Here is a 57,671-nt window from a genome sequence, read left to right as displayed (position 1 = left end):
GTCGATTTCTCACTAATAGCGTCGCATGACCAAGAGTTTAACAAGCTTCCGAGCCTGTGGGTCGATCGTTTTTGTGTGAATTTGGGCGACAGTGGGACAGGGGCATTGGCACTGGTAACGAGAAACTCGGTTTTTTCGTTAATTGTTCGCTGCTAAACCGCATATTTTCAGTACATTCCAGGACGCACTTTCGACGCTCACAAATCCGTTTTATTTACCAAAAATGCTGTAAGAAAGAGAGCGCTGATTTGACCGATGTTAATTTGAAGGGGGCAATTATCCCGGATAGAAGTGTTTGGGCGATCGACTAAGATAACCGTTAGGAAATATTGTATTCAGCAAGCAAGCGCCAAAAATCCTACTATCTTGTAAAAGTAGGGTCGGATTTAGTGAGAAGCTATAGTGAGAGCGAGTATACCCTTTCACGCACGCGCCCTCTCCCCACGTTTTGTTTATTTGTACCCACTTACTTAAGTTAAATCAATCGGTATTTAATGCTGTGCCGCCAAATTTGATATAAGATCGAGCTAAATTTCTAGTGTGAGAGTAGAGGCGTTTGTGAGCCAACAAGATATTTTAAATTTAGCAAAAGAAGGCGATGCCAGGGCGATCGCATTTCTGATCGGCCAAGCACTCCAAAGCTTCGGCGTCACGGCTAAAGCCAGCCGGGAAAATGACACCCTGCACCTGCTGCTGGAAGCAGAACATTTACCCGCAGAAGAAGCCTGTCTCCGAGTCGCAGTCAAAGGGTTGCAGCGGCTGCAACCAAATAACCTTTACTCAGTGACAGTTTACGGGCGGCGCGGCGGCGAGCAACTGCCCGCTTGGACTCAGACAGTAGAATTAAAAAAACGCTTGACTTCCGCACCCGTGAGTCCGTTAGTTGCCGTGAATGCAGCAGTAGCTGCGAGTGCAGCAGTAGCCGCTAGTGTAGCCGCTTCTCCCATTCCTGTGACTTTGCCCAAGCTAGAAACAACTCCAAATGTCACAACGGCGCCCCCTCAAACACCAGAAAAATCTCCGCCCCAACCCCCTAAAATCCCAACTCCAAAACCCCCAAACCAAAGGCAGCAAAAGCCATCGCCGCAGCCAGAATTAGCAGGCACTAAAACTAAAAAATCAGGGCTGTCAGTCGGTGCTTTGAGTCTAATTCTCGTACCGATATCCGGCTTTGTGCTGGCTTCTCAACTTTACAAATCCTCACCCACCGCTACTAATAACCCTCTAACGTCAAAGCCTGCGGTACAAGAAGTGAGATCAACACCCGCAGCCAAACCCCTTCCCGATCCAAAACCGCCCTCCCCTGCTGCCACAAAACCTGCCATTGTGCCCGCCACTGTCAGCATCAAAGCAGTTGGTGACATGATCCCCGGCACAAATTATCCCTACAACAAACTGCCGGCCAAAAAAGAGATGTTATTAGAGTCGGTAAAACCGTACCTCAAAGGAGCTGATATTCTGTTTGGCAATTTTGAAAGCACGATGACCGATTATCCTTACAGTTCCAAAGCAGGTGGCGGACGAATGCTGTTTGCCTTTCGGACGCCTCCGAGTTATGCCAAAATTTTCAAAGATGTTGGTTTTGATATTTTGAGTATTGCCAACAATCACTCTTACGATTTTAACGAGCAAGGATTTAAGGACACGATTAAAAACATCGACAGCAACGGCATGAAGGCTGTTGGCAAAAGAGATCAAATTGTTTATCAAAATGTCAAGGGCGTGAATTTTGCCTTTATCGGTTTCAGCAACTACGGCGACGTTCACAATTCCTTGCTGGAACTGAAAGCGGGAGCCGAAGTTGTCAAAAAAGCTAAGGAAAATGCTGATATTGTAGTGATATCAGTTCATGCTGGAGCTGAAGGAACGGGAGCTATCAATGTGAGAAATAAAACTGAAATTTTTTACGGAGAAAACCGGGGAAATATGGTTTTGTTTTCGCGGACGATGATTGATGCGGGAGCAGATTTGATTTTGGGACACGGCCCGCACGTTCCCCGAGCGATGGAACTTTATAAAGGGAAATTGGTTGCTTATTCCCTGGGAAATTTTTTGGGTTATCGCACTTTGTCCACAGCAGGAGCACTCGGTCAATCTCTAATTTTGGATGTGAAAATGACTCCGAAAGGGGATTTTGTTTCTGGTAAGATTATCCCCGTCCAACTTGACGGGCGAGGTGTGCCGGCTGTTGATAACAAATTTAGGACTGTGGGGTTGATTAACCGTTTGACAAAGAGCGATTTTCCCAATAGCGGTTTGACAATTGATGACAAGGGGCAAATTTTGAAAAAGAGTAAGTAGTCGTTAGTCATTAGTCATTAGTCATTAACTGGTTCCCCGGCTCTGCCTGGGAACCGATATCCAGAGGCTCTGCCTCGAAAAGCGATGGGAAAATTGGAGGCTGAGCCTCCGGATCTGCGTTACCAGGCAGAGCCTGGGAACAAGTAATAATCAATAAACCATTACAACTGATTGGGAGCATCTCACTTTTGCAGTTAAGCTAGAAATTGGAGTTTTAAGGCAGGAGGCAGGAGGCAGGAGGCAGGAGGAAAGAGGAAGAAGGAAGGAGCCAAAAGAAGTGTTTTTACAAATATGAGATGCTCCCAACTGATTAGTGATCGATCATCGTTTTCAAAGCTTCTTTCATCTCCTCTACAGTTGTTGTCGCCGTACCGAATTGACGCACGACAATACTAGCCGCCAAATTTCCCAAAACTGCCGCTTCCCAACCGGATGCACCGACGCACAAAGCTAAAGTCATTGCTGCTACGACTGTATCTCCAGCACCGGTTACGTCGAATACATCAGTCTTGTTAAAAGGGGGAATGTCCCAACTTTGAATGGCAAATTCCCCCTTTTCACAAATAGATGTTGGAGGGGGTGAATTGTTGATTTCTTCGCCGTTCGCCCTTTCAAACAAAGTCATCCCTTCTTCGCCGCGAGTAATCAGGATTTTTTGAGCTTGAGTTAAGTTCAACAAATCGCGTCCTGCTTGCATTAAAGTTTGAGGGTTTTTGATAGCATATCCCACTGCTTGCTCGGCTTCTGGCAAGTTCGGGGTAAATAACATTGCTCCAGAATATCGCTGCAAATTTGTTTGACAGTCTACAATTGTTTTGCCGGGAACCACTGCCGATTCGATCGCCAAATTTGTCAAAACTCCGTCGCCGTAGTCGGAACAAACCACTGCATCTACTGTCGGTATTTGCTGCCGGATGTAGTCTGACAATTGCAATTGCAAATCTAAATCCGGCAACTCGTCCGATTTGCGATCGACTCTGACAATTTGCTGAGTCACCGACTGCCGCGCGTGCCCGGAAATTCGAGTTTTGGTGACTGTTGGACGCTGCGAATCGATTAAAATCCCACCCGTATCAATTCCCGCCGCCTCAAAAATACCGCACAAAGCCTTTCCCTGGTCGTCTTTTCCCACCAAACCAGCAACTTTTACTTTGCCTCCCAGTTTGGCTAAATTATAGACAGCATTTGCGCCACCTCCGGGTACTTGCTGAGTATTTTCGTAGCGCAAAATCAACACAGGTGCTTCGCGGGAAATTCGCTCTACTTGTCCGGTAAGAAACTCGTCCAAGGTCAAATCTCCGATCGCTAATACCTGCGCTCGATCGAAGCAGTCTAATCTTTTCAATAATTGCTCTGTTGAGGCACGCAGTTGAGGCAAAAAATCGGAATAGTCGTTAGTCATTAACCAAAAAAATGAGACTGAGGAGTTAATAATTGAGTGTGGAACGAGCGGGAATTAAAAATCCTAATATTAATTAATAATTAATTTCCTCCATTGTTTTATTTTTAACTTTTAATTGATTTTCTCACTGGGATTTTGATAAACCAGTTGCAGGCTATTGGCGATCGCACTCGCTCAAACAATTTGGCAAAAAAATGCGGATAAAATCGCTGCCCTTGAGACTCAACTGAAAGTTTCACGGTGTGGAAGTTTCCTTCTACATAAGTGCCTTCAAAAAACAGCAGAATTATTTCAATTTCTGCTTGATGATCGTAATCACCTGAGTCATTTGTTTTTTGAGTGCATCAATTTCCGCTTGCATTTTCGCCATTTGCACAGTCATCGCCTGAATTTCGGCGGCGCCCGCTCCCGAAGTGGGTGCAGCAGCGGCGGCTGGGGCTTCCGGCACTGGTTTCTTTTTGGCCAGTACCATCGCCGATTTGATTGCCTCGGTTAGCTGCTTCTTCTCAAACGGTTTGGCGATAAATGCAAAAAAATGCTTCTCAAAGGGTTTCGGAATTTTTTCCATCACCTCTTCTTCGCGGCCCGACATGATCACCAAAGGTATCTTAGAAAGCTCAGGATGGGCTTGCACTTTTTGATACACTTCCCAACCGCTGACTTTGGGCAGTAGGAAATCTAACATAATTAGATTGGGACGGGCTTGACGGATCAGTTTGAGTCCCTCTTCGCCGTCTTTTGCTTCTAGAACTTCAAAGTTACCCTGCGGCAACATCTCTCGGACTCGGACGCGGATGACTTTACTGTCATCGATTACCAAGATTTTTTGACCAGCCACGACTGACTCCTTCAGTAATGAATGAGTGATGATTTGCAACCTTCAGTATATCCCTAACAGAATTCTACCCATAATTCTGGGCGAGTTTAGTTTTGTTGCACGTCGGCGCGATTCTGATTTCGGGTGATACTTCTACAAGTTCAGGGGCTTTGATTTCGGATACGATCGAAGGAATTAACTCAATCGCAACTTAATTATATGTCGCCCCAAACTCCTAAAACTCCTACTGTCAAAGCAGTTGCCGCCCAAATGCGGGGTGAAATCGAGGCGATGCCGGAGTGGTTGCGTAGGCCCGTTGGCAAAGCTAGCGAACTTTCCCAAGTGCAAAAAATTATCAAACAGCGGCAAATTCACACGATTTGTGAGGAGGGGAGATGCCCCAACCGGGGCGAGTGCTACGCGCAAAAAACGGCGACTTTTTTGTTGATGGGGCCGACTTGCACCCGCGCTTGTGCTTTTTGTCAAGTAGATAAAGGTCATTCTCCGATGCCCCTAGACCCGGAGGAACCGCAAAAGGTGGCGGAGGCTGTGCAGTTGTTGGGTTTGCGCTATGCGGTGCTGACTTCGGTGGCGAGGGATGATTTGCCGGATGGGGGTGCGGGCTGGTTTGCCAGGACGATCGCCCAAATCCGCATTCTCAACCCGCATACTGAAGTTGAGGTACTGACGCCAGATTTTTGGGGGGGAACAGGTAGGGGCGGTGCCCCCGTGCCCGCCCTCCCCGTGCCCGCCCTCCCCGTGCCCGCCCCCGACGGGGAGAATTCCGGCCTCGATGAGTTGCAGCGACAGCGGATTCGCACGGTGGTGGAGGCTAAACCTGCTTGTTACAACCACAATATTGAGACGGTGCGTCGGTTGCAAGGGCCGGTGCGGAGGGGGGCCAAGTACGATCGCTCGATCGACGTTCTGCGTATTGTTAAGCAATATGACCCAACTATTCCCACAAAATCCGGTTTGATGTTGGGGCACGGGGAAACCGAAGCTGAGATAGTCGAAGCGATGATTGATTTGCGGGACGCCAAGTGCGATCGGCTCACCCTCGGTCAATACATGAGACCATCTCTAGAGCACCTCCCAGTGCGTAAATACTGGACGCCGGCCGAATTTGACCGTTTCGGGTCGATCGCGCGGGAGATGGGGTTTGAGCGCGTGCGATCGGGGCCTCTAGTCCGAAGTTCCTACCACGCCGGAGAGAGCGATTGAAACTAATTTGAATTCAACTCGGTATCAACTCCTTGTTACAAAAAATAACTCTAGAGGATTGTGCATAAGTGCGACGCTCTCTGCTATTTGTAAATAGAGTGACATTATCAATTAGGAGCTTTACCTATGGCAGAGATAGCGAAGAACCAATTAAAATCCGAGTCCGTGATGAAAACGGGCAAATTCCCTTACACATTTCGCGCAGGCTGGTTTCTGTTGCTGTTAGCCATCAATTTTGTGGTTGCAGCCTTTTATTTCCATATCATTGAATAGTTCTGCAAGTTAACTTTTAGCAGACCCTGCTGTTCTCGACCTCAACGTCGGAGAATGGCAGAGAGGGAGAGGGGAAGAGTTTGGAGTTGTGAGTAGGGGAGAATATGACTTCATTCTTCTAACGAATGACTACTGACTTTTTCCCTCTTCCTTCTGACTCCTGACTCCTGAATCCCGACTTTTGCTCAATAATTCATCCGTGTATCCGTGTCAAAATCCGTGTCGTGCCTTCCTTCTTCCTTCTTCCTTCTCTAGCGATTTCTCGACGCTTCTAGCTTTGACAAGCGCTCTTGAATTTTAATAACATCTTGCTTAGTTTCAATTGCCAAAGTTGCTAAATTGTCAAACATCGGGTCTCCCGACAGCGTTCGAGGATTTGTCCGACCAGAACCGGAAGGAGACGGAGGCCGGTTAACTCTAGAACCTTGGTTCTGCAAGCTGTAGATTTGTCCCCTGAGTTCAGAAATTTGCCTTTCTAATTGAGTAATGCGAAACTCTAATTGAGTTGTGGATTGAGCGGGCGTGACAATTGGCGCAACAGCAATTGCTAAGGCGCAAGCCAGACATAAAAGACAGATTGTTACGGCGCGATGGCGAATATTTTTCGGCATAGCTTTAATAATTTAAATTATACCAGTTCTACGATAACAAATCGCCGAGATTTTTTGCCTCTATCAGAAGTAGGTCTTATGGCAACTAGGAACGTAGCTATTTTAATGTTCGAGGATGTCGAGGTACTGGACTTTGCAGGCCCTTTTGAAGTGTTTTCGGTGACATCAGAATTAAGTAAGGGCGAGCGACCTTTTGCAGTCTCTACCGTAGCCGAACATCCCGGTGCTGTCAACACCCGCAATGGTTTGAGCGTAAATCCCGACTGCACCATTTCCGATTGTCCGCCACCGGATATTTTAATTGTACCGGGAGGACAAGGTACGAGAAAGTTAATCGATAATTCAGCACTTATTAATTGGATAAAAGATTGTGCGCGAACAGCAGAATTAGTGCTTTCTGTCTGTACGGGTTCGCTGCTTTTGGCAAAAGCTGGTTTGTTGGAAGGTTTGGAAGCAACTACACACCATCAAGCATTGGATTTATTGAGAGAATTAGCTCCCAACACAACTATTATCGAAAATCAGCGATTTGTAGATAACGGCAAAATCATCACTTCTGGGGGAATTGCTGCGGGAATTGATATGTCTTTGCACGTTGTCGGCAAACTTTTGGGTACAGCACAAGCTGAACAAACAGCAGATCACATGGAGTATAAAATTGGAATGGGTAATTGGAAATCCAGTTAATTACACATTTTATTTGTACGAACACGGCATGAGTTCTTAGTGTCAATTTAAGTTTCAAATCCTTTGTATCTCTCGTTTATAGCCGAAATTCGATCCCCCTAAATCCCCCTTAAGAAGGGGGACTTAGACGCTCTTGTTCCCCCCTTCTTAAGGGGGGTTAGGGGGGAGCGAGAGGCTTATTAGATGGACAAAAGACTGGTAAATTTGGACGTTAACTTAACACCTATGGGCATTGCCGTGTCCATACCCCTAGCTAATCAAGCATCTTCGCCCCAAACTTTTAGTTGTAAATAGACTAATATCAAAGCTATAGCCATCAGGAAAGTTGCCGCTGCGGCTGCATAGCCAAAATCAAATTGCGAAAAAGCTTGCTCGTAAATATAATAAACTAGCAAATTAGTAGAGTTCAAAGGCCCGCCGCCGGTGATGACGTAAACTTGCTCGAAACTCCGCAGAGTAAAAATAGCAGTAGTGACGGTAGCAAATACTAAAGTCGGTCGCAAACCGGGTAAAGTGATGTACAAAAATTGCTGCCAAGCATTAGCTCCATCCAATTCTGCGGCTTCGTAACGATTTACCGGAATTGCTTGTAATCCTGCTAAAAATACTACCATATTAAAGCCTAATTGTTTCCAAACACTGAGCAGAATGATCACTGGCATTGCCCAAACTGTGCTACTCAGCCAAGGAATTGGATTTAAGCCGATCGCCATTAACACACTATTCACCGGGCCTTCGGTTTGAAACAACCACCGCCAACCCAAGCCAACTGCAACTAGAGAGGTAATCGAAGGAATAAAATAAGCGGTGCGGAGAGCTCCTCGCCAAGCAAACGAGCGATTTAGCAAAACTGCTAAGCCCAATGGAATCACTAAACTGGGAATGACTGTTGCAGTAGTAAAATAGAGCGTATTTTGGAGAATTTGCCAGAAATCCGGGTTTGTGACTAGACGCCAGTAGTTGTTGAAGCCAATCCAACGCAATCCCGACTGAGTAAAGCTGCCGCTGGTAAAGCTGAGGTAAAATAAATAGGCGATCGGCCAAATCAAAAAAGTACCCAGAAACAGCAAAGCTGGGGCCAGAAAAGTCCAAGCTGCGATCGCATCATTATCCAACCAGTTAAAACGCCCAAATTTAATCCGAACCATTGGCTTGTAAATTTTAGCTTTTAGTTTTAAATGGTATCACAATATAGGTCAATGTCACAATGAACCTTCTCGATATATTAGCTAATTTACCGACTATAGAAACAGAAAGGCTCCTGCTCCGAAAAATTACCTTAAACGATGCCAGCGATATGTTTGAGTATGCCTCCAATCCTGAAGTATCACAATACACATTGTGGTCAACTCACACATCGCTAGAAGACACTAAATACTTTCTTAGGTCACTTACTAAAATGTACAAAAGACGAGAGCTGGTAGATTGGGGAATCGTCCACAAAGCCGAGAAAAAATTTATCGGAACTTGCGGATTTGTGGAATGGAGCATGACGCACAGCCGCGCGGAAATTGGCTACGCACTTTCTAGGAGGTATTGGGGAGAAGGATACATGAGCGAGGCTGTTAATGCAGTGATTGAATTCGGCTTTCGGGAGATGTTGCTGAATCGAATTATGGCTCGATGTGAAGTTAACAATATTGCTTCCGCTCGCGTGATGGAAAAAGTGGGGATGCAATTGGAAGGGGTATTGCGACAGCACCTATTTGTGAAAGACAGATATTGGGATCTAAAACTTTATTCGATTCTCAGGGAAGAGTTTTTTGAGAATATTGTAGAATAGGGTTGAATCAGTAAGTGACAAAATAAAATATACTTAGGACTGAGCCAATATCTCGATGTAGAGTGCGACCAAGCACACCTTACCCTTTACCTCTATAGTAGAATACGAGTGAATAGTTTTTATCTTTATGACCAAGAATTTCTTGATGGTACAAGCCCCTGGATTTATCCGTGGAATCAATCCAAAATCTAAAATCTAAAATCCTCACGCCCCCGAATTTATCCGTGGGGCCAATCCAAAATCTAAAATCTAAAATCTAAAATCGAATGACCGCTAATCCAGTATCTGTTAATTCCAATGCCTGCCTGATTTCTCCTGAGATTGGCAAAAGTTCTATCGCTCCGGCTCATCCTCCATTAAAATTAGGAGTTTTAGCATCAGGAAGCGGCAGCAACTTCGAGGTAATTGCCCAAGCCATCCAAAACCAAGAACTCAACGCTAAAATCCCAGTATTAATTTACAATAACCCCGAAGCAAAAGCCGCAGCCAGAGCCGAAAAATACGGCATTCCCTCGATTCTGCTCAATCACCGCGACTGCAAAAGCCGCGAAGAATTAGATACAAAAATTGTCAAAACTTTTCAAGAATATGATGTAGAATGGGTAGTGATGGCGGGTTGGATGCGAATTGTTACCAAAGTTTTGTTTGATGCTTTTCCCGATCGCGTTATTAACATTCACCCCAGCTTACTGCCAAGTTTCCCAGGAATTCGCGCCGTCGAGCAAGCACTGGCCGCTAAGGTTAAAATCACCGGATGTACGGTGCATATTGCCCGTTTAGAAGTAGACAGCGGGCCGATTTTAATGCAGGCTGCGGTGCCCGTATTGCCTGAAGATACCGCAGAAACGCTGCACGCGAGAATTCAGGTGCAAGAGCACAAGATTATGCTCGGTGCGATCGCACTTATTGCTGAATCTAATCAAAAAGATTGTGACTAAAAACCTTACCAGTGCCGCATCTATCCCCGAATTGCCCGTCAGCGAATCACCCGAAACAGGCCCGCCGCTGACAGACTCCAATCGCCTGAAATTAATTCTCAAAGAAAGGCTCAAAAAAAGCATCGGCCTCAAGGGAGAATTCTATCTGCCTTGCTTGCCATCGATGCTAGACGACTATCTTAAATTACTGTCAGACTTCTTAAACATTCTCGGACAAAACATCGACGCTGCCCAAACCGAAAACTTGCGAACATTAATCGCCAATGCCTTAGCAGAAGGATTCAAAAATTCCCCCCACGCTAATCTAATAGTCTCCTATTTTCCCGCCAATTCCCAAACCGGTTTAGCCGGCGGCATTACTCTGAATACCAAGATTCAAGTCGAATCAATGGCCCAGAAATATCATAGCTGGCCGGATATTCGCCCCGAACCTTTATTCGGCAGCCATCCCGATGCCAAAGTCATCGCCATTGCCGCCGAATTAGGCGAACCGGGAAAAGCACCTATTTTAGATGTTGGTGCGGGCCCAGGGCGCAATAGTCTGCCTTTAGCAAGGTTAGGTCATTCTGTGGATGCGATCGAACTAACACCGATATTTGCCGAGAAACTATCATCCGCAGCAACCGCCGAAAACTTGCCGATAAATGTCACCCAAGGCGACGTTTTAGACCCATTACTGAGGATGAAAACTTATCGCTACAAATTAGCGATTGCTACCGAAGTTCTCTCTCACTTCCGCTACCCCGAACAAATTCGTCTTTTCCTCGGCAAAATGTCAGATGCCGTGTTAAGTGGCGGGTTTATCTTATTCAGTGCTTTCTTAGCAGTAGATGGGTACGAACCCGACGAGATGGCAAAACAAATGTCTGAATTGTGTTGGTCTTATCTGATTACCAGACAAGAATTGCAAGCAGCAATAGAGGGTTTGCCGTTAGAAATTATTTCTGATGAATCTGTGATTGAATACGAACAAAAACATTTGCCTGAGTCGGCGTGGCCGCCGACACCTTGGTTTGTCAGTTGGGCGACGGGGCGCGATTTATTCTCGGTGCAACAAACACCGCCGTTAGAGTTGCGGTGGATACTTGTTAAACGCTTGTAAAGAGCTGTTTCTTTTATCTGGGCTTATATCATCTCCGGTAGCATCGGAATTAGGTAATGCGAGCGGGGATCACGCGATTTCATCCAAATATATGATTCCGATGCCACCGGAAACGATATTACCGATCGGTCAAATTATTCAACCTGCAAATTACAAAATCCTTCGGTATCTTTTCCTGTTCTAAACGAATTGTTTGCTTGCATAAATCAGCAAATAAATCATGCTCCTCCGGTGTCAGGTAAAGTAAGTTAGCAACCTTGCACAATGTTCCCGGCACAGCAGATTCCTGAAATGTATCGAAAGTTTCTCGATCCATCATAACAGAAATTGTTTGATCAAAATAAGACCTTAACTGCGAAAGAATCTGGAACCCTTGGGCATCCAAATCGCCCCAGTAAATTATTTGGCAATGCCTTAGCCACTCAACATCTTTTAAAATAGCTACATTAAACCCCTTTCCCCACAGCGCAAAGCTGTTGTTTAAATCAGGTAAGGTGCGAAAATTCATCAGATTCTCAGTAATAATAAAGCGGTATCCTTGAAGATTGCGACTTTCAAAATCAGAAATGAGTATGCTCATCTGGGAGGTGCTAATGCCATGCTTCACCTGTAGGTTTCGATCCAAAGCTCTGATAGTTACCGATGGCTCAGCATATCGCAAACCAAATCGCTTTTCAAAATCATTTTCTTCTTGATTTATAGCATCATCTGGCAGGATAGCTGACAGCAATTCATTTAGAATACCTTTATTTTGTTCGATGAACTTAGTGTGAACATTTATCGGTAGTTCGCGAAGATAAAGCTGAGGTTTGGGATGGTTCTGAAAATACAAGCATGCAGGCAATAAATTCTCCCATTTCCCTAAGTGATTGATTACTTTTTGAGGATTTTGATTGAGCCAGATATTCAAATCAGGAATTTCCTTTCTAATCCTTGCTACAACTTGTTTAAAATCAGCAAATTCAGGTTCCTTATTCAGGAATTTGAGATAATCTGTCTCTGTTTCAAATGTAATTCGGGATGGTAAAGACTGGAGATCAAATTTGCGAGTTTTCCGCTGGATCAGCTCAACTTGATACCCGTAGCCAACGAACTTTTTTGAGCCTTTCAGAAGTTGCTGTACAGCATCTCTTAGCTTCAGGTAGTCGTCGGGAATTTTGCCAGCGGGAAAATCTCGCGGGAAAAAAGGTTCTCCCTGGAGCAAGGATTGCAGGAAGGGAATATATAGTCGATCGGCTTTTTTTCTGATTTCTTCGGGGGTAATCATCAACAGACGCAGTTAATTTGAAGCAATTTGTCCGAGAGGCTGTTTGTCTACGGACATATTATAAACCTTGGAGTCGTTCTCTTCAATACTGTTTTCAACATAGTAACCAGCTCCTGCATAATGCTCAAGAACTTGAATTTTGTCTTTGGGCGTCACTACCAGAAGCTGAAGATTTAATTGTTTAAATAAATCCATCGCATACCTTGCATTTGTTTCATCTGACTTGCTAAAAGCTTCATCAATCACCACAAAACGAAATGATTGAGATTTAGTTTCATCCTGTACTAATCCAAATTGATAGGCAATAGCTGACGCTAGAATAGTGTAAGCTAATTTAGCCTTTTGCCCGCCCGATTTTCCAGAAGAGTCCGAGTGATATTCCCTCTCCGTATCGTCGGCTTTATTCTTGACGCTGACTGAGAAATTGAGCCAATTACGCACATCGGTGACTCTTGCTGTCCACTTCTCATCTGACTGGAGGCGATCGATCAGCTCTTTAATTTTTTTAAAGCTAGCTTCGTCAGCTTCCGAAGTTCGCTCCACCCCTACATCAGCATAGCACAAACCTTTTTTTAAGAGATTTTTAAATTCCTTAATTTGGTTTTCTCCGTTGGCATCCCATTGGACTTGTATATAAGTCAAGGGTGTATATTCAATCATTTTTAAGGATTGATTGAGATCGTAAATATTGTCTTTAATGTCACTTTCCCATTCTTCTAAAGTATCTTTAAAATTATAAATAGCGCTATTAATTTTCTCATCAAGCAGTTTTTTAAACCTTTGTTCCTGTGTGGGTAAATCATCTCGTTCGATTTTTTCTAGCATTCCCTTGAACTCAGGGATAAATTCTACTGATGCGTCAACATTTGCAGTTTCTGCGGGATAGTCCCCCTTGTAACTACTCATCTTTTTTTCAATGCTGTTTCGCAGAGAATTTAACTTGTTGTTGGCGTCGCTTATTTGAGTTTGGTAAGACTCCTTTACTTGATATTTCAAACTATCAATGTTATCGAGGGTCAGAATTTGATTGCTGAAACTCTCTTCAATATCAGGAGTATAAGTCTGAATCTCTTGGGATGTCGATAAACTTGAGCATTTTTCGCATTCAGCGCTCTGTTTTTGGTAATGCTCGATATCGCGATCGAGAAGAGCCATTTCTCCGTTGGCTTTAGTTTTAGCTGCTTCGTTGTTCTGAATGTCGGCGCTGACATCAGCTAGTTTTCTCTTCAACTCCTCTAAACGATCGCAATTACCCTCTAACTCTTCTTTTTCCTCTACTAGCGTTTGCTTCTCGATCGCGCGCGGTTTCCAGTCGATCGCAGAAAAATCATCGAATCCCAATAACTGTTCTAGCAGATTCTTGTGCCTGTTGCGCTCTTTTTGTTGTGTTTCAATATCCTGTATAGCTTTTTCTACTCGACTAAGCTCTGCTTTACGCTCATTCAATTCAGCTTCACAATCCTTTATTCTCTTAGAATTATCCCACCCCAAAATAGATCTTCTTTTGTTGTCATTGATGGAATGGTGATCGTCTTTTTCATGTCTATTACCCTTCTTAATCAAGCCATTTTTTGTAATCGCATAATTTTCCCGATCGAAGCGATCTAAATCTTGACAACAGATGCAGCTACCATAATTTTTTGATACTTCACTAGCCAGCCAAGCAGTATATTTAGTATCAGATTTAATCTCCAATTTGTTAAACAAGGAATTATCATCTAAGTTTTTGGAGACCAAATCTAAATTTTTATTGTCAACTTTCTGATAAACGACGCGGCCATGCAGGTTAGTGCGATCGACATGTTTATTGAATTGATGGTAGTATTTTTCAGGAACTAAGAGTTGCAGTCCAAAGTTGTGCAGCAGTTTTTCGATCGCCCCTTCCCATTCTTGGCGCTCTCCATCCTTTACCTTCAGCAGTTCGCCCACAAAAGGAATTTCCGCCTCAGCAATTCCCAAATATTTTAATATCTTTTCTCTGATTCGCAAATTGTCAGCAGGAATCTGATTTTTTCGCTGTCTTAAAGATTGCAGTTCTTGATTTAACTCAGTGCAACTATCTTTAACTTGCTTCTCATTATTTTTTTTGTCGTCGCGTTGGGTTTTTAATTCTTCCAGTTCAACATCAACACCTGATTGAGTTTCCCTTGCTTGGATTATAGAACTATTAAATGTATCCAGGTCACTGTAAGTTGGAAATCCTATACCTTTAGCAATTCCATCGTATTTTTCGGCTGCTTGTCGATGATTAGCTATTTGACTGTCTAAAAACTTAATTTCCCGTTCTAAGTCTTTGATTTTCCGTCCGGTTTCATCATTTTCTATAGCGACTGTCAAGTCTTTCTCTTGCTGTCGGAAGCCTTCTAAAAGTCGGCTTATTTCTGATAAATTATGGCTGATTTGAGTATGTTCCTGTTGTTTTTCTGCAATAGCTTTCTGCAACAAACCTATTTTACGCTGAGCAAAATAGGCAGGAACAATTGGCCATACTTTATTTAAATCATCCAGAGTATATTTGACATTTTCGTAACTTTCAGACTCAGCGATTAGCGGTTTCAAAACCTCTAGCTGTTTCTTGGCTTTCTGCATTGCTTCATGGGAAGAGGTTAAATTTTCATAATACTCAATCAGCTCTTTTATTGTATTTTCAACATTAGTTTTTTCCAGCATATGACCGCGCACAAAGTCATTTAATTTGCCAATTTCTTTGATACTGACAGTCTGATTGAATAAATCGAAAGCTTTTTCCGATTCCACACCAAAAATTTTACGAAATCTTTTGCTGTAGTCAGCAAATGTGTGAAATTGTTCAATTTTTACTTTCGGGAAAGATGCCAACTGCTTTTTTAACTCTGGTAAAGTTTTAAAGTCATTGAAATGTTCGGCGATACTCAGTTCGCCGTGGGCAACCAGAAACAACTTTTCAACTCCCTCTTTTACATACAAAACCTGAGCCAGAGTGACGTTCTGTTTGTATCCTTCGTTATAAAAATAAGCGAGTAAAACTGAATAATCATCTTTGGTACGCAGGTACTGCAGTTTAGACTTGTAGTCATCTTCAGCTTTAATTGTGCTGTAGGCTCCGAGTACATATGTCCTTTCGTCTCGCTCTCGCTTTCCTGAACCTGAAGCTAAGTTATAATTCCGCTTTCCATTCGGGACTAATAGTGTCAGTAGTGCGTCAACCAAAGTCGATTTACCGGAACCATTGGCCCCGGTGAGGAAGGAAGTTTTACCGTAGGGTGCGATCGTACCCTGCTTAAAAGTTCCCCAGTTTAATACTTCCAGCCGATGCAAGCGATATCCAGCTTTGGAATTGTCACTCTCAAATTCAAGCATTAGATTTGTCATAAGCTTCTAACCCTTTTTTGATATCCGTCAATGTTTCAGCGGGAATTTTAGCTTTGAGGATGCGGCGAATCTCATATTCGCCTTCTTTATTCTTTAACTCTTTCAAAAAGTGCAACTTGACAACTCGATTGATCGATTCGTCAAATTTTTTCAAAAGCTTTGGGTCATCAGTTTGCTCTGGAAAAAACGGACGCATCAAATCGTGAATTTGATGTTTAGACACAATGCAGCGATCCGAATCAGAGGTGCTGTTATTAAACTCTAGCAATTTCTCGCGTAATAAAACACATAGTACCGTAACTTCGTAGCTCAGGGGAACTCTCTTAACCAGCCTGGGCACTTTCTTTGCTTCCTCGTCGCCATCGTCACCATCTGGCTGCTGTAAAAAAGCATATCCTTCCGCTTCATCTAAATAAAGTCTCAGCCCAATTTTTCCAAAGTATTCTCTGACGTTTTTTTCATTCTTCAATAGCTCACCCCAATCATCCTTATCTTCATCTTCATACAGGATACCCTGTAGTAATTTGATGAGTGCTGGTGCGTAGGATGCGATAATCTCGTTTGTCATCATGAATTTGCTGTGTTTATCTTTTAAAAATAACTTGTGGGAGTGTCAGGTGCAGGATGTTCTGCTTGTCAAAGGAACTTGCCGTAATGCGATCGCTCGCTGAGTCATCGATCGCGTGTTTTGTGTCTTGAGAGGCGATCGCCAAATAAGCAACTACTTCAGACAAACCCTTTTCCACCGGATACTTCTCAATTACTTCAGCTAGCGTTACCCAATCTTTGCCCTCCAATGTTGCTGCAATCTGCCGCTTCAATACTTCCTCATCCACATAACAATAATTTCGCAAAGCATCAATTTGTTCCCTCGGTAGATCAACAGTTGCTTTGCTCAAATTGTAGTTTTTAAAATTCCGATTTTCTGTTGGTTTACCCAACGGTCTTTCCATCAGCAGTTGCACTTCCGGGTCGCCTTCTATCCAAATAAATTCCTCATTTTTGGGAGGATTATCGATCGCCACAAGTGCTAAATTTTTAATCTCTTTAATCAGTTCAATTACTCGTTTGTTCTCGGCGATATGCTGTTCGACCAGCATTTTTCGCAACTGTTCGGCAAGACGATAATTAGATTTAATAATTTTGTCGCTAGCTTGAATCAGACTGCGTTTAATTCTTCGGAGTATGGGATTTTTTTGACCCAAATCTTGAAGTTCTGGCAAGCCATATACCCCATTAATCAGTTGTTCCAATTCTTCCTGTTTAGAAGGATTTCTCAGAAAATCTTGGAAGGCATAGAAGCTGCGCCCCTGATCGGATTTCCTAATGTCTTCATCCCCCTCAATTACCTGTGCCACAACTAACCCCTTTCCCCCCTCCTCTTTTAGCTGTGCCTTTTTCACTTTGTCCGTGATTTCTTTAAAATTTTGCTCGACATCTCCAAAATCAGCAAGGAGTCGGCGGGCCACATCATTAGCTTTTAGAAACCACTCTTTGAGCTTAGATTCGCTGTAGCGTTCAACCTCACCAGTTTGTTTGATTGTGTCGATTTCTTTCTGAATGGCTGCTTTTTGTTTTTCTAATTCGTCTAAACGCGCTGCTGGATCTTCTGTACTTTTGGTGACAATTTCTTTGAGAAGGGAAAATATCTCTAAAAACTGTGATTCAGTGCCAATAAACTCTCTCCTCTTCAAATCTTCCAGCCAACCAATCGCCCGATTAGTACCCGGTGTAAGTTCAAAAACCGGATCGTCATTCTTCGTCTGATAATATTTCTTCAAGAACTGATGATCGCTGTTGCACCAAGTATCCAGGTAAGTCTGTGCTTTCCCACGATATAGTTCCGGTCGATCTTCGCACAGCTTCTCCAAATAATTTTCAAGTTTTTCTACCAGTTGTGATTGGGAAACCGTAATCCGATTTGAAGACTTGAACTCGCGATACAAAAAACTGATAATTAAAGGTGCGTTGTCAGTTCTTAAAAGTTTGAGGCTAGGCTCGTTTTTTAAATCATCTTCTATTTGGTTATGTTTCATATGCCCAGCGTTAAATTATAGATTTAATTGTCGTCCGATTAGCATTTAACCCTTGGCAAATATGAATTATGAATGGTGAATATGTTTTTTTCACCATTCATAACTCATACACTCTTAAAATTTAAACCTCGGATGCCCGCAATTGTCCGCAGGCTGCATCTGCTTCTAAGCCGCGAGAATACCGCACGCTAACTGCAATTTTCTTTTCCTTCAAAGTCGCAACGAAACTGTTAATTCGATTGGGAGTAGGTCGCTTATATTCAGCTTCCTGAATCGGATTGTAAGGAATCAAATTGACGTGACACTGAAAACCGCGCAAGTGAGTTGCTAACTCGGCTGCGTGTTCCGGTAAGTCATTCACACCTGCTAAAAGTACGTATTCAAAACTCAATCTACGCCCAGTCGATCGCACATATTCCCGACATTCTGCGATTAACTCACCCAAAGGATAAGGGCGGGCGCTAGGAATTAACTCTTCGCGCAATCTTTGATTGGAAGCGTGGAGGCTGACGGCGAGGGTAACTTGCAGTTGATGTTCGGCTAGTTGGCTGATGCGATTGCGAATTCCGACTGTGGAAATGGTGATGTTTCGCTGTCCAATTCCCACGTCTTGATTCAAACACTTGACAGCAGCTACCACATTATCGAAATTCAGCAGCGGTTCGCCCATTCCCATAAATACGATGTGGCTGACTCGGCGGCCAAAATCTTGCTGTACAGTCAAAACTTGATCGACGATTTCGTTTACTTCTAAATTGCGCTTGAAACCGCCTTTCCCGGTAGCGCAAAAGTCGCAGCCCATCGCGCAGCCAACTTGGGCTGAGACGCACACAGTCAGCCGTTTATCGGTGGGAATGCCGACAGTTTCAATGATTTGACCGTCTGCCAATTTTAAGAGATACTTTACCGTGGCGTCTGGTGCGACCGATCGATAGTGAATAGTCGATCGCCCGATCGGGATTTTAGCAACTGTCTCGCGCCACTGTTTCGAGAATACAGAAATGTCAGAGATCGATCGCGCACCTTTCTCATAAATCCACTGGTACAACTGCTTTCCGCGATAAGCCGGTTGTCCCTGCTGCTGCACCCACTCCGTTAACTCAGCTAAACTCGCGCCCAGCAAGGGCGGAATTTTACCCGACTCAACAGCCAAAGCAGCAGTCTTGCGAGACTGATTCGCACCCTTGGAATTACCAGAAGAGTACACCTGAGAAACGGAAGTAGGAGACATAGGTCATCAGAAAATTTAAAGCCACCCTCTATTTTAAAACTTCTCGGCCAAAGCTGCCGAGCGGTGACGAAATTGGCGAAAATAGACTTGGTAAATATTTTCTGGCACTTAACTTGATGAGGATGACAAGTGCTTGCGTAGCTTTCCGCATGGCAGCTCTATATACCTATACATTGCATAGGCTAATATAAAGCAAATCAGCATACTCATCACTCCTTGCAAAGGAACAGAAATTTGAGGTAAATAAAGAGAAACCGCTTCCAGTACAATACCGTGTACTAAATAAAGCGAGTAGGAAAGCAAACCAATAAACCGCATCCAACTCCAATTGAGAATTTGAAATACTCCCCAATCGGGAAAACGGATAGCAGCAGTAAAAAGACCATGTAGTGCAATACCTTGAATTGTGTAACGCAATGTAAGTTCATATTCAGGATAACGACATAGAAACGACAAAAGAAGTATAGTAATTCCTCCTGGTAGTACGAAATACTTCCACAGTCTATCCGAGCCATAGGGAGGATCTAATACTGGGTTGCCATGAACCGCTAATGCACAGCCAAACAATATACTATCTATTCTCGTATCTGATAAATGATAGATGCGATATTCATTTGCTCCCATGCCCAACACTAGAACACATCTCCAAATTAGAATAGCTAAGCAAATTCCCCAAAAAATTAACATTTGCCTTTTGGGACTCACACCCCTTTTGACTAAACTTATGTAGAGAAAAGGGAAAAGACAGTAGAAGTGTTCCTCCACCGCCAGAGACCAATATATATTAGTACCCGGAGGTATTCCCTCGCCACCAGCAAAAGTTTCATAATAGTTATAATAATGTAGAACCAGGCTTAAAAAACCTGGGAGTTGGATTTCCCCTTCAAGTACACCTATCAATGTCAAGAAAGCCCCTAGGAATAAGACTACATAAAAGCCCGGCCAAATTCGCACAATGCGTCGTAAATAAAAATGTTTTAAATTAATGAATTGGTTTTTTTCATATTCACGTCTCAGCAAAGTTGTGATCAAATATCCACTGAGAAAGAAAAATACTGTTACCCCAAAGCCTCCCGGGACAATTTTAGTAGCCCCTGCATGAGATAAAAAGACAATGACAAAAGCAATCGTCCTCATTCCGTCCAAGGAAGGAATGTAAAATTTGGATGGTGCCATGATAATTAAAAAAAATCTTTTTTTGATAATAGCATATTAACACCAATAGTTTTTGTATGTCCAGGCCCACTGGCTCTGATATTCCTGGACGCATTTCAAGGTAATTCTGTGATTCTGAGTGTACCCCTTCAGTGCGTCGTGCCACGTCAACAAGGTTGCAATAACAAAAATCTCGACAATAAGGTTAATTTTTGGGGAATTTTGCCAAAAATTGCATCTAAATGACCGCAGCCACCTAAAATAAACTCTGTAGTTTGTTCAATGGTATGCAAATTTGACAGCTTTCCAACACAATTAATGCAACTTTTATGGTGCTAAATATTCTTGCTCTGCCCTTAGCGTTTCAATTTACATCGCCGGGCCCAATTATCTTTGAACTTGGCCCCGTAGCCATCCGCTGGTACGGGCTGTTGATAGCTTCGGCCGTCTTGATTGGGGTCAGTCTGTCCCAATACTTAGCTCAAAAACGCCGCGTCAACCCGGAATTATTGGGTGATTTGGCAATTTGGCTGGTTTTGGGCGCTATTCCCTGTGCTCGAATTTATTACGTGGCTTTCGAGTGGCAGCAATACGCCCAGAGGCCTGAAGATATTATTGCGATTTGGAAAGGCGGAATTGCCATTCACGGGGCGATTTTGGGTGGCACGATCGCAGCTTTAATTTTTGCGAAAATTCAGCGAGTTTCTTTTTGGCAATTGGCAGATTTAATCGCGCCTTCGGCAATTCTCGGTCAGGCGATCGGACGCTGGGGAAATTTCTTTAACTCCGAAGCTTTTGGCAGTCCTACGGATTTGCCTTGGAAACTCTATATTCCGCCAAACAGTCGCCCGCCCGCCTACGCTAATTTTGAATACTTCCACCCCACATTTCTCTACGAATCCCTGTGGAATTTGACAGTATTTGGGTTGCTTCTGACTTTATTTTTTCGCGATTTGCAGGGCAAAATCCGCTTGAAAACTGGTGCTTTATTTTTGGTTTATATCGCAGCTTACAGTTCCGGTAGAGTCTGGATTGAAGGGTTGCGGACTGATAGTTTGATGTTCGGGCCGCTGCGGACGGCACAGATGGTAAGCTTGACTGGGATTGTTTTAGGGTTGGGCGGGTTAGCTTGGCTTTATTTGCTCGATCGACCTTTACCCGATGTTGTCTCCCCCAATAGCGATCGGGCAAAGATCACTCAGAAATCCCCAGAGGATCAATAAAAAACCCCAGAGAGGTTAGTCTCTAGGGTTCAAAACCAGGGTGCATCTACCATCTCTTACTTCCAACCAAAATAGGTACATCCGGAAGCGTCCGTAAATTTAGCAAATTTTTTAGCAGCCATGAGTTTGACAGAGATTAAATCCCTAATTCCAGGGGTATACATTGTAGGTGCAGGCCCGGGAGACCCGGATTTGTTGACTGTTAAGGCTCAAAAATTACTGGCTGCAGCCGATGTCATATTATTTGCTGACTCGCTAGTCCCAGAGCAAATTTTGCAGGGGGTGCGCGCAGATGCTGAAGTTATTCAAACTGCGGATAAGACCCTCGAAGAGATTGTACCTTTGATGGTGCAACGAGTGCAGGCCGGTAAAAGCGTCGTCCGCCTCCATTCCGGCGATCCCTGTCTCTACGGGGCTGTTGGCGAACAAATGCAAGCTTTGGCTTCAGAGGGAATTGCTTTTGAGGTAATTCCGGGAATTAGCGCTTTCCAACTTGCAGCGGCTAAACTTAAAATTGAGTTGACAGTTCCGGGAGTTGTGCAGACAATTATTTTGACGCGAATTAGCGGCAGAACCGAAGTACCGGAACGCGAAGAATTGGCGAGTTTAGCGGCTCATCAAGCGAGTTTGTGCCTGTATTTGAGTGCCCGCCATGTCGAAAAAGCTCAAGCTAAATTGATGGAACATTACCCATCTGATTTGCCGGTAGCGATTTGTTATCGGTTGGGCTGGCCAGATGAAAAAATTGTGCTAGTTCCCCTTGACAAAATGGCAGTTGCTACCCGCGAAAATAATTTGCTCAGAACGACAATGTATGTGATTAGTCCGGCGTTGGGAAAATCAGCACAAGGGCGATCGCGCTTGTACCATCCAGATCACGATCGGCTTTTCCGTCAGTAGTCAGTTGGCAGTTGGCAGTTGGCAGTTGCAATGCCCAATTCCCAATGCCCAATGCCCAATGCCCAATGCCCCATTCCCCATTCCCCATTCCCCATTCCCGATGAAAGATTTAACTCGCAGACAATTTATCATTGTCACCGCATTAAGCGCCGGATTTACCTTAGCAGTTCATCCTATTGCGGCTGCCGTTATCAATACGGATGCTGCTGGTTTAGTTGCCGGTGAGGTAAAAATTCCCGTAAAAGACGGCTCAATTCCAGCCTACAGAGCAATGCCAGCCAGCGGCAGCAATTTTCCAGTAATTTTAGTAATTCAAGAAATCTTCGGAGTTCACGCGCACCTTCAAGATATTTGCCGCCGTTTGGCAAAATTAGGTTATTTAGCGATCGCCCCAGAAATGTTTGCCCGTCAAGGTGATGTTTCTAAAATGACCGACATTCAAGAAATTAGGAGTAAAGTTGTCTCGAAAGTTCCTGACGAGCAAGTTATGTCCGATTTAGATGCAACCGTAGATTGGGCACAAAAGTCAGGAAAAGGCAATATTAATAAGTTGGGAATTACAGGATTTTGCTGGGGTGGCAGAATTGTTTGGCTGTACTCTTCCCATAACCCGAAAGTCAAAGCTGGAGTGGCTTGGTACGGGCGTTTGGTTGGCGATTCTACGGCTTTAACTCCCAAACAGCCGATCGACATTGCAGCCAGTTTGAAAGTGCCTGTCTTGGGGCTTTACGGCGGCAAAGACGAGGGAATTCCCAACGATACAGTTGAGAAAATGCAGGAAGTTCTCAAAACTGGCAGCAGTGGTTCGGAAATTGTGCTTTATCCAGATGCGCCGCACGCTTTTAACGCCGACTATCGCCCCAGTTACCGGGAAAAAGAAGCTGAGGATGCTTGGAAACGGATGCAAGATTGGTTTAAAAAGTATGGAGTTTCTTGATAGTTGTGAGTTGTTAATTTTGACTTAAAACTGGTGTCAAGTTTGGGATCGAAAAAGGCAATATTAGCGAATAGCCCTGAAGACAGTTGGGTTTGTGGGCCCTCCAAAAGGTAAACTGGGCGATGTAGAATTATCGATCGAACAGGTAAGCCCGTGCTAGACGAACAAGCTAAAAAGACCATCTTGCGGAAAATCCCTCACGGATTGTACATCTGCGGTGTCAAAGACGGGGAGGAAGTCAACGGTTTCACCGCTAGCTGGGTGATGCAATCTTCCTTTACCCCTCCCTTAGTTGTCAACTGCGTCAAGCAAGACTCCAAATCCCACGCCATGATCAAAGCCAGCGGTGTCTTTGCTTTGAGTTTCCTAGAAGCGGGACAGAAAGAATTAGCCCAGAAATTCTTCAAGCAGCAGCGCCGCGTTGGCAATAAATTTGAGGATGTAGAATTTTATCCGGGCGCGGAAACTGGTTGTCCGATTATCTCGGATTCTCTGGGTTACATCGAGTGCAAAGTTGTCGGGGCTGTGGAACACGGGGATCACACGGTTTATGTGGGAGAAGTTTTGGCAGCCGGCGTCCACCGAGAAGGCAATCCGTTGCTGCTAGAAAGCACCGGTTGGAATTACGGCGGCTAAAGACCTCTGGCAGTTGGCAACTGGCAGTTGTCAGTTGTCAGTTGTCAGTTGTTAAGGGAGGCGAGTTAAAATTAATAAAAAATCGGCGACAATTTTGTCGGCATTTTCTTCGGTCAAAATTGGTACGTGTACGAAAATACATTTGGTGCTAAGTTGAGAATCTGCAAGGTGTTTTAAAACTGCATAATACAGGGCTTCGCAAACAAATTTTCCGGCTTCGTGACTGATTTCTGTTGCAGCTAAATCAGCGACTAGCGGTTCGAGATTAACTGCGGTTTTCAGAATGTCGCTATCGCAGCAAGCGCAGGATTCTACGGTTAATTTTTGCCGACTTTCGGCCATGCCGCAGCAGATAATAGTGTCGGGTTGGAGTTGGTTGATTTGGGCGATCGCCAAATTCGGTGCTAGCTGGAAATCTACTGGCAGTTTCCTCAAAAAAATCAGGGAATCAGGCAAAGATTTTCTCTGGGAAATCTTGGCTAATAAGTCGTCCGAAGAGTTGGATTGCTGATGTGGAAGCCAAGTATCAAATGAGGTTAGCAGGATTTTGGTTGTCATAAATGATGGGGGATTGTTAACTGTTAACTGTTAACTGTTGACTGTTGACTGTTGACTGTTGACTAATGACTAATGACTAATGACTAATTGTATGCAATAATACTGATATTGATAATATAAGGCAAGTAAGTCAATGTCTGTCATTGCAGTAGTGGACTATGACATGGGCAATCTGCACTCGGTCTGTAAAGGCTTGGAAAATGTGGGTGCAGTGCCAAAAATTACAGATTCTCCTGCTATAATCGAGCAGGCTGATGCGGTGGTTTTGCCGGGAGTTGGTTCGTTTGACCCGGCAATGCAGAATTTACGATCGCGCAATTTGATAGAACCGATAAAAAGGGCGATCGCATCGGGAAAACCTTTTTTAGGCATTTGTTTGGGTTTGCAAATTCTGTTTGAAAGTTCCGAAGAAGGCGTAGAACCGGGATTGGGCGTTATTGCCGGAAAAGTGCGCCGATTTCGCTCGGAACCTGGTTTGACAATTCCCCACATGGGATGGAATCAATTGGAATTTCCTGGGCCGGATTTGCCGCTGTGGGAAAATTTACCGTCTGATCCTTGGGTTTATTTCGTGCATTCTTATTATGTCGATCCAGTTGATTTGGAAGTGCGATCGGCAATTGTGACTCACGGTAGTCAAAACGTGACGGCGGCTATAGCTAAAGACAATTTGATGGCCGTGCAGTTTCACCCGGAAAAGTCTTCGAGTACGGGATTGCAAATGCTGTCAAATTTTGTCAGTCTGGTGAGGGAAAAAGTACCTGCTTAGGTGGCATGAGTCTTAAAAAACCCGGTAGATTGCCGAAACCGGGTTTGACATTTTTAAAAGTCTTCTTCCTTATTGCCTCTTCCTGAAATCCGTTACATCTGATATGTTGCACCATTCTCAATTACTTGTTTAGGAACAGGCTTTTCGGCCTGTTCCACAAGAAAATTCACTCTTTGTGGAACGGGCCGAAAAGCCTGTTCTTGAGAATGGTGCAAGATGTGAGTTACATCCGTTACATCCGTTACAAAATCCGTTGCCGAACTTCCTTCTTCCTAAATGACTTTAAGAATCAGTGGCAATCGCCAAATCAAAACCCTGCCGGGACTCGCAACTCGCCCTACACCTTCGCGAGTCAGAGAAGCTTTATTTAATATTTGGCAAGGGACGATCGCACATTGCAGATGGCTTGACATTTGTACCGGCAGCGGTTCGATGGGTGCAGAAGCTTTGTGTCGTCAAGCCGCGAGTGTCACAGGCATCGAACAGTCGGCGAAAGCTTGTGCGATTATCCGCGAAAACTGGGAGCAAGTAGCAGACTCATCCCAAACATTCCAAATACTGCGGGGAAACGCGACGGCGAAATTGGCAACACTAGCGGGGCAGCAGTTCGATCGCATTTACTTCGATCCGCCCTACGCCAGCGACTTGTACGAACCTGTGTTAAACACGATCGCCAGCCAAGAAATGCTAGCACTCCTCGGCGAAATCGCGATCGAACACAGCCCGGAGCGATCGATACAACCGATTTCCGGCCTAGAAATTTGCCGCCATAAAATATACGGCAATACAGCATTAACCTTCTACACACGCAGTGGCTGACAGCCTCAAACAGCAGCAGCCTCACTCCTCGACGCAGAAAGAAACCCGGTTTCATGGCGTTGGCGCGCCCCGGTACTAAAAGTTTTTCCCTTGGATACAATACAAATTTTTCCGATGAAGTTAAGCTTTGGGCGTAGGTTGTCAGAGCAAGTTGCCAAAGCAATCGACGAAATAAATGGAGTTTAGGCTGAAAATAAAGACTTTCAGTTGTAACATGAACCCAAAGTGTGAGTGTGAATATTCCTAAAGGAGTGAATATGGTTCAGACACCTTCGCGCCCTCGTGGCAGCGAGTTTCCGGCTGCTAACTCGGTACAGCCAGTCAAACGCGATACGATTCTGCTGGGAGATAGCCTCCCCCTGCCCAATACCAAACTCTTCGGCACAGACGGCATTCGCGGGAAAGTTGGAGAATTGCTGAATGCACCCCTAGCCCTGCAAGTGGGCTTCTGGGCTGGACAAGTTCTACGGCAACATTCCCCCAACCAGGGCCCTGTGATTTTGGGACAAGACAGCAGGAATTCCAGCGATATGCTGGCAATGGCACTGTCAGCGGGTTTGACGGCCGCCGGTTTGGAAGTGTGGAATTTGGGATTGTGTCCCACTCCCTGCGTTGCTTATCTGGCAAGCGTTTCGGAGTCGGTCGGCGGAGTGATGATTTCGGCTTCTCACAATCCCCCAGAAGACAACGGCATTAAATTTTTCGGCTCAAACGGATCGAAGCTGTCGCAGCAGTTGCAGGAACAAATCGAAGCGGGAATCCGAGGGGCAAAGGTTCCAATTTCTAGCTTGGGTTGGGGACACCACTACCATCGGTCTGAGTTGGTTAAAGATTATGCCACTTCGCTCTGTGATTCGCTGCAACAGATGAATTTGGAGGGAATGCGGATAGTTTTGGATTTGGCTTGGGGGGCGGCCGCGGGTTTGGCGCCGGCGGTGTTCGCGCAAATGGGGGCGGATGTTATCTGTTTGCACGACTCTCCTGATGGCGATCGTATTAATGTTAACTGCGGTTCTACTCATCTCGACAGTTTGCAAGCGGCTGTTTTGGAACACAATGCCGATTTGGGCTTTGCTTTTGACGGCGATGCCGATCGAGTTTTGTGTGTTGACAACCAAGGGCGAACGATTGACGGCGATTACATTCTTTATCTGTGGGGCCGGCAGTTGCGCGACTCCGAACAGTTACCATCCAATTTAATTATTTCTACTGTAATGGCTAACCTCGGCTTCGAGCGAGCTTGGGAAGAATTGGGGGGCAAACTAACTAGAACAAACGTGGGAGATCAGTACGTTCACGCTGAAATGCAGCGCACTGGTGCGATGTTGGGCGGCGAACAGTCTGGACACATTCTTTGTCCGCATTATGGTGTCAGCGGCGACGGTTTGCTGACAGCTTTGCATTTGGCTTCGCTGGTGCGCCAGTCCGGGGAATCTTTGGCACAATTGGTAAGTGGCAGTTTCCAAACTTATCCGCAGTTGTTGCGAAATATTCGGGTGGACGATCGCGAAAAACGCCTGAAATGGCACGAGTGCGAGGCAATGCAAAGTGCGATCGATCGTGCTACAACAGCAATGGGAGAACAGGGACGGGTTTTGGTTCGCGCTTCTGGCACTGAACCGCTAATCCGAGTTATGGTGGAAGCGGCCAGCGCCGAATTGGCTAATTTCTGGACTGAAAATTTAGTTTTAGCCGTTCAGCAACACATCGCTATCTGATGGAAATGGGGAAGTGCTAGAACTTTTGAATTTTGAGTTTTGAGTTTTGAGTTGAAATCTTTTAATTCAAAATTCATAAATCAAAATTTCTAACTATTAATTTCGAGTTTTAATCAACTTCTCCAAAAATAACGAGGGGGGCAGGCATCCTGCCTACCCTTAACTTTATTTTCACTCAATTGTGTGATGATGATTTCTGTTGTGATACCTACCTACAACCGCGAGCAACCTCTGCGAGAGACATTGGCTGATGCGATTAGGCAAAATTACCCGAATTTTGAAGTGCTGGTAATTGATCAAACTCGCACCCACGAATCGGAAACTCAAGTTTATTTAGAGGAATTGGCAAATGCTGGCCAAATTCGCTGGTTTAGAGTAGATTGGGCGAGTTTACCGGCGGCTCGAAATTATGCAGTGCGGCGCGCAGTTGGAGAAATTATTTTATTTATTGATGATGATGTACAATTGCCAGATGGTTTTTTGGCGGCTCACGCTGACAATTATTTAGAAAAACCCGATGTGGGATGTGTGGCGGGCAGGGTTTTTGACAGAATGAAACTCGATAATTCTGGAGGCGATTTGGCGATCGAATATTTGCCCTCAGAAGCTATGGATGCTGGCATTGCCTGGTATTTTATCGATTTGGTGCATACAGTCAAACCCCAGCAGGTGCTATCGGCTAGAGGCTGTAATATGTCTTTTCGCCGGCAGGTTTTTGCCGAATGCGGGCTGAGGTTTGACGAGCGGTTTGCAGGGAGTGCGGTGCGGGAGGAGTCGGATTTTTGTTTGAGATTGCGATCGACTGGCATGAAAATTTGGTACGATCCCAATGCCTGTTTAGTTCACTTGGGGGAAGAGAGCGGGGGCTGTCACGATGTCAGCACGCGATCGATCGAGTATCAAATCACATTTTATCACAACCATTTCCTCATGGGATTGAAAAATTTAACAGCCTTTCAATGCCTGCGATTTTTTGCCAAACTCTTTGACTGCCACGTTTTGGGAAATCCACCTTGTTATAAAAGCGCCTCGCCTATTAAAATTATAACTAGATTTGCTTTTTATATCCTGGGTTTTCTCAGTGCTATAAATACAGTAATTCAATCTCTGTGGAATGATGGACAAAGTTATAGCCATCAAGACAAGATTAATAATCAATAATTACCTATTCCCCATTCGCCCTTCCCAATAAATGAGAATTCTCGTGGCTAGTCACACCTATATTGTGGACATTAATCGGGAAAAATTCAAGATATTAGCCAACCTAGAACCCGATATTGAAGTAACAGTTGTAGTGCCGCAGCGTTGGAAACCGGGAGGCGTACAAAATAAAATTATAGAAACGCAATTTTATCAAAAAGGCTCATTTAAAGTAGTCCCCGTCTCCAACTTTAGTCAAAATAATCAAGGCTTGCTAACTTTTGGTACAGATTTAATTGAAGTTCTGCAGAAAATTAAACCGCAGATAATTCAAGTTGAACAAGGTTCAAAATCTATTGCTTGCGCTCAGTTGATTCTACTAAACAAACTGCTCAAAATGCAAGCCAAAAATATATTATTTACTTGGTGGAATTTGCCTTATCAATTAAATTGGCCGATTTCAGTCTTAGAAAATTACAATCTTCAGCACACCGACGGAATTATTGCAGGCAACCTAGATGGAGCTAAAATTTTGCGGCAGCGGGGCTATCAAGGTGCGGTAAAAGTAATGCCACAACTCGGAGTAGATGAAGCTTTGTTTCGCCACACTGGTAAAGACGCTGATTTATCGCGCAGGTTCGGTATTGAACAGACCGATTTTGTGGTAGGATTTGTAGGGCGATTTGTCGAAGAAAAAGGATTGTTGACTTTAGCTGAAGCCTTGGCAGGGTTGAAAAAAAATTCTTGGAAGTGGCTGTTAGTAGGACAAGGAAAATTGCGGACGCACCTCGCCGAAAAATGTATTGAATGGGGAATCAGCGACCGAATAATCTGGGTAGAAAGCGTTTCCCACGAAGAAATTCCCCCTTACATTAACTTAATGAACTGTTTGGTATTGCCCTCGCAAACCAGCTATAAATTCAAAACTTTGACCACTGTGGGCTGGAAAGAACAATTTGGTCACGTTTTAATTGAAGCGATGGCTTGTCACATTCCGGTTATTGGTTCCGACTGCGGGGAAATTCCCCACGTCATCGGCGATGCGGGCTTATTATTCCCCGAAGGAAATGCAGGGGTTTTGCGAGAGTGTTTGCAGAAATTAATGGAGCGGCGGGAGTTGGCGGCCGATTTGGGCGATCGGGGTTATCATAGAGCGATGAGCAATTATACTAATCAAGCTTTAGCTGAGCAGTTGTTGGAATTCTACAAAGAATTGTTGTAACTTTTAGCTATAATGCAAGTGTTAAATAATAACTTTGGTAAATGTCTATTCCTTCCGAGATACGCTCTTTGGTTGACGAGCTCTACCAGGTACTAGACGATAGCGAGCGCCAAGCAACGCAGGGACTTTTTGCACTTAGAAGAGCCATGTCTCTTTTTCCCCAGAATGAAATACTGATGCAATACTTTTCTTCCATCACCAATTTTCAATTCAACGTAGCAGGTACTCGCTTACAAGCAGAGCACATTGTGGGCAATGTATTGATGGCTGGTGTGCCGGATGAAGATGTTCAAAAAGCCGGAGATTATTTAGCAGCTTTGCTAAAGATGGCTCCCGAATCGAGAATTATGATTGACAAAGTAGTGGAGAGATTAGAAGCATTGCCATGAAACAATTACCTGATGAAAGCCTACTCCAGGAAATCCTGGAAATTGTGAAAGCTGCGGAAGCCAAAGCCAGTGAAATGTATGAATTTTCCAAGACAATGGCTCACAATACCCAAATTACAGCAACAAAAAGAGAGGAAGCTGAACAGCTAGACGGGCAGCCTTTTGCAGATAATTAAATTTGTAATGGGAGATGTTGGTATGTTGATTTAAATAACTATCCCTCATGCGGATTCTCCAAATTATCCCCTCAATTTCCCTCGTCTACGGCGGGCCGAGTCAAATGGTACTCAGACTTTCTGCGGCCCTCGCTTCCCAAGGCATTGATGTCACAATTATCACTACAGATTCTAACGGAGATATCGGTCAACTTCCTTTAGATGTTCCTTTAAATCAACCAATAAAACAAAGCGGTTATCAAATTATTTATTTCCGCTGTTACCCGTTTCGTAGATATAAGTTTTCTCTCTCGTTATTGCAGTGAAAGTTGCAGGGCTTACGCATGGGGCGGCTAGAAACCCGCTTTCTACGAGTTTTGCGACGAGTCAATCGATTTTAAATTTTAGATTTTAGATTTTAGATTGAAGCCTTGACCCCACGGATAAATACGTTCGGCAAGTTTCATCGGATATACGTTTTTTATTTCTGGACGGATGAATCCGCGGGCTTGTATCCTGGATGCTTTCGGTCACGAGAAATATACGAAGAAACCGGGTGTTTGAGGTCTTTTGATTATCAGATGTATGTACTGCCAAAATTCCTCATCAATCAGGAAGAAAACTGTTAAGTTCTTCGACTAGCAAATGTACTGTTGTTGAAGGATTGTCCGTTTCAGGATTGGGGCGATCGTATTCCTGTAAAAGCCGTTTGGCGTGTTTAATTGCATCCTGCTGTTTGTCTTTTAGTTCCTCATAAATCGTCTCGCTGTTTTTCTTATACTCGTGTCCCAATAACTTGGTTAGCATATTTTGATAATCCTGGCGAGAAATTCCCGTATTATAAAAATGGAAGTGCAGCAAATACCACAATTCAAAAGCATCATTTGAATAAGCTACGTCAATGCCGTTATTTCTTGCAAGAGTTATGGCTGAATTAAAATTTTGCGAGTCGTTAGGATTTTTAGGGTTTTTATCGCGATCGAACACGCACCAAAATCGGTCTTTTTCGTCGGATTCTGTGTCGTTTTTTAACTCAATAGCTTTTTCTACTAAACTCTTCGTATTTTTTCCTTCTCCTTTGATATCCAGCTTAATTACATTTGTGTCTACCGGGAAACTTCTAAAATAGTTGGGTTCTGTTTTCTCACCTTCGCACACGATTAAAAACCATCTTCTAGTTTTAACCTTTCTATTGTAGTAATCAATATTTGTTCTTCTAGACGAACTTTTTTTATTCATGAAGTTCACCTATTAGTTCTTTAAAATTACCAATAAAAGGGATAGCGCCATACTTGCCGATAATGTAATCGCGCTCGAATGAGGCATCTTTTCCGACTTTATACTCTACCAAAGAGTACAAATCAGTAGCGCCTTTGTTGTCTTTTTCGGTAAACCATATTTGATCTTTGCGAAAACTTTTACTACTGAGCAAGTTTGTGTCGTGTGTAGTGAATATAAGCTGTGCGTTGTGCGGATTAGTCTCGTTAGAATTGAATAAGCAGATTAATTCGCGAGTAATCAGCGGATGAAGTCTGGCATCAAGTTCATCAATTAATAAAATTTTTCCTGTCCTTAAAGTATCCAGGAGAATGCCTGCTAATGCAAATAGTTTGTTTGTTCCCTCGGATTCATGCGTTTCGATATCGAATGATTCGATCGAAGTTCGCTTACCGTCAGCATCATATTTCGGGTGAACTGTTTTCACGCCTACTTCATATATACCGAACATAGCGGTTTTCTGGGAAATATACTTTTTGATTTGAATATCAGCAATCCCTAAGTCTAATTTCTTGATAAATTCAATAATATCATGTCTGTGGCGATCGTTCTCAAAAGACTCTAAAGTTTCCTCGCGGTATTGTGTATCTTGCAAGCCTGATATCAATTGCAAAGTTTTACTGAACCACAGCAATATTTTGCCAGAAATTTTACCATTAAATTGTGCGACTACAGAAAGAAATAAAGCATTACTTCGGGTTTTATCGCTAATGCCTTGTCCCTCTGGGAAATCATCTAATATATAATTATCAAAATCCCGTTCAAAAAGCATTTTTTCTTCACTGTCATCAGCTTGAAATAGCCACTCAGAAACAACTTCCCGCGCGTTCACCTCAAAACCGTACCTAAAAGTTTTGCCTTCGAGTAGAAAAACGATTTCAAAGAAAGACGGCTCTTTTTCTGTCTCCGTACTTAGCCTGAATGCTTCAATATCGATCGCGTCTGAAACTTGCGTTTCTTTGGATGAGTTGAGGACAAACCATTTCATAAAGTTAATAGCAGCAACAATGTTGCTCTTACCACTGGCGTTAGCTCCATAAATAGCAGCACTTTTGAGTAAGCTTAACTTATCATTAATTGGGAATACATTATTTTCATCCAGCTCTTTGTCTTCCTCAGTAATTGACGAAGCTACCAGGCTGAGGGTGACAGTTTCTTTAAAAGATTTGTAGTTGCCGACGCTGAATCCAATCAGCATAACTTGCCTCCGATCGCCTAAATTAGTATAACGTGCAAATTTTGCAATTCTTTCTATAATAACACAACCAGCTACCTCAGCTAACACCAAGTGCTAACCATGCGAATTCTCCAAATTATCCCCTCAATTTCCCTCGTCTACGGCGGGCCGAGTCAAATGGTACTCGGACTTTCTGCGGCCCTCGCTTCCCAAGGCATCGATGTCACAATTATCACCACAGATTCTAACGGAGATATCGGTCAACTTCCTTTAGATGTTCCTTTAAATCAACCAATAAAACAAAGCGGTTATCAAATTATTTATTTCCGCTGTTCTCCGTTTCGTAGATATAAGTTTTCTCTCTCGTTATTGCAGTGGTTAAATGAAAACGCGCGACAGTTTGACTTGGCTCACATTCACGCTCTTTTCTCACCAGTAACTACCCTCGCGGCTACAATTGCAAGATATCATCATTTGCCATATATTATGCGTCCCTGCGGTATGCTTGACCCTGCCGATTTGCAGAAAAAAAAGCGCTTGAAACAGATTTATGCCACGCTTTTAGAACGCCCTAATTTAGCAGGTGCTGCTGCAATTCATTTCACAAGTAAAGAAGAGGCTAAAATCTCAGAAAGATTTGGTTTGGGTAGCACAGGCAAGATGCCTGTGCCACGGGATTTGGACTCCACAGGCAAGATGCCTGTGCCACGGGATTTGGACTCCACAGGCAAGATGCCTGTGCCACGGGATTTGGACTCCACAGGCAAGATGCCTGTGCCACGGGATTTGGACTTCACAGGCAAGATGCCTGTGCCACGGGATTTGGACTCCACAGGCAAGATGCCTGTGCCACGGGATTTGGACTTCACAGGCAAGATGCCTGTGCCACGGGATTTGGGCAGCACAGGCAAGATGCATGTGCCACGGGATTTGGTGATTCCATTGGGGGTGACAGCAGGTTTGTTTCCTAAGAGATTGCGAGAATCTCAAGTGCCAATTATCTTATTTATGTCGCGAATTGAACCTAAAAAAGGGCTTGATTTGTTAATTCCAGCATTAGAAAGTATTTGGGCATCTGGCATAGAGTTTCACTTTATTTTAGCTGGTTCAAATCCCCAAGATGCTGATTATGAAACACAAATTAAAGTACAAATTCACAATTCAAGCTTAGCAAAATACACAACAATAACTGGCTTTGTGAGCGGTGATTTAAAAGTTGAACTATTGACAAAAGCCGACTTATTTGTATTGCCTTCTTATTACGAAAACTTTGGCATTGCTGTAGCAGAAGCAATGGCCGCGGGTGTACCTGTCGCCATTTCCGATCGCATACATATTGCGGAAGACATACAGCAAGCAGAAGCTGGTTGGGTAGAACCTTTGGAAATAGGGGCGATCACCAATTCAATCAAATCAGCACTTCTCAATCCACAGGAGCGCCAACGGCGGGGATTGAACGGTCAAGAGTATGCCAAAAAGCATTATAACTGGGAGGCGATCGCCCAACAAACCATCGATGCTTACCAGCAGATTTTGTCATCTACTAACTAATGCAACAGCCGTTTACCTTTTACTTCTTCTCCTGCTGCGAGTTCTTGTACTGCTGCTATCAGAATTTGCAGGCGAGATTTTTTCAACGCTGCTACTGCTTTTAACATCAGTAGACTCAGAGTTTGAGGTATCGATCGCCGATTTTCTTCTAATTATAATCGGAACATTAACAGATCGACCGCAGGCTCGGCCGAAGGAGTCTATGTTCCTTCGATAATCGCAGATTGCAGCCTGTACACTCGGTTCTTGACAATCTTTAATAAAGCTTTGTGCTAGTTTGTAATTATTTCCGTCTCCTTGCTTTGAGAAAAGTTCTCCCGCTTGTTGAAAATCTGCTACTGCTTGCGATTTTGTTCCCAACATACAGCGAATAGCACCTCGTTCCAAATAAGCCAAACCATAATTAGGATTAACGCGAATAGCTTGTTCGTAATCCCCGATCGCCTTTTGCTTGTTTCCCAATTCATAGTATGCTTGACCGCGACCGAAATAAGCTTCTGCCAAGTTAGGATTAAATTGCAGCGCTCGATCGTAATTGTAAATTGCCTGCTGCTTGTTTCCCTGTTGGCCAGTAGCAATCCCCAATCCGAGGTAAGCTTGAGGTATGTTCGGATTCAACGCTAAAGCCTGAGTAAAATTTGCGATCGCCCCCGGAACATCTCCCTTTTGAACTTTCAAAGAACCTTGGTTGCTGAAATTTGCCGCTTTTTGAGCGATCGCAACTCTTTGACTGATAACAGCGCGATTGGCTCGGTAATTAGATAACTTATTTTGAGCTAGATTATAAACAGGTGTACGTGAATCGATCGCTTCTAAAAGTGCGATCGCCTGTTGCCATTTACTTTGCGACTGCTGCCAAACTTCGATCGGATGAGGCGGTTTTTGCACAACCACAGCAGCTTCCATCGCCAATTTTTGAGCCGTTGCTAGACTTTCTGCCGCCTGTAAGTTTTGCTGTACAGGAACCAAACTGGGGCGCAGTTTAAGTAAATCTGCTCTAGCTTGCTGATACCCAAAGCCGGGGAAGTTAGGAATTTTCTCTAAATTCGCGAGCGTTTCTTTAAGTCGTTTATCGAAACTTCTGAGCAGATTTACATCGGTGGCTTTCCCTGCATTCTGCGTTTCAACTGCCCGTATTTTCGCTTGCTTCAGCGTTTCATTTGCCGATCGCATAAAGGCGATCGTCCCTACACTTGTTCCCAACACCAAAACCCCTAAACCTGCTAATAAAGCTGCGGGTATTTTGCGGCTTCGCGAATTATTAACTTGATTGTTAATTCGTGATTGCTGTACCCTTCGAGTCTGACGAGACTGTTCCCCTTCCGGTTCTGAATCCACCTCCAAATCCCAAGCAGGCAACTGCAAATCATCTGCTGCTGTTCCCGCTGTCAACTCCCTACTAATGGGAGCAATATTATTGCTATTTCCGCTGTAATACTTGTCAACCAAACTCTGCAATCCTGTCTGATATCCTTCTCCTACCGCCTGAAATCTCCACTCTCCATTCTTTTTATACAAACGACCAAATTCTACACCAGTCTCTCGCGAAAAATTCTCTTTTAATTCATACCGAACAAGTTGGCTTCCCGTATCCAAATTGGTAATTTTGATAAAAGAATTTTTGATATTGCTAAAATTTGCCTTGATTTTATCTGCTTCGTGAATAGTGACGGCAAAAGTTATTTCCTCAATTTCAGGATTGATTTTCTCTAAAATAACGCCGTAAATACTCTTATTCTCTTGACCTCGGTTGTTTTTCTCAGGAATCGATTGCAGCACCGAACCATCGCAGGATTGCAGATTATTGTAAAAAATAAAATATTTATCGTTAGGTAGTTTGCCGTCAGCACCTAGCATAAACGCAGAGACATCAATCTCGTAGCTTTGTCCTGCCTCTGTCACCTGCCAACCGAGGGCGATCGCCATTTTTTTTAAACCGGGCGCTTCTTTAGAGATATTAAATCTCTCACCCTTACTTAATTGCATTGCCATCTGCTTATTTGTTAAATATCAAACTTTATAGTGTTTATCTTAATATTAAGTCACCGGATAATCTTTATCTTCAATAAAACTTAATATTTTGCTTTTAATAGCGGGCTTGATTAAAAATATGTGCTCCCTGTATCTGAATATATTGAGATTTACTTAAGTAGAATTACGTAATTTAAAATCTTGCTTTCTCCCAAACCGATTTCTACAATTTAACTTAATTTGACCCTACTTTTGAGCATTTTCAGAACTAGGTAACAAGGTAACAAATTTACCAAAAGCTCCAGACTAGACTGTTCCGCTTCCGGTTCTGACTCCACCTCCAACTCCCAAACCGGCAACTGCAAATTATCTGCGGTTGCCGCTGCCCACTCGTTAGTAGTTGGAGCAATATTATTACTACTTTAGCTGCAATACTTGTCAACAAAACTCTGCAATCCTGCCTGATATCCTGCTCCTACCGCCTGAAACCTCCACTCTCCACTCTTTCTATACAAACGACCAAATTCTACAGCAGTCTCTCGCGAAAAATTCTCTTTTAATTCATACCGAACAAGTTCGCTTCCCGTATCCAAATTGATAATTTTGATAAAAGCATTTTTGATATTGCTAAAATTTGCCTTGATTTTATCGGCTTCGTCAATAGTGACAACAAAAGTTATTTCCTCAATTTCAGGATTAACTCTTTTTAAGATAACGCCGTAAATAGTTTTATTCTCTTGATTTCGGTTGTTTTTATCCCGAATCACTTGCAGTACCGAATTGTCAAAGGATTGCAAATTATTGTAAAAGATCAAATATTTATCGTTAGGTATTTTGCCGTCAGCACCTAGCATAAAAGCAGAGACATCAATCTCGTAGCTTTGTCCTGCCTCTGTCACCTGCCAACCGAGGGCGATCGCCATTTTTTTTAAACCGGGCGCTTCTTTAGAGATATTAAATCTCTCACCCTTACTTAATTGCATTGCCATCTACTTATTTGTTAAACATCAAACTTTATAGCGTTAATGTTAATATTAAGTGGCACAATAACATTTCTTCTTTAAGAAAACTTAATATTTTGTCTCTAATAGCGGGCCTCATTAAAAAGAGGTGCTACCGCTCTCCGAAGTTATTGAGATTTACTGAGAGAGAATTACGTAAGCAAAAACCGGGCTTTCTACAAAACCCGGTTTCAACAATTGAACTTAATTTGACTCTAATTTTGAGCATTTTCAGAACTCGGTGGCAGGGTAACAAAATTACCAAAAGCTCCAACCGTTTGATAGCTTTTTTTGCCTAATTCAGTGGTGTAAATACTGACCACACCTAAGTTTTGACGCTGCGTTGTATTGTCGAGCAAGCTTTCGATCGTGCCCCGCTGCGAAGTCAGCAAATTCTTGCAACTGCCGATCAAAGTATCTGTAATGCCGCCCAAAGCTTTCGGCACGCGAGAATCTTTGCACACAGTGTTTTCCAACTCGGTTTGGAGTACGCCGGAAGCATAAGTTAGGTATTGATCTCTCCCAGGATTTGTAAATGCCATGCCGGCAGCCAGAAGAGTCAGGGCGATCGCGACTTTTCCCACATTGCCGAAAAAATTAGAAGTTGGCTTGTTAGTATTCATTGCGTTATCAATAATCATTTTTTTTAGCCCCGTTGATTTATAAGCTTCTCTTGATTTAAACTACACCTCCCCAGATACAGATTTCCGAAAGGAGGGGACAGTTTTTAGATTGGAGGCGAGTTGCGAGTAAGTCTCTGACTGGCCTACCTTCCTTTTACGTTTCTCCCTCCCTCAAATCCGGTAAATCTTCAACAAACATTTAGCTGGTTCCCAGGCTCTGCCTGGGAACGAGGAATTTAAACTTAGTTTCGCTTTGATTTTTGCCGATCGATCTCCCGCTGCAACTCTTCAATCTGACGGCGCAAAGCCTCCGTCTCACTGTTAGGCGTTTGCGACTTCACATCAACCGCACCTTCAGCTACAGCCCGCTTGTAGTTTCCTAGCTTAATTTGGCGGTATTCCTCGGAACTGGCCCAGTCTCGCAAATATCGCAGCCGTTCCACCGGGAAAGGGTGACTCAGCATCACACCTTGGCCGCCGTTGTAAAGTAAAAACTTATACACTTGGTTGAGATTGTCTCGATCGAGCTCTTGATAGTTGTCAGACTGGCGGATAAATTCTTGCAAACTGCATTGGTCAGCATATTTACTGCTAACTCCCGCAAGTTTCATCATCGTCTTCATCACACTGTTCAAGTCATCTGTTACCAACAAAGCCGCCCGGTCTGCCGATAATTCAGCCTTGCGACGCCACTCGTAAAAAGCGAAAATTAAACCGCTACCGACCATATTTCCCAGCCCGAAAGTCATCTCGCCAATTGTCGATGCCACGCTCATCGCCCACATCGCCATTTGATTTAAAGTTGGATGGCCGCATTTAATGTGTCCCAACTCGTGAGCCAAGACTACCCGCAGTTCCGCCTCGTCCAACAAGTCTAAAAGACCAGTGTTTAATACTACATAAGGCTGGTTTTTTCCCAGGGCATAGCTGTTAACTGAGGGATTCTGAGAAACAAACAAACCTGGTTCTGGAAAAACATCTAAAGCCTGCACGCACTCGCGAAATATATGATAAATGCTGGCATATTGGCGTGGGCCGACTTGAATGCTATTTCCCATTAGGTAAACGAATTGCGGTCGTTCGTAGATAAATTCTACAAATTTGCTGGCAATTAAGTCAAATCCAGGCACGCTTCGCAGCGCTTCCTCAGCTTGGCGATCGAGGGGATGTTGAAATGCTTCGCTAGAAATTCCCGTATAAGTAGGCATAGTTGTTGCAAAAGTTACATTTAAGATATCAGTATTGCCGATCGCAGCGGGTGCTAGCTGGCGCCTGACTTATCAATATTATCGCGACAAATATTGAACTGTTGTGGAACAGGCCGGAAAGCCTGTTCAAATTAGCGTTAAAATTGTGGTTCTGGTACAGGCGCGATCGACAAACATCTTTCACAGTGCCTGTGTATCGCCTCACCCAAAAATTGGAACGTGCAAAAATGGCTATCCTGCAACTCGAAAACGGTACAACCTACACTCAACAAAGCGACATTACCCGAGAACTCGCTTCCTTAAACATTCAACTCAACCGCTGGCCCGTGGGTGACAGCGCTGAAATTCAAAATTTGTTAGCTAAAGATGCTCTTGACGACAATCAAAAAGAGCAAGTGCTGCAAGGCCTCGACGGCTACTTTCAACAACTCAAGGAAACGGCAGGCTATCAATCGCGAGACTTAATTGTACTGCACCCAGACATTCCCAACCTCGACACCTTGCTGTCCAAATTCAACAAGTGCCACATCCACGCCGATGATGAAGTCCGCTATATCGTAGCAGGCGAGGGCATTTTCGGCTTCGTGCGGCCCGACGGTAGCCAAGTCGAACTCACTGTGCAGCCGGAAGAATTTATCAACGTGCCGGCGAATACAGAACACTGGTTTTATTTGACAGCAGCCCGGAAAATTAAAGCGGTGCGCTATTTTACCACGCAAGAAGGCTGGACGCCGGAGTATACCGATACGGAAATTCGATCGGGCTTAGCCATCGTTTAAATAGGCCAGCTAAAGATAAGTTTCATGAACTCGTCAAGACTGCCCTCCAAAATCAGGATTGGACAATTACTCATGATCCTTATCATATCGATCTGGGATTTGTTGATTTTTATATCGATCTGGGTGCAGAACAGTTATTAGCAGCGACAAAGGATAATGAAAAAATTGCGGTTGAAATCAAAACGTTTTTGGCACCCTCGACGATTTCAGAATTTCATACCGCAGTGGGACAATTTATTAACTATCGGATTGCATTAGAAGATGACGATCCCGATAGAACTCTTTACTTGGCAATTCCATTAGATATTTACAAAAGATTTTTCAAATACTCATTTATTCAAAGGGTGATTGAACGCAATCAAATTCCGCTTTTAGTTTACGATACCGAAAAAGAGGAGATTTCTCAATGGATAAAGTAAGTTTGTATCGTCAATATATTCAGGAGTTGCTAACTGAGCGATCCCAGCGACGATCGCCTAGCGATCCAGTTTCCAGCGAGACGATTTTCGATCTGGTAAAGGATCGCTATCAACTTGTAAATGTGGGTTGGAAAAACGGTAGCACTCGGATTTATGGCTGTGTGATTCATGTAGATATTAAAGATGGGAAAATTTGGGTGCAGCATGACGGGACTGAAGAAGCGATCGCCGATCAGTTAGTAGCACGAGGTGTCCCATCCCAGGAAATTGTGCTGGCGTATCATGCACCTCATGTCCGACAATACACCGAATTTGCAGTTGGTTGATCCAGCCTCAAACTTTGTGATTTACAGATCGCAATATGCTCAAAGCAACCGCCTCCGCCACCTTAATCCCATCAATTCCCGCCGACAGGATTCCACCCGCATATCCTGCACCTTCCCCAGCAGGATAAAGGCCTTCTGTATTCAAACTCTGATAATCTTCCTTGCGTTTAATCCGAATTGGTGAAGAAGTGCGCGTTTCCACCCCAGTCAAAACCGCATCATCCATCGCAAATCCTTTAATCTGTTTGTCAAAAGCCGGAAGTGCTTCGCGGATAGCTGCGATCGCATAATCGGGCAAACTTTCGCTCAAATCAGTCATCACAACTCCCGGCGTATAAGACGGCTGCACGCTGCCTAGCGCCGTGGAAGGGCGATTTGCCAAAAAATCACCCACAAGCTGCCCAGGGGCGTTGTAAGTGCCACCTCCTAACTCAAATGCCCGTTCTTCTAAGCGACGTTGAAACTCAATTCCTGCTAAGGGATGACCGGGATAATCCTCCGGCGTGATACCCACCACAATCCCGCTGTTAGCATTGCGTTCATTGCGAGAATATTGACTCATCCCATTAGTAACAAGTCGCCCCGGTTCTGACGCAGCCGCCACTACCAAACCACCGGGACACATACAGAAACTATACACAGAACGATTGTTTTGGCAATGGTGAACCAGTTTGTAATCGGCGGCACCCAAAAGCTTATGGCCCGCGCGATCGCCAAAACGACAGCGATCGATGATAGTTTGGGGATGTTCCACCCGAAAACCAATGGAAAAAGGTTTAGCCTCGATGTAAACTCCGCGCGAAAACAACATTTCAAAAGTATCGCGGGCGCTGTGTCCCACCGCCAGAACTATATAATTACTAGCAATATATTCTCCGCTAGCGAGGGTAAGTCCCTGCACTTTTCCATTTTCGATGTGGATATCTTCTACACGAGTTTGAAACCGAATTTCTCCGCCTAATGATTCAATTTGGGCGCGTACACTTTGGACAATTCCCACCAGTTTGAACGTGCCAATATGCGGTTTATTAATATATAAAATTTCTGGTGAAGCTCCCGCATTCACAAGTTCCGTCAGCACCTTGCGTCCATAATGCTGAGGATCTTTAACTTGGCTGTAGAGTTTGCCATCGGAAAAAGTACCCGCACCACCTTCGCCAAACTGAGCGTTAGATTCAGGGTTGAATTCTGCTTTTTTCTTCCAAAATCCAAAAGTATCAGCCGTGCGATCGCGCACAGCTTTTCCGCGTTCTAAAAGGATAGGGCGAAACCCCATTTGTGCCAACATCAGACCTGCAAACATACCGCAGGGCCCTGTACCAATCACAATGGGGCGAATCGTCAAATTGCTGGGGGCTTTGGCTACATAGCGATAACTCGTGTCTGGTGTTACCATCACATGAGGATCTTTTTTGAAGCGTTGGAGAAGTTGCTTTTCCTGTGTCGTCTCTACATCCACAATATAGACAAGGAGGATTTCTGCTTTTTTACGAGCATCATAGCTGCGCTTGAAGATGGAATAGCTGAGCAATTCTTCGGGGGGAATTTGCAGCTTTTTGAGAAGGGCATCGGCGATCGCATCTTGAGGATGATCTAGGGGGAGTTTTATTTCGGTTATTCGTAACATATAGTGGAAGTAAGAAGGAAGAAAGAAGAAGGAAGAAGGAAGAATAAAAATCCCGAACAAAAGTATTATAACTATTTAACCGGAGATCCTATGGGCGATCGTCCTCGGTCGAGCAATTTTTGATTTTTGAGTGGATAATTGCAGAAGCGTTATAATAAATAAAAAATTAAGTTTTGTAAAGACCCTTGACTGCAACATTTACACCCAAAAACAGCCGCACCTGGCACGCTCTCAACCCCCTGTGGCAAGGAGCAGAAGACTCAGTACAGAAGGGTTTGCCCCACACCAAACTAGCACCGGCGTGGCAAATACTGCTCCTGGGCGACGGTTCTCCCACCCGTCACCTGCAACTGCTGACAGGGGAACCCACAGAAGTAGATGTGATCGATATGTCCTTAGTGGGTGAAGGCGCAGACGGCGCACCCGAGCAAATTGTCGCCGTTCCCGGGCCGCGGCTGCGCCGCCAAGTGTGGCTGCGGACTGCTTCGGGACAGCGCCTGGCCTATGCGACTTCCTGGTGGGAAGCGAGCCACGTAGACGAATATTTACAAAATAAATCTTTGCCAATTTGGGCTAGTTTAGCGAGGCTGCGGACAGAATTGTATCGCGATGTGCAGGGCATTTATTGCGGTGATTCGGTGGCTTTGGAGTCAGCTTTTGAACAGTCGGGGCCTTTTTGGGGGCGACACTATTTGTTTTGGCATCACGGCAAGCCACTGACGCTGATTTATGAGGTGTTTTCGCCTTATTTAACTAAGTATTTGGGGCCGATGCAATTGGATGTGGATTGAGACTGAGATCTTGCACCATTATCAATAAGGCTTTCAGGGCGGGCTAGAAGCCCAACCCCTACTCCCCACAGTAAAATTCATCTCTTGTGGAACAGGCATTTTGCCTGTTCTCAAGAAGAAAAGGAAAATAAGGAGGGTGTAGAACTGAAGCTTCTACTTATTTCATTTTGATTCGACGAAATTTTACTCGCAAACCGTCGCGGGGATGAGGCATCGGTATTGTGATCAAATTCAAATCTTGATCCGGTAACAGATCCCACTCGTACTCCCGAACCATCTTTGCTGCAAACAACTTCATCTCTAATCGGGCAAATTCTTTGCCCAAACATTCTCGCAAACCGCCGCCAAAGGGCACGTAACTGAAAGGTTTAGCCGATCGATCCGAGCTAAATCGATCGGGGTCGAATCGATCGGGTTCAGGATAAAGTTGACTATCCTGATGGGTTTGAGTAATCCCAGAAACCACGCTCCAACCCTTGGGAATTTCATAGCCACCGAACTCACAAGCATTAATTACTGTCCGAAAAACACCTGCCGCCGGTGGAACCAAACGCAGCACTTCTCGCATAACCTGCTCTAAATAAGTCATTTGTTTGAGCTGTTCCAATGTTAGGGGTTCAGTCGCGGGGAACTGCTGCTGTTCGGCCCGCACTTTTGCCATCACATCGGGATTTTGAGCCAGGAGAAGGCAAAAAGAGGCGATCGCCGAAGTTAAAGTTTCGTGTCCCGCAAACAGCAGCAACAGCACTTGATCTTTTAACTCATCCAAACTCAAACTATTTCCCTCGTCATCGCGAGCCGAAATCAGCAAACTCAAAGCATCATTGCCACTAGGGGCTTCTTTTTGGCGATCGCGAATAATCTTTTCCAGTTCTGCTAACAGTAACTTTCTGCTACTTTTCGCTTTACCAAACTTAGTCCAAGGCACATCTAAAGGTATCGAAAATAAACCATTAGACCAAGTTTCAAAATAATTACCTAGCGCCGTTTCCGAAGCCTTTTCAATCCCAACTAACAACTTACCCGCCACATCAAAAGTATAATTTCTCAGTTCGGGATACCAAGTCAGGGTTTCCATTTTTTCCCATTTTTCCAAATAGCGCTGAGTGATATCTTCCATCCCGCCGATGTAGCCAACCAAAGCTCGCGGCTGAAACGCTTGGTACAGCAACTTGCGCCGATTTAGGTGGTTAGCACCCGTTTGCAGTGACAAGGAAAGCGGCCCTAAAAGCGCTTTCGTACTCGGAGGAAAACTCACAACAAAATATTGGTTGTCATTGCTTAAAACAAACAAACTAGCCTCTTGGCCACGCATAAACACGGTAGGCTGTCCGAAAATGCTGGTTTTGAAAATGGATCCGTACTGCTGGTGGCGTTTTTTGGCAAATTGGGAATCTTGCAAAAAGTTGAGGGTATCGCCAATTAGGGGTAAACCTAAACTGCCGGGAGGTAATGCCATATGTGATTTGTGATTTGTGATTTGTGATTTTTAATATCATATCAATTTTAGTTGGAGGGCTGGCAATACGCACCAGACAAATTTAGGGAAAAATAACTTTTCTCTGTTGGTAGTCTGTCGGGTGCATCAGTCTTAAGGTTAGTACAAAAAAAATATGGTTTTTTCAACTGAGCCACCTTAGTATTTTGCCGAAAAACCATTTAATTTTCTGTCCTTTTAATCGGAATCTCGATTATAAATTCAGTACCTTTCCCCACCACCGAGAAACACTTGATTTCACCTTTATGTTTTTCGACAATAATTGAATGGGAAATCGCTAAACCCATCCCCGTTCCTGAACCGACCCGTTTGGTAGTATAGAAGGGGTCAAATATCCGTTGCTTGACTTGATCGCTGATACCTGCACCGTTATCAGCAATTCTAATCACAGCGAGAGTACCTTCTACCTCTGTACTAATGCGGATAATTCCCGGATTTTCGAGCGGTTCTTGTAACACATCAATAGCGTTAGCAATAATATTCATAAACACCTGATTCAACAGTCCGGCGTAGCACTCCACCAGTGGCAATTTCCCGTATTCTTTAACGAGTTGAATTGCTGGGCGATCGGGCTGAACTTTCAGACGGTGTTCTAAAATCATCAATGTGCTGTCGATGCCTTCGTGAATGTTAACCTTTTTCATGTCAGATTCATCAAGGCGAGAGAAATTCCGCAAACTCCGCACGATATCCCGGATGCGAGTAGCTCCCATCTGCATAGAAGACAGCATTTTCGGCAAGTCGTCTAGCACGAAATCCAGCTCTAAAACTTCTATTTCCTCCTGAAGAGCTGGAGAAGGTTCCGGGTATTCATCTCGATACATTTGCACCAGTTTCATCAGGTTTCTGGCGTATTCTTCTGTATAGGTAAGATTGCCGAAGATAAAGCTGACCGGGTTATTGATTTCGTGGGCGATTCCTGCTACCATCTGACCGAGACTAGACATTTTTTCTGCCTGCACGAGCTGAGTTTGAGCTTGCTGGAGTTCGCACAGAGTTACTTCGAGTTTGGCTGCTTGTTCTTGCGCTATCCGAGCTGAATCGACGCTTTTAGTGTAAAGTTCAGATTGACTGATGGCGATGCCCAATTGATCGCCAATTGCCTCCATTAACTCCACTTCCTCTTTTGTCCACTTGCGTGCCTCCCTGCAAGAAACGCAGCCAACAACACCAGTTAAACCCCCGGCACTTTTAATCGGTAAATCCAAGACAGACTTGCAACCAAGCTCCAAAAAGAATTTTTGTTCGACGGGATCGCTGACAGTTGCAACATCATCTATTTGATAAACTTCCAAATTAGCGATTTTTTGCGGTAGCGTACCCGTTATGTCAGCAGGGAAATAACCCAAAAGCGAGAACAAATCATCATTTTTAGCTTCGTGGACGACATCCCAAGCAGGTGGCGAAGCGTCGGGCAAATACCAGATAAAAATACAGCGATCGACTTGCAGCAAGTCGCGAATTTGCTGCACGGTTGTTGCCAAAATAGTATCTAAATCCAGAGATTCGCGGATATTGCTAGCTAGCTGGTTCAGCAGCGTTTCCTGCTCCGCTAACTTGCGGAATCTCGCTTCCGACTTTTGCAACTGTCTTTGAGATTCTTTTTGTTTTGTAACGTCCAAACCTAAACCGATTAAGCCGATTGCGTTACCAAAATCATCTTTGACCTTAGTTTTAATTGTCTCCAAATAATGTTCTTTACCATCAGCAAGCTGCATCACTTCTTCAGTATAACAGGGAATATTTTGGCTCCAGGCTTGCACGTCAGATTCCATGCACTTAGCCGATGCTTCTAATCCCAAAACTTCGGAATAGTGAGATGCTGCTAAAAATCTTGATTCAGGTATAGCCACATCTTCGCAGAAAGTTTTGTTAATTAATAACATCCGCCCGCTAGCATTTGTCAGCCATACCCAGATCGGAGCGTTGTCAATAATTGCCCTCAAAGTTTGCTTTTGTCGGGCGAGAGCTTCTTCTGTTTGTTTGCGCTTAATCCCCAGGGCGATCGTATCGGCACTTGAGGCCAAAGCAATCAGCGTTGATTCATTCAACTCCTGGCGAGCAAACATCGCGATTACTCCCAGCAACTGATTGTCAACAATTAGCGGATATCCAGCAAAAGCCACCATTCCTTCTCGTTCGGCCCATTTTTTGTCCTTGATGCGAGGATCTTCTTGCACACAATTAGTGATGTGAGGTTGTCGCTCCAGGGCGATTAAACCAATCTTGAACTCACCGACAGCAATGCGGCTGTGAGCGCCGTCAATGTGAGTATATATCCCCGCGCTTGCTTGCAGTTGCAATACATTTCCCTCTTCATTCAACGTCCAAATCCGAGCAAAGGCAACATCCAAATGGCGCACAACTGCATCGGCGCAATATTGCAAAGTTGCAAGCAAAGTCTGGTTTTGAGTTAGACCAATTCCCACATCTGCTGTGAATAAAGAAAGTTTTAATTGTTCTGCTAAAGCTTGTTCTGCTATTTTGCGCTCTGTAATGTCCGTAGCAGCACCGAGACGCTGCTTAATTTTTCCCTCCTCTGTTCTGCTAAACACAATTTCCCGGCTGACTAGCCAGCGCCAACAGCCTTTTTTGTCGCGCACCCGATATTCGTACTCACCAACTTCGCCGTCGGGACCAGTTTCCAATTGCTGCAAATATTCTGGAAATTTAGCTAAATCATCAGGGTGGATAATGGTAGGCAACAGACTGCTGCCCATTTTTTGAACTTCTTCGACGGTATAGCCCAGCGCGACATTGATTTCGCGGTTGTTGTACACATTTCGCTGCTCGATCTCGTCGTAGACATAGAGAATATTCGGAGTAGCATTGGCAATTTGTTCGATAAAACGCTGACTCTCTTGCAGCGCTGCTTCTGCTTGTTCTTGAGCGGAAATGTCGCGGCCAACACCATAGATCAATTCTTCCTCGCAGAAACGGGTAGCAGTCCAGGCTATCCACTTGTAAGAACCGTTGCGACAGCGCCAGCGGTTTTCAAACCCAACGGTATTATTCCCCGCAGCAATACTTTCAGCTTCTTTTAAAGTAATTTCGCGATCGTCTGGATGCACGAATTCAAGGAAGAGTTTGCCAACCATTTCGGCTGGGGAATAGCCGAGTATTTTTTCTGCTGCTGGGTTGATGAGTGTTATATAACCGTCAAAACTAAGGACGCACAGCAGATCTAGCGAGAGGCTAAAAAAGCGATCGCCCCCGTTGGGTTCGCTGGATGGGCGATCGTTTTGGGCTACGACAGCAGATGCGTTTGAGCGCGCCGATACCGCCAAAAAGACAATATTTGCTATTCCCAAAAATCCCAGGGCGAGTTGGCTATCGTAGAAATTATCACCGCTGCCAGCTACGAGCCACCCGTTTAAGACAAGCAGTACAATTATCAAAATTGAGAATAAACTGCCAGGGGCGATCGTCCCTACGCTAATTTTTTTTTCATACTCCTTGCTGCCTTCTGCCTTTTCTATTCGGGTGACTGCTGCCGTAATTTTTGTCCACAACACGTGCAGTAAGTTCGATAATTTAGTGCTTTTTGATTCTTCGATACGAACAGAAGATTTCATTTTTTTACTTTTGATCCCGTTTTACGTGCGGTGAGCCAAAATTACAATAAAGCTGTTTAAATATTGTTAAACTTTCCTAGCTTGCGAAATCTAGCGTTTTAAAATTTGCGTAAATCTACGCAAACCGACCATAGAATTAAGTGTATTTACGGAATTAGGGAGTAATCTCTTTTTAGCTGGGGTGGGCATTTTCTAGTTTTTCCGACTCATAGAGAGAGTTTATCTATAATACTACGCTACATATTGCTCTTAGTCATTGGACATTTGGCCTAATCTAGCTAATCCTGGACGTAGAACCTAATTATGTAGGGTTCGCCTGAAGCAGCTTGGCGCGTTATAGTAGCGTGTTATACGACTTTTGCCGTCCAGGAATGACCTGGTTTGATGTAGGAAAATACTGCGTGGAGCGCGCTGGCTGTGGGTTGAACAACCAGGCATATTAGTCAAGTTCAATCAGGTTGAATTTGACCATAAATTATGAAGTTCAAATAAAGATAAACTGTGGATTTCTGAAGATAAAATGACAAAAATATTGGTAGCAGTTTTTCGTTGCACTCCTATGTTCGCGCGTAAGGGCTAATTAGTAATTGGTAACGGGCAATTGGTAATTGTTACGAGTTGAAAACACTAGATATCAATTTTGTTGTGATTCATCAGCAGGCGATGGGGGCCAAGGCGCCACAGCACCCAAAGCAGATTTGCGGCCTAATTGCTGTTGCCGAATTCGCTCCAAATTCCCGGCAGGAATAGAAGCTATGAGTTGCCGCGTGTAAGCTTGCTGCGGTTGGCGGTAAATGCGCTCGGCAGTGCCAATTTCTTCGATTTTACCTTTGTTCATGACGATCGCGCGATCGCTCATAAACTTGACCACGCTCAAATCGTGAGAAATAAAAATATAAGTCAGTCCAAACTCTGTTTGCAACTCCTTCAGCAAATTTAAAACTTGCGCCTGCACCGACACATCTAATGCCGAAACCGACTCATCGCAAATAATAAACTTAGGATTCAAAGCCAAAGCTCTAGCAATACAAATTCGCTGTCTCTGTCCACCCGAAAACTCGTGAGGGTAGCGCCGCATAAAATCGGGATTTAAACCCACTCTATCCAACAAATAAGCAGCGCGCTCGCGCTGTTCTTTCTGGTTCTTACCAAAGCGGTGAATCACCATCGGTTCCATCACCGCATCCCCAACATTTAGGCGCGGATCGAGAGAACTAAAAGGATCTTGAAAAATAATTTGCAGATCGCGCCGCAGCCAGCGCAATTTGCGATCGTACTCTTTTTTCATCCGATAATTAGCCATCCACTGCGATGCCGAACTACTTTTCGCAGGAGGCGTAATTTCTTGACCTTCAAAAAACACTTTACCGCTGGCGATGGGAATTAATTGCAGCAAAGCTCTCGCCAAAGTTGATTTGCCGCAGCCAGACTCACCCACCAAACCCAAAGTCTCGCCCGGATAAACCTCAAAAGAAATATCGTTTACCGCCATAAATAAGCGTTTAGTTTCGCCAAACATTCCCTGAACCGGAAAACCGACTCGCAAGTTATCAACAGCTAGCAAAGGCTCGGAAATATTCGGCAGCCGAGGCGGTTTTCCTGTTGCAAAAGCGGGATTTCCCCCGCTGTTGTCGCCGTCTAAATCGGCATTTTTCTCGACAATTACTAATTCGCCGCTAGCATTTGTGGTGACATCCATAAAATCGGAAACTGTCGGCAAGCGGCGCCTTTGCCGATCGAGAGTTGGGCGGCAAGCTAATAAACCTTTTGTGTAAGGATGTTGGGGATTGCTGAAAATTTGTTCGATCGCACCGCACTCAACAATCTTGCCTCGGTACATCACCGCCACCGTATCGCCAATTTCCGCAATGACGCCCAAATCGTGGGTAATAAAAATCATTGCCATGCCTCTAGAGTCGCGCAACTCGCGCAGCAAAGCTAAGATTGTTGCCTGCACGGTTACGTCCAAAGCCGTGGTCGGTTCATCAGCAATTAATAAAGTTGGATTGCAAGAAATGGCCATTGCAATCATCACGCGCTGGATTTGACCGCCAGAGAGTTCGTGGGGATAGCGATCGAGCATAGCTTGTTTTTGGCCGTTGACGAGCTGCATCAAATCGCGATCGTCCTCCATAAGTGCTTGATTCCCCGCAGCAGTCCGGGAATGCTCTTGCCGCAAAGCCAAACACCGCTGCCTGATCTCATCGTCTGCCGGTAGCAGCTTCACTTCTTGCAGCAAAGAAGCAGCTTGGCGTCGCGCTTCTGTCTGCGACACCTGTTGGTGCAAACAAATGGCTTCTGTGAGTTGAAATCCGATCGTATAAACGGGATTTAGCGAGCTCATCGGCTCTTGAAAAATCGTCGCAATCTGGCTGCCGCGGTATGTTTGTTTTTCCCTGTCCGGCATTTCCAGGAGATTCACAGGCCCATTGCTAACGCCGTCTTTTGTCGGAGAAAACCAAATTTCGCCATCGATTTTGGTTGACGAACTCGAAAGCAAACCCATAACAGCGAGGGATGTTACCGATTTTCCCGACCCCGACTCTCCCACGATGCCCAGAGTTTGCCCTCGCTTGACCTCAAACGAAATGCCGTCAACCGCTTTGACAGTTGCAGACACATCGCCTGCGTCGGCAGATTGAAATTGAACCTGCAGGTTGCGAACTTCTAGGACGGTTTCACTCATGGAAGTCTATGGCAAAAATTAAAGGGAGATTAAGTGGATTGTAGCAGGGCCTGTTCAAGGCAGAAGGCACGGGGAAAGTTTTAAGATTGCTTCGTTCCTCGCGAAGCGTGGCAATCAGAAAACTCAGAGCTAGTTATAGCCGCTCTCAATCAGGTGAGGTACTCGCCGGCTGTCTTACCAATTTCGCAATCGAAAATCGAAAATCGAAAATCCCAATCAGTACCTCACTCAATTGACAATTGCGATAAATGCCTTCTGCCTGCAATTTTCCTCAAAAACCAATGACTTGAGTGTCAGCAGGCAGTGCAGTGGCCTCGGAGACCTTTTTAAACACGGTTGCCTGTTCGTTTAAGGAATTAGGTCTGGCCTGTCCGGGATTGGTGCCTTGCAACTGAAGGCGCATTTGACCTTCGGCAGTCAACTCAAAAACAGTCTCAACGGTTTCTGTGCTGCTGAGGCCGACATCAAGGTGCATCGGTTTTTCACCGAGATTAACTTTGTATCTCATTTCTTTGGCGCGGGCGGCTCCGTCGGGGCCTTTAGCCATGAGAAACAATTTGCCTTCTGGGGCAAAGACGAAGGTGAAAGACTGACCGGAGGGGACTGTGCCTTGCCATTGGCCTAGGAGTTGCGTGTCGATGTTGCTGGTGGCCGGGGCTGTAGCTTCAGCAATTGTTGGTGTTGCTGCGGATGCGGGGCCGAGTGAGGCGTTGAAGCTAATGAGGATGCCCAAGCAAAGGCTACCTGCGATCGCTTTACCAATCATTTTTGAATTAGACATGAGACCGATCTAAAAATTGGTTATTTGTTTTGTACACTGTAGCGGTAAAACCGTACTTTGTTTAGTTTAAATCCCTTTTTGGGATAGATATAGGTTGAGCTTCCAACCTGCAGTGCAGTTGTCACCCCCGGACTAAAGCTTTTCCTGAGCTTGTTGAAGGGTCATTCGATTTTAGATTTTAGATTTTAGATTTTGGATTTTGGATTGACCCCACGGATAAATTCTGGTGCTTAAGAATTTTAGATTTTAGATTTTGGATTGATTCCACGGATAAATCACGTGGCGGGTACCATCAAGGAATTCTTGGTCACGGGGCTTCCAGTTTTTTTTATTGTTGTAAAATCCAATACAAATCCGGCTTAAGCTGCACAGTTCGCTGTTCTGAGTAGATTGTTCTTAACTCAAAACAGCTAATTGACTATTGCGTTCGATCGCACCCCCAGATATTTTGGTAAATCGATCGCATTAATAGTCTGTCATTAATTTTTTTCAGTATCGGGTTCGACTTGTTCTGTCGGAGATTCCGGCGCGGGTTCCTGTGGATTTCGCGATCGTTTCATGCGCTCCAATGCCTCTGCGTAAGACCAAGCCATGCTCACAATAAAAGCTTTCGCCATGCCGGACAAATTTTGTGCATCCTCGCTTTCAGGCGCTTCAGCTTTTTGGTTGCCGTCGTTCATCATGTTTTTGTTTTCTCCCGGGCAGGTTTTTCTAGCGATTTTTTGCAGTGTGCGATCGATACCCACAAATTATGATTTTTCTTGCACCCGCACCCTACTTGTCTTTGAGGATATGACCTTGCTCAGCACAAATAATATCATAAATACACTGATTCGATGACCGCATCAGAAAGAAACCTTAACTTCGCTGGTGGCCCGCAACACTGACTCTTGCTGGAAAGTGCGCTTGTAAGTTTCGATAATTTCATGAATAGCTTGATTCTTTTCCGGACTACTTTCATAAATTAAAATAACTATTTTAGAGTTTTCTCTAATCAGAATTCCCGATCTGTTGAGAAACTGCCCGGAGCCGTCTAATACGGTTAGCCCCTCCCGAAAGCGAGGGGTAATAACTGCCTTGACAAACTCCTGCCATTCTGATTCAGAAATTGTCTCGCCTCCCGGTTTTGTTAAGCCAAAATACAGTTCATCTTTGAGGAGATTTGTTTGCTTGGCATGAGTATCCGAAGTTTCGGGAAGTTGAGCGTGGGCAATTGTCGCCGGACAAACAGGCAGGATGAACAGCACGCCGGTCAAGCAAAGACTTTTAAGATGTTTATTCATCAGGAATTACCTGCAACTTCTATATGTAGGGTGCAACTGAGATGTTGCACCATTCTCAATAAGCTTTGTATGAACAGGCTTTCCGGCCTGTTCCACAAGAAAATTCACTCTTTGTGGAACAGGCCGGAAAGCCTGTTCCTGAGAATGGTGCAAGATGTGAGGTGCAACCTAAGCGCTTTACCACTTATTTATTCGTCTAAAGGGAAAGAGACGAAAGTTTGCGTAGTTTGACCTCGAACTCGTATTCCAGAGGCTAGCTAAGTCACAATGGATTTAATTTAACATAAAAGGCTTCCAACTCAAAAACCCAGTTTCTCAGGTGAAACTGGGTTTTTGAGCATCTGTTCTAGTTTATTTATGCTCGCCTACTTGATTGCGTCTGCCGTATTAAGTAGCTCAACTTATTTAAACGTCAAACTTTTCAGGTGTTCAGAAACCCGGAAGGGCGAGCACTCTTGGCTGCGCCCCGAAAGCAATCAGGTTTCTCAAAGTGTTATATTTTTTTAGGTGGAGCTACTAATCCTTTAATTCGCGGATACTTCTCTTAGCAGTGTCTTGATACATCTCCCCCATTTCTTTCACGGCTGCTCCTGCCTCTTGCCCAATCTTCTGAGCTCGTTCGCCGGGAGAGTCTGAGGTTTCGCGAGCTTCTTGCCTCCATTCCCGTGTTGTTTGGGGTCTTTCAGGATTGGTTAGATCAGCCTTTGAGCTGGCTTGCGCGCCAAAACCTTTGTTAGTGCGTCCCGAATCAACAGTGGTTGTCAGCACCAGAAAACCAACTAGGACAACACTCAAAAAACTCTTAATTTGAAAGCCCTTAAGTAGGGAACTGATGCGAGCAATGGCTGTGGAAATCAAATTCATCTCAGTAATACTCCCTAAGTTGATTGGTGATAATTTTCAACATTTTTTCATCTAATTGACTCGCTCCAAAATCAGCAGCGAACGCGAGGTAAAGCCAACTTAGCTTCAACTTGCCATTAACTACCTAAATAGAGTTATAGGTTAGCGATAAAATCTGGTAAACACGCCACCTATGTGTCAGCCAATTAGCTTTTTCACACATGAATATCACGTTAACAGCAGCCAAATAGTTCTACCTCTAACTAAAGTCATAACTTAGTTAGAAGCAAAAAACATATTTTTATACACATGGTTAGACAATTTTTAATCAATCATGCTCTGCAGGGCAAATTCTTATTGCAAGCGATCGCCCGTTTTCACGTCAAACCAGTGCAGCAACTGAGGCCCAAAAACCAGCTCTACAATTTCGGAATTCCAGTGGCGGTCATTTGGCAGCAAAGCCCGCACCGTTACTGACTCCAAACCTTTAACTCGGACGCTAAGTAAATTTTGCATTCCCAAGTTTTCCACTAAAAAAACCTCACCTTTAATTGCCTCTGGGGCCGACATATTGCCGGCCTCTACATCTGCAAAGCCGACGTGTTCCGGGCGAATTCCTAACACAATTTCTGGCGGCACAGTCGGCATATCTGGTAGTCGAACTCGAAAATCGCCCAAAATCGCAAAATTGCCCTGGCATTTAAGCACTAGCAAATTCATTTGCGGGCTGCCCACAAAACCGGCTACAAACTGATTTGCAGGACGGGTATAAATTAAGTGTGGCGGATCGAGCTGCTGCACGTTGCCACTGTTGAGAACTGCGACTTTGGTAGAAAGCGTCATTGCTTCGGTTTGGTCGTGAGTTACGTACACTACAGGAGCTTTTTGGGAGGAAAATAATTGTTTGAGTTCGGCCCTAACTTTTTCCCGCAATAATGCGTCGAGATTGCTCAAAGGTTCGTCGAGCAAAAATACTTCCGGTTGGCGCACTAATGCGCGGCCGAGGGCGACTCGCTGCCGCTGTCCGCCTGATAGTTTTCCTGGTTTGCGATCGATTAATTCCGTCAATCCGAGGGATGTTGCAACTTCTGTCACTAACCGGTTGATTTCACCGGAGGAGATTTTGCGAAGTTTGAGGCTCGATGCCATATTCTCGTATACTGTCATGTGCGGATAAAGCGCGTAACTTTGAAAAACCATTGCAATATCCCGATCGCCCGGTCTGAGATAAGTGACATCGCGATCGCCAATTCTAATCTCGCCCCTAGTCGGCTGTTCTAACCCTGCAATTAACCGCAGCGTCGTAGATTTGCCACACCCCGACGGCCCCAACAAAGTCAGAAATTCCCCTTCGCTGACATCCAAACTAATGTCTTTTACGGGAACTACTTTAGGGCTGTAGGTTTTATTGAGGTTTTTGAGTTGCAATTTTGCCATGATTTTTAATGGGTAATTGGGAATTGCTAAGAACAGCACGACACGGATAAACACGGATACACGGATTAATCTTTTGTTGCTTGTTTGACTACTGACTACTGACTACTCTCCAATCTAAAATCTAAAATCTAAAATCTAAAATCGATTTATCCTTTTACAGCCCCCGCAGTTAAACCCTGAACAATGCGTCGCTGGAACACCAAAACCAGCAAAACCAAGGGCAAAGTTCCCAAAACGGTAGCTGCGGCGATCGGCCCGTAAGGAATCTCAAAGACTGACACCCCGCTGAGTTGAGCAGTTGCGACGGGGATTGTTTTCAGAGATTCGCGAGTCATAAATGTTAGTGCAAAAATAAACTCGTTCCAAGCTGAAATAAATGTCAAAATTCCAGTTGTGACTAACGCGGGAAATGTCATCGGCAGTACGATTTGCCACAGCATTTGAAAAGTGTTGTAGCCGTCAACTTTAGCGGCATCTTCCAAATCTTTTGGCAACTGTTGAAAGAAACTTCGCATCACCAAAATTGTCAGCGGCAAATTGATCGCGGTGTAAGGAATAATTAAGGCTAAATAATTATTGCCTAAATCCAAAGCTTTGACAATTTCCAGCAGTCCCAAAAATAGCAGCACCGCCGGAAATAGCGTCACAATCGTCACAGTTGCCAGGATGATTCTCTCGCCCCACAGCCGCAACCGGGCTAAAGCGTAAGCTGCGGGAGCGCCTACTGCTAAACACAGTAATGTTGAAGTAATGGAAACAAAAGCGCTATTTAAAATGTAAAGTGCAAACGGGCGGCGCTGGAAAAGGGACAGGTAATGCTCGAAAGTAATTCGTTTGGGAATGTAGATGTTGGGAATCGCCGAAATATCTGCATTTACTTTGAAAGAAGTTAGCACCTGCCAGATAATAGGTGCGAGGAAATAGGCGACAATTAAGAGCGCTGAGATTGGCAAGATTAATTGCCGGATGTTAAAGGTTTTTTTCGTGGGTTGTTCGCGGGCGATCGACATAATTTATACCAATGAAATAAAAGTGCAACTGTTGGTTATCTAAAATCTAAAATCCCAAATCTAAAATCGTCTTAGTTTCCTCCGGCTGCATTGGTGCGGGCTCTCGATAACAGATAAGCGGCGATCGCAACTGCTGCCACTAACAGCAAAAAAGTACACACCACCAAAGCCGCCCCATACCCAAAGTCTAAATACCTCATTACCGTGCTGTAAATGTAGATAGAAACCGTCTCCGTTGCCCCCGCCGGCCCCCCTCCCGTCATCACCTGAATCAAGTCAAAAATGCCGAAAGATTGGGCAAATCGAAACAGCACAGCAATCACAATTTGGGGCATCAGCAGAGGCACGGTAACTTGACGGAAACTCTGCCAGCTACTCGCGCCGTCAATCGCGTGGGCTTCGTACAAATCACCGGGAATTGATTGCAATCCCGCTAGCAAAAGCAAGCTGACAAAGGGCGTAGTTTTCCACACATCTGCTGTAATTACTGCCATCATTGCCAAAGTCGGATCTCCCAGCCAGCTAATGCTGTTTTGAATCAATCCTAATCGCCTCAAAATGTCGTTAATTACGCCGTATTGGTCGTTAAAAATCCACGCCCAAGCTACTCCCATCAATGCAGTGGGCAAAGCCCAAGGTAGCAAGGAGATTGTGCGAACAATGCCGCGCCCTGCGAAGGATTGATTTAATACTAAGGCAATGCCCATACCGAGAATTAATTCCAGCACAACAGAGGCGACTGTAAATACTGTGGTGTTGCCTAAAGTTTGCCAGAAACGCCCGTCGCCTAACATTCGACTGTAGTTAGCAAAACCGGAAAAAACCAGTTTTAATTCAGTACCGAGGTTTTGGGTGAATAAACTCAGCCAAAAAGCGCGTAATATTGGGTAAGCAAATACTAGCATCAGAATTATCAAAGCTGGTGCTACTAATATCCATCCGGTTTTTTGTTCGCGCTGTCGCATCTTGTCTAATTGCATATTGTTCACCTTTAATTTATTTTTTGGCGGGCTAGAAGCCCAACCCCTACTCCCCACAATTGAATTAACTGGTTTGTGGAACAGGCATCTTGCCTGTTTCTAACTCTTTGTGGAACAGGCATCTTGCCTGTTTCTAACTCTTTGTGGAACAGGCATCTTGCCTGTTTCTAACTCTTTGTGGAA

At 44.4% G+C, this 57,671-nt stretch carries 52 protein-coding genes; 24 read left to right on the top strand and 28 right to left on the bottom strand.

The window, feature by feature from the left end:
• The first annotated feature begins 558 nt into the window (after positions 1 to 558).
• Positions 559 to 2,301, top strand: a complete 1,743-nt coding sequence (locus QUB10_RS11985; protein WP_333156037.1) for a CapA family protein — start codon at positions 559 to 561, stop codon at positions 2,299 to 2,301.
• A 310-nt stretch (positions 2,302 to 2,611) separates the two neighbouring features.
• On the opposite strand, the gene QUB10_RS11980 is transcribed toward QUB10_RS11985, so the two are convergent.
• Together QUB10_RS11980 and QUB10_RS11975 are read right to left on the bottom strand one after the other, a co-directional pair.
• Complete coding sequence (locus QUB10_RS11980) at positions 2,612 to 3,703, bottom strand: PfkB family carbohydrate kinase (RefSeq protein ID WP_333156035.1); 1,092 nt, start codon at positions 3,701 to 3,703, stop codon at positions 2,612 to 2,614.
• 286 nt (positions 3,704 to 3,989) lie between these two features.
• The gene (locus QUB10_RS11975; protein ID WP_333156034.1) at positions 3,990 to 4,541 is read right to left on the bottom strand and encodes a response regulator; all 552 of its coding nucleotides are present in this window, start codon (positions 4,539 to 4,541) and stop codon (positions 3,990 to 3,992) included.
• Positions 4,542 to 4,739: 198 nt separating this feature from the next.
• Between QUB10_RS11975 and QUB10_RS11970 the strand changes: the two genes are divergently transcribed.
• Entirely contained in the window at positions 4,740 to 5,744 is a 1,005-nt protein-coding gene (locus QUB10_RS11970; RefSeq protein ID WP_333202329.1) for a lipoyl synthase, read from the top strand.
• Between the two features lie 126 nt (positions 5,745 to 5,870).
• Positions 5,871 to 6,017 carry a photosystem I protein PsaX gene (locus QUB10_RS11965; protein WP_333107338.1) on the top strand — a complete coding sequence of 49 codons (147 nt, stop codon included), beginning with the start codon at positions 5,871 to 5,873 and terminating at the stop codon, positions 6,015 to 6,017.
• Between the two features lie 251 nt (positions 6,018 to 6,268).
• Here QUB10_RS11965 and QUB10_RS11960 read toward each other — a convergent pair whose 3' ends face one another.
• The gene (locus tag QUB10_RS11960) at positions 6,269 to 6,628 is read right to left on the bottom strand and encodes a hypothetical protein (protein ID WP_333202328.1); all 360 of its coding nucleotides are present in this window, start codon (positions 6,626 to 6,628) and stop codon (positions 6,269 to 6,271) included.
• A gap of 78 nt (positions 6,629 to 6,706) precedes the next feature.
• Here QUB10_RS11960 and QUB10_RS11955 point away from each other — a divergent pair, with 78 nt between their 5' ends.
• The gene (locus tag QUB10_RS11955) at positions 6,707 to 7,315 is read left to right on the top strand and encodes a DJ-1/PfpI family protein (RefSeq protein WP_333202326.1); all 609 of its coding nucleotides are present in this window, start codon (positions 6,707 to 6,709) and stop codon (positions 7,313 to 7,315) included.
• A gap of 257 nt (positions 7,316 to 7,572) precedes the next feature.
• Here the strand turns inward: QUB10_RS11955 and QUB10_RS11950 are convergent, their stop codons facing one another.
• The gene (locus QUB10_RS11950) at positions 7,573 to 8,463 is read right to left on the bottom strand and encodes a sugar ABC transporter permease (protein ID WP_333202324.1); all 891 of its coding nucleotides are present in this window, start codon (positions 8,461 to 8,463) and stop codon (positions 7,573 to 7,575) included.
• 59 nt (positions 8,464 to 8,522) lie between these two features.
• On the opposite strand from QUB10_RS11950, the gene QUB10_RS11945 reads away from it, so the two are divergent.
• The 3 genes from QUB10_RS11945 (at position 8,523) to QUB10_RS11935 (ending at position 11,138) form a co-directional block, all read left to right on the top strand.
• Entirely contained in the window at positions 8,523 to 9,098 is a 576-nt protein-coding gene (locus tag QUB10_RS11945) for a GNAT family protein (protein ID WP_333202322.1), read from the top strand.
• A 266-nt stretch (positions 9,099 to 9,364) separates the two neighbouring features.
• On the top strand, positions 9,365 to 10,036 hold the full coding sequence (purN, locus tag QUB10_RS11940; RefSeq protein ID WP_333202320.1) for a phosphoribosylglycinamide formyltransferase: 672 nt from the start codon (positions 9,365 to 9,367) through the stop codon (positions 10,034 to 10,036).
• On the top strand, positions 10,029 to 11,138 hold the full coding sequence (locus QUB10_RS11935; protein ID WP_333202318.1) for a class I SAM-dependent methyltransferase: 1,110 nt from the start codon (positions 10,029 to 10,031) through the stop codon (positions 11,136 to 11,138). The genes purN and QUB10_RS11935 overlap by 8 nt, the downstream gene beginning before the upstream one ends.
• Before the next feature lie 118 nt (positions 11,139 to 11,256).
• Here the strand turns inward: QUB10_RS11935 and QUB10_RS11930 are convergent, their stop codons facing one another.
• The 6 genes from QUB10_RS11930 to QUB10_RS11905 form a co-directional block, all read right to left on the bottom strand.
• A complete protein-coding gene (locus tag QUB10_RS11930) occupies positions 11,257 to 12,405 on the bottom strand; it encodes a Wadjet anti-phage system protein JetD domain-containing protein (RefSeq protein WP_333202316.1) in 1,149 nt (382 codons plus the stop codon).
• Between the two features lie 12 nt (positions 12,406 to 12,417).
• Positions 12,418 to 15,756, bottom strand: coding sequence for an SbcC/MukB-like Walker B domain-containing protein (locus tag QUB10_RS11925; protein ID WP_333202313.1), 3,339 nt, complete (start codon positions 15,754 to 15,756; stop codon positions 12,418 to 12,420).
• Complete coding sequence (locus QUB10_RS11920; RefSeq protein ID WP_333202311.1) at positions 15,737 to 16,327, bottom strand: DUF4194 domain-containing protein; 591 nt, start codon at positions 16,325 to 16,327, stop codon at positions 15,737 to 15,739. Before QUB10_RS11920 ends, QUB10_RS11925 begins: the two co-directional genes overlap by 20 nt.
• Before the next feature lie 13 nt (positions 16,328 to 16,340).
• Entirely contained in the window at positions 16,341 to 17,792 is a 1,452-nt protein-coding gene (locus QUB10_RS11915) for a DUF3375 domain-containing protein (RefSeq protein WP_333202309.1), read from the bottom strand.
• A gap of 121 nt (positions 17,793 to 17,913) precedes the next feature.
• Positions 17,914 to 19,023 (bottom strand): 23S rRNA (adenine(2503)-C(2))-methyltransferase RlmN, encoded by a 1,110-nt coding sequence (rlmN, locus tag QUB10_RS11910; RefSeq protein WP_333202307.1) that lies wholly within the window; start codon positions 19,021 to 19,023, stop codon positions 17,914 to 17,916.
• A gap of 108 nt (positions 19,024 to 19,131) precedes the next feature.
• Positions 19,132 to 20,199: an acyltransferase gene (locus QUB10_RS11905; protein ID WP_333202305.1), complete on the bottom strand. Its 1,068-nt coding sequence runs from the start codon at positions 20,197 to 20,199 to the stop codon at positions 19,132 to 19,134.
• A gap of 308 nt (positions 20,200 to 20,507) precedes the next feature.
• Here QUB10_RS11905 and lgt point away from each other — a divergent pair, with 308 nt between their 5' ends.
• From lgt to QUB10_RS11885, 4 genes are all read left to right on the top strand, one after another.
• Positions 20,508 to 21,401, top strand: coding sequence for a prolipoprotein diacylglyceryl transferase (gene lgt, locus QUB10_RS11900; protein WP_333202303.1), 894 nt, complete (start codon positions 20,508 to 20,510; stop codon positions 21,399 to 21,401).
• 120 nt (positions 21,402 to 21,521) lie between these two features.
• Positions 21,522 to 22,301: a precorrin-4 C(11)-methyltransferase gene (gene cobM, locus QUB10_RS11895; protein ID WP_333202301.1), complete on the top strand. Its 780-nt coding sequence runs from the start codon at positions 21,522 to 21,524 to the stop codon at positions 22,299 to 22,301.
• Positions 22,302 to 22,401: 100 nt separating this feature from the next.
• The gene (locus QUB10_RS11890; protein ID WP_333202299.1) at positions 22,402 to 23,238 is read left to right on the top strand and encodes a dienelactone hydrolase family protein; all 837 of its coding nucleotides are present in this window, start codon (positions 22,402 to 22,404) and stop codon (positions 23,236 to 23,238) included.
• Positions 23,239 to 23,391: 153 nt separating this feature from the next.
• Positions 23,392 to 23,874, top strand: a complete 483-nt coding sequence (locus QUB10_RS11885) for a flavin reductase family protein (RefSeq protein ID WP_333056840.1) — start codon at positions 23,392 to 23,394, stop codon at positions 23,872 to 23,874.
• Positions 23,875 to 23,925: 51 nt separating this feature from the next.
• Here QUB10_RS11885 and QUB10_RS11880 read toward each other — a convergent pair whose 3' ends face one another.
• Positions 23,926 to 24,432, bottom strand: coding sequence for a pyroglutamyl-peptidase I family protein (locus tag QUB10_RS11880; protein WP_333202297.1), 507 nt, complete (start codon positions 24,430 to 24,432; stop codon positions 23,926 to 23,928).
• 133 nt (positions 24,433 to 24,565) lie between these two features.
• Here QUB10_RS11880 and hisH point away from each other — a divergent pair, with 133 nt between their 5' ends.
• The 8 genes from hisH to QUB10_RS11840 all read left to right on the top strand — a co-directional run bounded on the left by hisH (position 24,566) and on the right by QUB10_RS11840 (position 30,970).
• Positions 24,566 to 25,201, top strand: a complete 636-nt coding sequence (gene hisH / locus QUB10_RS11875) for an imidazole glycerol phosphate synthase subunit HisH (protein WP_333202294.1) — start codon at positions 24,566 to 24,568, stop codon at positions 25,199 to 25,201.
• Between the two features lie 276 nt (positions 25,202 to 25,477).
• A complete protein-coding gene (gene rsmD / locus QUB10_RS11870; RefSeq protein ID WP_333202292.1) occupies positions 25,478 to 26,020 on the top strand; it encodes a 16S rRNA (guanine(966)-N(2))-methyltransferase RsmD in 543 nt (180 codons plus the stop codon).
• A gap of 257 nt (positions 26,021 to 26,277) precedes the next feature.
• Positions 26,278 to 27,738 carry a phosphoglucosamine mutase gene (gene glmM, locus QUB10_RS11865; RefSeq protein WP_333202290.1) on the top strand — a complete coding sequence of 487 codons (1,461 nt, stop codon included), beginning with the start codon at positions 26,278 to 26,280 and terminating at the stop codon, positions 27,736 to 27,738.
• A gap of 186 nt (positions 27,739 to 27,924) precedes the next feature.
• Positions 27,925 to 28,899 (top strand): hormogonium polysaccharide biosynthesis glycosyltransferase HpsN, encoded by a 975-nt coding sequence (gene hpsN, locus QUB10_RS11860; RefSeq protein WP_333202288.1) that lies wholly within the window; start codon positions 27,925 to 27,927, stop codon positions 28,897 to 28,899.
• A gap of 31 nt (positions 28,900 to 28,930) precedes the next feature.
• Positions 28,931 to 30,100, top strand: a complete 1,170-nt coding sequence (gene hpsO / locus QUB10_RS11855; RefSeq protein ID WP_333202286.1) for a hormogonium polysaccharide biosynthesis glycosyltransferase HpsO — start codon at positions 28,931 to 28,933, stop codon at positions 30,098 to 30,100.
• A gap of 41 nt (positions 30,101 to 30,141) precedes the next feature.
• Positions 30,142 to 30,489, top strand: a complete 348-nt coding sequence (locus QUB10_RS11850; protein ID WP_333202284.1) for a hypothetical protein — start codon at positions 30,142 to 30,144, stop codon at positions 30,487 to 30,489.
• On the top strand, positions 30,486 to 30,665 hold the full coding sequence (locus QUB10_RS11845; protein ID WP_333202283.1) for a hypothetical protein: 180 nt from the start codon (positions 30,486 to 30,488) through the stop codon (positions 30,663 to 30,665). Before QUB10_RS11850 ends, QUB10_RS11845 begins: the two co-directional genes overlap by 4 nt.
• 47 nt (positions 30,666 to 30,712) lie before the next feature.
• Positions 30,713 to 30,970 carry a hypothetical protein gene (locus tag QUB10_RS11840; protein ID WP_333202281.1) on the top strand — a complete coding sequence of 86 codons (258 nt, stop codon included), beginning with the start codon at positions 30,713 to 30,715 and terminating at the stop codon, positions 30,968 to 30,970.
• 280 nt (positions 30,971 to 31,250) lie between these two features.
• On the opposite strand, the gene QUB10_RS11835 is transcribed toward QUB10_RS11840, so the two are convergent.
• Together QUB10_RS11835 and QUB10_RS11830 are read right to left on the bottom strand one after the other, a co-directional pair.
• Positions 31,251 to 31,883 carry an RloB family protein gene (locus tag QUB10_RS11835; protein ID WP_333202279.1) on the bottom strand — a complete coding sequence of 211 codons (633 nt, stop codon included), beginning with the start codon at positions 31,881 to 31,883 and terminating at the stop codon, positions 31,251 to 31,253.
• On the bottom strand, positions 31,876 to 33,120 hold the full coding sequence (locus QUB10_RS11830; RefSeq protein ID WP_333202277.1) for an ATP-binding protein: 1,245 nt from the start codon (positions 33,118 to 33,120) through the stop codon (positions 31,876 to 31,878). Before QUB10_RS11830 ends, QUB10_RS11835 begins: the two co-directional genes overlap by 8 nt.
• A gap of 99 nt (positions 33,121 to 33,219) precedes the next feature.
• Between QUB10_RS11830 and QUB10_RS11825 the strand changes: the two genes are divergently transcribed.
• On the top strand, positions 33,220 to 34,650 hold the full coding sequence (locus QUB10_RS11825; RefSeq protein ID WP_333202275.1) for a glycosyltransferase: 1,431 nt from the start codon (positions 33,220 to 33,222) through the stop codon (positions 34,648 to 34,650).
• 12 nt (positions 34,651 to 34,662) lie between these two features.
• Here QUB10_RS11825 and QUB10_RS11820 read toward each other — a convergent pair whose 3' ends face one another.
• The 4 genes from QUB10_RS11820 to QUB10_RS11805 all read right to left on the bottom strand — a co-directional run bounded on the left by QUB10_RS11820 (position 34,663) and on the right by QUB10_RS11805 (position 39,453).
• Positions 34,663 to 36,642, bottom strand: coding sequence for a TerD family protein (locus QUB10_RS11820; protein WP_333202273.1), 1,980 nt, complete (start codon positions 36,640 to 36,642; stop codon positions 34,663 to 34,665).
• A gap of 401 nt (positions 36,643 to 37,043) precedes the next feature.
• On the bottom strand, positions 37,044 to 37,610 hold the full coding sequence (locus QUB10_RS11815; RefSeq protein WP_333202271.1) for a TerD family protein: 567 nt from the start codon (positions 37,608 to 37,610) through the stop codon (positions 37,044 to 37,046).
• Between the two features lie 227 nt (positions 37,611 to 37,837).
• Positions 37,838 to 38,263, bottom strand: a complete 426-nt coding sequence (locus QUB10_RS11810) for a DUF4359 domain-containing protein (RefSeq protein ID WP_333202269.1) — start codon at positions 38,261 to 38,263, stop codon at positions 37,838 to 37,840.
• Positions 38,264 to 38,487: 224 nt separating this feature from the next.
• Positions 38,488 to 39,453: a M48 family metallopeptidase gene (locus tag QUB10_RS11805; protein ID WP_333202267.1), complete on the bottom strand. Its 966-nt coding sequence runs from the start codon at positions 39,451 to 39,453 to the stop codon at positions 38,488 to 38,490.
• Positions 39,454 to 39,680: 227 nt separating this feature from the next.
• Between QUB10_RS11805 and QUB10_RS11800 the strand changes: the two genes are divergently transcribed.
• The 3 genes from QUB10_RS11800 to QUB10_RS11790 are packed head-to-tail and all read left to right on the top strand — an operon-like array spanning position 39,681 to position 40,977.
• A complete protein-coding gene (locus QUB10_RS11800; protein WP_333142980.1) occupies positions 39,681 to 40,232 on the top strand; it encodes an acireductone dioxygenase in 552 nt (183 codons plus the stop codon).
• Positions 40,211 to 40,651, top strand: a complete 441-nt coding sequence (locus tag QUB10_RS11795; protein WP_333202391.1) for an element excision factor XisH family protein — start codon at positions 40,211 to 40,213, stop codon at positions 40,649 to 40,651. Before QUB10_RS11800 ends, QUB10_RS11795 begins: the two co-directional genes overlap by 22 nt.
• Entirely contained in the window at positions 40,639 to 40,977 is a 339-nt protein-coding gene (locus QUB10_RS11790; RefSeq protein ID WP_333142928.1) for a XisI protein, read from the top strand. The genes QUB10_RS11795 and QUB10_RS11790 overlap by 13 nt, the downstream gene beginning before the upstream one ends.
• 7 nt (positions 40,978 to 40,984) lie before the next feature.
• Here QUB10_RS11790 and QUB10_RS11785 read toward each other — a convergent pair whose 3' ends face one another.
• A complete protein-coding gene (locus tag QUB10_RS11785) occupies positions 40,985 to 42,604 on the bottom strand; it encodes an NAD(P)/FAD-dependent oxidoreductase (protein ID WP_333202265.1) in 1,620 nt (539 codons plus the stop codon).
• A 185-nt stretch (positions 42,605 to 42,789) separates the two neighbouring features.
• On the opposite strand from QUB10_RS11785, the gene QUB10_RS11780 reads away from it, so the two are divergent.
• The gene (locus QUB10_RS11780) at positions 42,790 to 43,395 is read left to right on the top strand and encodes a chorismate lyase (protein WP_333202263.1); all 606 of its coding nucleotides are present in this window, start codon (positions 42,790 to 42,792) and stop codon (positions 43,393 to 43,395) included.
• A gap of 157 nt (positions 43,396 to 43,552) precedes the next feature.
• Here the strand turns inward: QUB10_RS11780 and QUB10_RS11775 are convergent, their stop codons facing one another.
• The 10 genes from QUB10_RS11775 to QUB10_RS11730 all read right to left on the bottom strand — a co-directional run bounded on the left by QUB10_RS11775 (position 43,553) and on the right by QUB10_RS11730 (position 57,488).
• Positions 43,553 to 44,854: a cytochrome P450 gene (locus tag QUB10_RS11775; RefSeq protein ID WP_333202261.1), complete on the bottom strand. Its 1,302-nt coding sequence runs from the start codon at positions 44,852 to 44,854 to the stop codon at positions 43,553 to 43,555.
• Between the two features lie 200 nt (positions 44,855 to 45,054).
• Positions 45,055 to 48,468, bottom strand: a complete 3,414-nt coding sequence (locus QUB10_RS11770; protein WP_333202259.1) for a PAS domain S-box protein — start codon at positions 48,466 to 48,468, stop codon at positions 45,055 to 45,057.
• A gap of 634 nt (positions 48,469 to 49,102) precedes the next feature.
• Complete coding sequence (locus tag QUB10_RS11765; RefSeq protein ID WP_333202257.1) at positions 49,103 to 51,154, bottom strand: ABC transporter ATP-binding protein; 2,052 nt, start codon at positions 51,152 to 51,154, stop codon at positions 49,103 to 49,105.
• 271 nt (positions 51,155 to 51,425) lie between these two features.
• Positions 51,426 to 51,935 carry a hypothetical protein gene (locus QUB10_RS11760; RefSeq protein WP_333202255.1) on the bottom strand — a complete coding sequence of 170 codons (510 nt, stop codon included), beginning with the start codon at positions 51,933 to 51,935 and terminating at the stop codon, positions 51,426 to 51,428.
• 479 nt (positions 51,936 to 52,414) lie between these two features.
• Complete coding sequence (locus tag QUB10_RS11755; protein ID WP_333202253.1) at positions 52,415 to 52,618, bottom strand: hypothetical protein; 204 nt, start codon at positions 52,616 to 52,618, stop codon at positions 52,415 to 52,417.
• 162 nt (positions 52,619 to 52,780) lie between these two features.
• Entirely contained in the window at positions 52,781 to 53,218 is a 438-nt protein-coding gene (locus QUB10_RS11750) for a DUF3574 domain-containing protein (protein WP_333202251.1), read from the bottom strand.
• A 516-nt stretch (positions 53,219 to 53,734) separates the two neighbouring features.
• Positions 53,735 to 54,082 carry a hypothetical protein gene (locus tag QUB10_RS11745; RefSeq protein ID WP_333202249.1) on the bottom strand — a complete coding sequence of 116 codons (348 nt, stop codon included), beginning with the start codon at positions 54,080 to 54,082 and terminating at the stop codon, positions 53,735 to 53,737.
• A gap of 333 nt (positions 54,083 to 54,415) precedes the next feature.
• Entirely contained in the window at positions 54,416 to 55,498 is a 1,083-nt protein-coding gene (locus tag QUB10_RS11740; protein WP_333202247.1) for an ABC transporter ATP-binding protein, read from the bottom strand.
• 146 nt (positions 55,499 to 55,644) lie between these two features.
• A complete protein-coding gene (locus QUB10_RS11735) occupies positions 55,645 to 56,508 on the bottom strand; it encodes a carbohydrate ABC transporter permease (RefSeq protein ID WP_333097940.1) in 864 nt (287 codons plus the stop codon).
• Between the two features lie 71 nt (positions 56,509 to 56,579).
• On the bottom strand, positions 56,580 to 57,488 hold the full coding sequence (locus QUB10_RS11730; protein ID WP_333202245.1) for a sugar ABC transporter permease: 909 nt from the start codon (positions 57,486 to 57,488) through the stop codon (positions 56,580 to 56,582).
• Positions 57,489 to 57,671: the final 183 nt, after the last annotated feature.

This window comes from Microcoleus sp. B5-D4, from assembly GCF_036705145.1.
Lineage (GTDB): Bacteria > Cyanobacteriota > Cyanobacteriia > Cyanobacteriales > Microcoleaceae > Microcoleus.
This window is presented reverse-complemented; position numbering and strand designations above follow the sequence as displayed.

What these genes read in the sequence shown, in the direction of transcription:
- QUB10_RS11980 (WP_333156035.1), bottom strand. Translation starts at nt 3,703, where the DNA reads ATGACTAACGACTATTCCGATTTTTTGCCTCAACTGCGTGCCTCAACA.
- QUB10_RS11970 (WP_333202329.1), top strand. Translation starts at nt 4,740, where the DNA reads ATGTCGCCCCAAACTCCTAAAACTCCTACTGTCAAAGCAGTTGCCGCC.
- QUB10_RS11965 (WP_333107338.1), top strand. Translation starts at nt 5,871, where the DNA reads ATGGCAGAGATAGCGAAGAACCAATTAAAATCCGAGTCCGTGATGAAA.
- QUB10_RS11960 (WP_333202328.1), bottom strand. Translation starts at nt 6,628, where the DNA reads ATGCCGAAAAATATTCGCCATCGCGCCGTAACAATCTGTCTTTTATGT.
- QUB10_RS11955 (WP_333202326.1), top strand. Translation starts at nt 6,707, where the DNA reads ATGGCAACTAGGAACGTAGCTATTTTAATGTTCGAGGATGTCGAGGTA.
- QUB10_RS11950 (WP_333202324.1), bottom strand. Translation starts at nt 8,463, where the DNA reads ATGGTTCGGATTAAATTTGGGCGTTTTAACTGGTTGGATAATGATGCG.
- QUB10_RS11945 (WP_333202322.1), top strand. Translation starts at nt 8,523, where the DNA reads ATGAACCTTCTCGATATATTAGCTAATTTACCGACTATAGAAACAGAA.
- purN (WP_333202320.1), top strand. Translation starts at nt 9,365, where the DNA reads ATGACCGCTAATCCAGTATCTGTTAATTCCAATGCCTGCCTGATTTCT.
- QUB10_RS11930 (WP_333202316.1), bottom strand. Translation starts at nt 12,405, where the DNA reads ATGATTACCCCCGAAGAAATCAGAAAAAAAGCCGATCGACTATATATT.
- QUB10_RS11925 (WP_333202313.1), bottom strand. Translation starts at nt 15,756, where the DNA reads ATGACAAATCTAATGCTTGAATTTGAGAGTGACAATTCCAAAGCTGGA.
- QUB10_RS11920 (WP_333202311.1), bottom strand. Translation starts at nt 16,327, where the DNA reads ATGATGACAAACGAGATTATCGCATCCTACGCACCAGCACTCATCAAA.
- QUB10_RS11915 (WP_333202309.1), bottom strand. Translation starts at nt 17,792, where the DNA reads ATGAAACATAACCAAATAGAAGATGATTTAAAAAACGAGCCTAGCCTC.
- rlmN (WP_333202307.1), bottom strand. Translation starts at nt 19,023, where the DNA reads ATGTCTCCTACTTCCGTTTCTCAGGTGTACTCTTCTGGTAATTCCAAG.
- QUB10_RS11905 (WP_333202305.1), bottom strand. Translation starts at nt 20,199, where the DNA reads ATGGCACCATCCAAATTTTACATTCCTTCCTTGGACGGAATGAGGACG.
- lgt (WP_333202303.1), top strand. Translation starts at nt 20,508, where the DNA reads ATGGTGCTAAATATTCTTGCTCTGCCCTTAGCGTTTCAATTTACATCG.
- cobM (WP_333202301.1), top strand. Translation starts at nt 21,522, where the DNA reads ATGAGTTTGACAGAGATTAAATCCCTAATTCCAGGGGTATACATTGTA.
- QUB10_RS11890 (WP_333202299.1), top strand. Translation starts at nt 22,402, where the DNA reads ATGAAAGATTTAACTCGCAGACAATTTATCATTGTCACCGCATTAAGC.
- QUB10_RS11880 (WP_333202297.1), bottom strand. Translation starts at nt 24,432, where the DNA reads ATGACAACCAAAATCCTGCTAACCTCATTTGATACTTGGCTTCCACAT.
- hisH (WP_333202294.1), top strand. Translation starts at nt 24,566, where the DNA reads ATGTCTGTCATTGCAGTAGTGGACTATGACATGGGCAATCTGCACTCG.
- rsmD (WP_333202292.1), top strand. Translation starts at nt 25,478, where the DNA reads ATGACTTTAAGAATCAGTGGCAATCGCCAAATCAAAACCCTGCCGGGA.
- glmM (WP_333202290.1), top strand. Translation starts at nt 26,278, where the DNA reads ATGGTTCAGACACCTTCGCGCCCTCGTGGCAGCGAGTTTCCGGCTGCT.
- hpsN (WP_333202288.1), top strand. Translation starts at nt 27,925, where the DNA reads ATGATGATTTCTGTTGTGATACCTACCTACAACCGCGAGCAACCTCTG.
- hpsO (WP_333202286.1), top strand. Translation starts at nt 28,931, where the DNA reads ATGAGAATTCTCGTGGCTAGTCACACCTATATTGTGGACATTAATCGG.
- QUB10_RS11850 (WP_333202284.1), top strand. Translation starts at nt 30,142, where the DNA reads ATGTCTATTCCTTCCGAGATACGCTCTTTGGTTGACGAGCTCTACCAG.
- QUB10_RS11845 (WP_333202283.1), top strand. Translation starts at nt 30,486, where the DNA reads ATGAAACAATTACCTGATGAAAGCCTACTCCAGGAAATCCTGGAAATT.
- QUB10_RS11840 (WP_333202281.1), top strand. Translation starts at nt 30,713, where the DNA reads ATGCGGATTCTCCAAATTATCCCCTCAATTTCCCTCGTCTACGGCGGG.
- QUB10_RS11835 (WP_333202279.1), bottom strand. Translation starts at nt 31,883, where the DNA reads ATGAATAAAAAAAGTTCGTCTAGAAGAACAAATATTGATTACTACAAT.
- QUB10_RS11830 (WP_333202277.1), bottom strand. Translation starts at nt 33,120, where the DNA reads ATGCTGATTGGATTCAGCGTCGGCAACTACAAATCTTTTAAAGAAACT.
- QUB10_RS11825 (WP_333202275.1), top strand. Translation starts at nt 33,220, where the DNA reads ATGCGAATTCTCCAAATTATCCCCTCAATTTCCCTCGTCTACGGCGGG.
- QUB10_RS11820 (WP_333202273.1), bottom strand. Translation starts at nt 36,642, where the DNA reads ATGGCAATGCAATTAAGTAAGGGTGAGAGATTTAATATCTCTAAAGAA.
- QUB10_RS11815 (WP_333202271.1), bottom strand. Translation starts at nt 37,610, where the DNA reads ATGGCAATGCAATTAAGTAAGGGTGAGAGATTTAATATCTCTAAAGAA.
- QUB10_RS11810 (WP_333202269.1), bottom strand. Translation starts at nt 38,263, where the DNA reads ATGATTATTGATAACGCAATGAATACTAACAAGCCAACTTCTAATTTT.
- QUB10_RS11805 (WP_333202267.1), bottom strand. Translation starts at nt 39,453, where the DNA reads ATGCCTACTTATACGGGAATTTCTAGCGAAGCATTTCAACATCCCCTC.
- QUB10_RS11800 (WP_333142980.1), top strand. Translation starts at nt 39,681, where the DNA reads ATGGCTATCCTGCAACTCGAAAACGGTACAACCTACACTCAACAAAGC.
- QUB10_RS11790 (WP_333142928.1), top strand. Translation starts at nt 40,639, where the DNA reads ATGGATAAAGTAAGTTTGTATCGTCAATATATTCAGGAGTTGCTAACT.
- QUB10_RS11785 (WP_333202265.1), bottom strand. Translation starts at nt 42,604, where the DNA reads ATGTTACGAATAACCGAAATAAAACTCCCCCTAGATCATCCTCAAGAT.
- QUB10_RS11775 (WP_333202261.1), bottom strand. Translation starts at nt 44,854, where the DNA reads ATGGCATTACCTCCCGGCAGTTTAGGTTTACCCCTAATTGGCGATACC.
- QUB10_RS11770 (WP_333202259.1), bottom strand. Translation starts at nt 48,468, where the DNA reads ATGAAATCTTCTGTTCGTATCGAAGAATCAAAAAGCACTAAATTATCG.
- QUB10_RS11765 (WP_333202257.1), bottom strand. Translation starts at nt 51,154, where the DNA reads ATGAGTGAAACCGTCCTAGAAGTTCGCAACCTGCAGGTTCAATTTCAA.
- QUB10_RS11760 (WP_333202255.1), bottom strand. Translation starts at nt 51,935, where the DNA reads ATGTCTAATTCAAAAATGATTGGTAAAGCGATCGCAGGTAGCCTTTGC.
- QUB10_RS11755 (WP_333202253.1), bottom strand. Translation starts at nt 52,618, where the DNA reads ATGATGAACGACGGCAACCAAAAAGCTGAAGCGCCTGAAAGCGAGGAT.
- QUB10_RS11750 (WP_333202251.1), bottom strand. Translation starts at nt 53,218, where the DNA reads ATGAATAAACATCTTAAAAGTCTTTGCTTGACCGGCGTGCTGTTCATC.
- QUB10_RS11745 (WP_333202249.1), bottom strand. Translation starts at nt 54,082, where the DNA reads ATGAATTTGATTTCCACAGCCATTGCTCGCATCAGTTCCCTACTTAAG.
- QUB10_RS11740 (WP_333202247.1), bottom strand. Translation starts at nt 55,498, where the DNA reads ATGGCAAAATTGCAACTCAAAAACCTCAATAAAACCTACAGCCCTAAA.
- QUB10_RS11735 (WP_333097940.1), bottom strand. Translation starts at nt 56,508, where the DNA reads ATGTCGATCGCCCGCGAACAACCCACGAAAAAAACCTTTAACATCCGG.
- QUB10_RS11730 (WP_333202245.1), bottom strand. Translation starts at nt 57,488, where the DNA reads ATGCAATTAGACAAGATGCGACAGCGCGAACAAAAAACCGGATGGATA.